The organism is Buttiauxella sp. A111, assembly GCF_014189855.1.
Taxonomy (GTDB): domain Bacteria; phylum Pseudomonadota; class Gammaproteobacteria; order Enterobacterales; family Enterobacteriaceae; genus Buttiauxella; species Buttiauxella selenatireducens.
Genome location: NZ_BJFN01000005.1, coordinates 1 through 57,671, shown reverse-complemented (window position 1 = coordinate 57,671; position 57,671 = coordinate 1). Strand labels below are relative to the sequence as shown.

Annotated in this window: 54 protein-coding genes and 1 pseudogene (1 of these 55 running past the window's edge); 22 read left to right on the top strand and 33 right to left on the bottom strand. The window is 50.3% G+C overall.

Annotated features, from left to right (window positions below):
• On the bottom strand, positions 1-691 hold the 5' portion of the coding sequence (locus BSPA111_RS15445) for an NAD(P)-dependent alcohol dehydrogenase (RefSeq protein ID WP_183272047.1). Its footprint begins 335 nt before the window's first position; 691 of the gene's 1,026 nt are visible here — the first part of the coding sequence; the start codon lies at positions 689-691; its stop codon lies off the left edge, out of view.
• Between the two features lie 112 nt (positions 692-803).
• Here BSPA111_RS15445 and BSPA111_RS15440 point away from each other — a divergent pair, with 112 nt between their 5' ends.
• Entirely contained in the window at positions 804-1,706 is a 903-nt protein-coding gene (locus tag BSPA111_RS15440; protein WP_183272046.1) for a LysR family transcriptional regulator, read from the top strand.
• Position 1,707: 1 nt separating this feature from the next.
• Here BSPA111_RS15440 and gyrB read toward each other — a convergent pair whose 3' ends face one another.
• From gyrB to dnaA, 4 genes are read right to left on the bottom strand one after another with little or no spacing between them, the layout of a single operon-like run.
• Positions 1,708-4,122, bottom strand: a complete 2,415-nt coding sequence (gyrB, locus tag BSPA111_RS15435) for a DNA topoisomerase (ATP-hydrolyzing) subunit B (RefSeq protein WP_183272045.1) — start codon at positions 4,120-4,122, stop codon at positions 1,708-1,710.
• 28 nt (positions 4,123-4,150) lie between these two features.
• Positions 4,151-5,224 carry a DNA replication/repair protein RecF gene (gene recF, locus BSPA111_RS15430; RefSeq protein WP_183272044.1) on the bottom strand — a complete coding sequence of 358 codons (1,074 nt, stop codon included), beginning with the start codon at positions 5,222-5,224 and terminating at the stop codon, positions 4,151-4,153.
• Positions 5,225-6,325 (bottom strand): DNA polymerase III subunit beta, encoded by a 1,101-nt coding sequence (dnaN, locus tag BSPA111_RS15425; protein WP_183272043.1) that lies wholly within the window; start codon positions 6,323-6,325, stop codon positions 5,225-5,227.
• A gap of 4 nt (positions 6,326-6,329) precedes the next feature.
• Positions 6,330-7,718, bottom strand: a complete 1,389-nt coding sequence (dnaA, locus tag BSPA111_RS15420) for a chromosomal replication initiator protein DnaA (RefSeq protein ID WP_183272042.1) — start codon at positions 7,716-7,718, stop codon at positions 6,330-6,332.
• A gap of 627 nt (positions 7,719-8,345) precedes the next feature.
• Here dnaA and rpmH point away from each other — a divergent pair.
• From rpmH to BSPA111_RS15385, 7 genes are all read left to right on the top strand, one after another.
• Positions 8,346-8,486 (top strand): 50S ribosomal protein L34, encoded by a 141-nt coding sequence (gene rpmH, locus BSPA111_RS15415; protein ID WP_003849659.1) that lies wholly within the window; start codon positions 8,346-8,348, stop codon positions 8,484-8,486.
• Positions 8,487-8,503: 17 nt separating this feature from the next.
• Positions 8,504-8,863: a ribonuclease P protein component gene (gene rnpA, locus BSPA111_RS15410; protein ID WP_034499799.1), complete on the top strand. Its 360-nt coding sequence runs from the start codon at positions 8,504-8,506 to the stop codon at positions 8,861-8,863.
• Positions 8,827-9,084: a membrane protein insertion efficiency factor YidD gene (gene yidD / locus BSPA111_RS15405; RefSeq protein ID WP_072011227.1), complete on the top strand. Its 258-nt coding sequence runs from the start codon at positions 8,827-8,829 to the stop codon at positions 9,082-9,084. The genes rnpA and yidD overlap by 37 nt, the downstream gene beginning before the upstream one ends.
• 2 nt (positions 9,085-9,086) lie before the next feature.
• On the top strand, positions 9,087-10,733 hold the full coding sequence (gene yidC / locus BSPA111_RS15400; RefSeq protein ID WP_183272041.1) for a membrane protein insertase YidC: 1,647 nt from the start codon (positions 9,087-9,089) through the stop codon (positions 10,731-10,733).
• 106 nt (positions 10,734-10,839) lie between these two features.
• Positions 10,840-12,204 carry a tRNA uridine-5-carboxymethylaminomethyl(34) synthesis GTPase MnmE gene (mnmE, locus tag BSPA111_RS15395; protein WP_183272040.1) on the top strand — a complete coding sequence of 455 codons (1,365 nt, stop codon included), beginning with the start codon at positions 10,840-10,842 and terminating at the stop codon, positions 12,202-12,204.
• Between the two features lie 352 nt (positions 12,205-12,556).
• Positions 12,557-13,285: a 4'-phosphopantetheinyl transferase superfamily protein gene (locus BSPA111_RS15390; protein ID WP_183272039.1), complete on the top strand. Its 729-nt coding sequence runs from the start codon at positions 12,557-12,559 to the stop codon at positions 13,283-13,285.
• Between the two features lie 34 nt (positions 13,286-13,319).
• Positions 13,320-13,886, top strand: coding sequence for an NADPH-dependent FMN reductase (locus BSPA111_RS15385; protein WP_183272038.1), 567 nt, complete (start codon positions 13,320-13,322; stop codon positions 13,884-13,886).
• 67 nt (positions 13,887-13,953) lie between these two features.
• Here BSPA111_RS15385 and BSPA111_RS15380 read toward each other — a convergent pair whose 3' ends face one another.
• A complete protein-coding gene (locus tag BSPA111_RS15380; protein ID WP_183272037.1) occupies positions 13,954-14,526 on the bottom strand; it encodes a TetR/AcrR family transcriptional regulator in 573 nt (190 codons plus the stop codon).
• Positions 14,527-14,707: 181 nt separating this feature from the next.
• On the opposite strand from BSPA111_RS15380, the gene BSPA111_RS15375 reads away from it, so the two are divergent.
• On the top strand, positions 14,708-15,829 hold the full coding sequence (locus BSPA111_RS15375; protein ID WP_255459291.1) for an MBL fold metallo-hydrolase: 1,122 nt from the start codon (positions 14,708-14,710) through the stop codon (positions 15,827-15,829).
• A 21-nt stretch (positions 15,830-15,850) separates the two neighbouring features.
• Positions 15,851-16,192, top strand: a complete 342-nt coding sequence (locus BSPA111_RS15370; RefSeq protein ID WP_183272036.1) for a RamA family antibiotic efflux transcriptional regulator — start codon at positions 15,851-15,853, stop codon at positions 16,190-16,192.
• A gap of 32 nt (positions 16,193-16,224) precedes the next feature.
• Here BSPA111_RS15370 and BSPA111_RS15365 read toward each other — a convergent pair whose 3' ends face one another.
• Positions 16,225-17,562, bottom strand: coding sequence for an NCS2 family permease (locus BSPA111_RS15365; RefSeq protein WP_183272035.1), 1,338 nt, complete (start codon positions 17,560-17,562; stop codon positions 16,225-16,227).
• A gap of 180 nt (positions 17,563-17,742) precedes the next feature.
• On the opposite strand from BSPA111_RS15365, the gene yieH reads away from it, so the two are divergent.
• Positions 17,743-18,408 (top strand): 6-phosphogluconate phosphatase, encoded by a 666-nt coding sequence (gene yieH / locus BSPA111_RS15360; protein WP_183272034.1) that lies wholly within the window; start codon positions 17,743-17,745, stop codon positions 18,406-18,408.
• A gap of 50 nt (positions 18,409-18,458) precedes the next feature.
• Here yieH and BSPA111_RS15355 read toward each other — a convergent pair whose 3' ends face one another.
• Complete coding sequence (locus BSPA111_RS15355; RefSeq protein ID WP_183272033.1) at positions 18,459-19,493, bottom strand: LacI family DNA-binding transcriptional regulator; 1,035 nt, start codon at positions 19,491-19,493, stop codon at positions 18,459-18,461.
• A 270-nt stretch (positions 19,494-19,763) separates the two neighbouring features.
• Between BSPA111_RS15355 and BSPA111_RS15350 the strand changes: the two genes are divergently transcribed.
• The 3 genes from BSPA111_RS15350 to BSPA111_RS15340 are packed head-to-tail and all read left to right on the top strand — an operon-like array spanning position 19,764 to position 21,779.
• On the top strand, positions 19,764-20,207 hold the full coding sequence (locus BSPA111_RS15350; protein WP_183272032.1) for a PTS sugar transporter subunit IIA: 444 nt from the start codon (positions 19,764-19,766) through the stop codon (positions 20,205-20,207).
• Between the two features lie 15 nt (positions 20,208-20,222).
• Positions 20,223-20,510 carry a PTS sugar transporter subunit IIB gene (locus BSPA111_RS15345; protein ID WP_183272031.1) on the top strand — a complete coding sequence of 96 codons (288 nt, stop codon included), beginning with the start codon at positions 20,223-20,225 and terminating at the stop codon, positions 20,508-20,510.
• A gap of 12 nt (positions 20,511-20,522) precedes the next feature.
• Positions 20,523-21,779: a PTS ascorbate transporter subunit IIC gene (locus BSPA111_RS15340; protein WP_183272030.1), complete on the top strand. Its 1,257-nt coding sequence runs from the start codon at positions 20,523-20,525 to the stop codon at positions 21,777-21,779.
• A 53-nt stretch (positions 21,780-21,832) separates the two neighbouring features.
• Here the strand turns inward: BSPA111_RS15340 and phoU are convergent, their stop codons facing one another.
• From phoU to asnC, 21 genes and pseudogenes are all read right to left on the bottom strand, one after another.
• Entirely contained in the window at positions 21,833-22,558 is a 726-nt protein-coding gene (phoU, locus tag BSPA111_RS15335) for a phosphate signaling complex protein PhoU (protein WP_183272029.1), read from the bottom strand.
• 12 nt (positions 22,559-22,570) lie between these two features.
• A complete protein-coding gene (gene pstB / locus BSPA111_RS15330) occupies positions 22,571-23,344 on the bottom strand; it encodes a phosphate ABC transporter ATP-binding protein PstB (RefSeq protein ID WP_221200568.1) in 774 nt (257 codons plus the stop codon).
• Positions 23,345-23,391: 47 nt separating this feature from the next.
• The gene (gene pstA, locus BSPA111_RS15325) at positions 23,392-24,282 is read right to left on the bottom strand and encodes a phosphate ABC transporter permease PstA (RefSeq protein WP_183272027.1); all 891 of its coding nucleotides are present in this window, start codon (positions 24,280-24,282) and stop codon (positions 23,392-23,394) included.
• A complete protein-coding gene (gene pstC, locus BSPA111_RS15320) occupies positions 24,279-25,241 on the bottom strand; it encodes a phosphate ABC transporter permease PstC (RefSeq protein WP_183272026.1) in 963 nt (320 codons plus the stop codon). Before pstC ends, pstA begins: the two co-directional genes overlap by 4 nt.
• Before the next feature lie 176 nt (positions 25,242-25,417).
• A complete protein-coding gene (pstS, locus tag BSPA111_RS15315; RefSeq protein WP_183272025.1) occupies positions 25,418-26,458 on the bottom strand; it encodes a phosphate ABC transporter substrate-binding protein PstS in 1,041 nt (346 codons plus the stop codon).
• Positions 26,459-26,601: 143 nt separating this feature from the next.
• Positions 26,602-27,324 (bottom strand): annotated as a pseudogene (gene rluF, locus BSPA111_RS15310) (23S rRNA pseudouridine(2604) synthase RluF); the annotation flags it as partial.
• Positions 27,325-27,544: 220 nt separating this feature from the next.
• Positions 27,545-29,374, bottom strand: a complete 1,830-nt coding sequence (glmS, locus tag BSPA111_RS15305) for a glutamine--fructose-6-phosphate transaminase (isomerizing) (RefSeq protein ID WP_183272023.1) — start codon at positions 29,372-29,374, stop codon at positions 27,545-27,547.
• Between the two features lie 368 nt (positions 29,375-29,742).
• On the bottom strand, positions 29,743-31,113 hold the full coding sequence (gene glmU, locus BSPA111_RS15300) for a bifunctional UDP-N-acetylglucosamine diphosphorylase/glucosamine-1-phosphate N-acetyltransferase GlmU (protein WP_183272022.1): 1,371 nt from the start codon (positions 31,111-31,113) through the stop codon (positions 29,743-29,745).
• 327 nt (positions 31,114-31,440) lie between these two features.
• Positions 31,441-31,860: a F0F1 ATP synthase subunit epsilon gene (locus BSPA111_RS15295; protein WP_183272021.1), complete on the bottom strand. Its 420-nt coding sequence runs from the start codon at positions 31,858-31,860 to the stop codon at positions 31,441-31,443.
• Between the two features lie 20 nt (positions 31,861-31,880).
• Positions 31,881-33,263 (bottom strand): F0F1 ATP synthase subunit beta, encoded by a 1,383-nt coding sequence (atpD, locus tag BSPA111_RS15290; RefSeq protein WP_183272020.1) that lies wholly within the window; start codon positions 33,261-33,263, stop codon positions 31,881-31,883.
• Positions 33,264-33,294: 31 nt separating this feature from the next.
• Positions 33,295-34,158, bottom strand: coding sequence for a F0F1 ATP synthase subunit gamma (gene atpG, locus BSPA111_RS15285; RefSeq protein ID WP_183272019.1), 864 nt, complete (start codon positions 34,156-34,158; stop codon positions 33,295-33,297).
• 50 nt (positions 34,159-34,208) lie between these two features.
• Positions 34,209-35,750: a F0F1 ATP synthase subunit alpha gene (gene atpA / locus BSPA111_RS15280; RefSeq protein ID WP_183272018.1), complete on the bottom strand. Its 1,542-nt coding sequence runs from the start codon at positions 35,748-35,750 to the stop codon at positions 34,209-34,211.
• 12 nt (positions 35,751-35,762) lie between these two features.
• On the bottom strand, positions 35,763-36,296 hold the full coding sequence (gene atpH / locus BSPA111_RS15275) for a F0F1 ATP synthase subunit delta (protein ID WP_183272017.1): 534 nt from the start codon (positions 36,294-36,296) through the stop codon (positions 35,763-35,765).
• A 14-nt stretch (positions 36,297-36,310) separates the two neighbouring features.
• Complete coding sequence (gene atpF, locus BSPA111_RS15270) at positions 36,311-36,781, bottom strand: F0F1 ATP synthase subunit B (RefSeq protein WP_183272016.1); 471 nt, start codon at positions 36,779-36,781, stop codon at positions 36,311-36,313.
• A gap of 61 nt (positions 36,782-36,842) precedes the next feature.
• Positions 36,843-37,082: a F0F1 ATP synthase subunit C gene (gene atpE / locus BSPA111_RS15265; RefSeq protein WP_000429386.1), complete on the bottom strand. Its 240-nt coding sequence runs from the start codon at positions 37,080-37,082 to the stop codon at positions 36,843-36,845.
• Between the two features lie 48 nt (positions 37,083-37,130).
• Positions 37,131-37,949 (bottom strand): F0F1 ATP synthase subunit A, encoded by an 819-nt coding sequence (atpB, locus tag BSPA111_RS15260; protein WP_183272015.1) that lies wholly within the window; start codon positions 37,947-37,949, stop codon positions 37,131-37,133.
• An 8-nt stretch (positions 37,950-37,957) separates the two neighbouring features.
• Entirely contained in the window at positions 37,958-38,338 is a 381-nt protein-coding gene (gene atpI, locus BSPA111_RS15255; protein ID WP_183272014.1) for a F0F1 ATP synthase subunit I, read from the bottom strand.
• 619 nt (positions 38,339-38,957) lie between these two features.
• Positions 38,958-39,581 (bottom strand): 16S rRNA (guanine(527)-N(7))-methyltransferase RsmG, encoded by a 624-nt coding sequence (gene rsmG, locus BSPA111_RS15250; protein ID WP_183272013.1) that lies wholly within the window; start codon positions 39,579-39,581, stop codon positions 38,958-38,960.
• A gap of 57 nt (positions 39,582-39,638) precedes the next feature.
• Entirely contained in the window at positions 39,639-41,528 is a 1,890-nt protein-coding gene (gene mnmG / locus BSPA111_RS15245) for a tRNA uridine-5-carboxymethylaminomethyl(34) synthesis enzyme MnmG (RefSeq protein ID WP_183272012.1), read from the bottom strand.
• A 373-nt stretch (positions 41,529-41,901) separates the two neighbouring features.
• Entirely contained in the window at positions 41,902-42,351 is a 450-nt protein-coding gene (mioC, locus tag BSPA111_RS15240; protein WP_183272011.1) for an FMN-binding protein MioC, read from the bottom strand.
• A 90-nt stretch (positions 42,352-42,441) separates the two neighbouring features.
• The gene (gene asnC / locus BSPA111_RS15235) at positions 42,442-42,900 is read right to left on the bottom strand and encodes a transcriptional regulator AsnC (RefSeq protein WP_034499887.1); all 459 of its coding nucleotides are present in this window, start codon (positions 42,898-42,900) and stop codon (positions 42,442-42,444) included.
• Between the two features lie 156 nt (positions 42,901-43,056).
• On the opposite strand from asnC, the gene asnA reads away from it, so the two are divergent.
• On the top strand, positions 43,057-44,049 hold the full coding sequence (gene asnA, locus BSPA111_RS15230; protein WP_183272010.1) for an aspartate--ammonia ligase: 993 nt from the start codon (positions 43,057-43,059) through the stop codon (positions 44,047-44,049).
• Positions 44,050-44,053: 4 nt separating this feature from the next.
• Here the strand turns inward: asnA and viaA are convergent, their stop codons facing one another.
• Positions 44,054-45,505: an ATPase RavA stimulator ViaA gene (gene viaA / locus BSPA111_RS15225; protein ID WP_183272009.1), complete on the bottom strand. Its 1,452-nt coding sequence runs from the start codon at positions 45,503-45,505 to the stop codon at positions 44,054-44,056.
• On the bottom strand, positions 45,505-46,998 hold the full coding sequence (ravA, locus tag BSPA111_RS15220; protein ID WP_183272008.1) for an ATPase RavA: 1,494 nt from the start codon (positions 46,996-46,998) through the stop codon (positions 45,505-45,507). The genes viaA and ravA overlap by 1 nt, the downstream gene beginning before the upstream one ends.
• Positions 46,999-47,223: 225 nt before the next feature.
• On the opposite strand from ravA, the gene kup reads away from it, so the two are divergent.
• The 7 genes from kup to rbsR all read left to right on the top strand — a co-directional run bounded on the left by kup (position 47,224) and on the right by rbsR (position 55,193).
• Positions 47,224-49,092, top strand: coding sequence for a low affinity potassium transporter Kup (kup, locus tag BSPA111_RS15215; protein ID WP_183272007.1), 1,869 nt, complete (start codon positions 47,224-47,226; stop codon positions 49,090-49,092).
• A gap of 284 nt (positions 49,093-49,376) precedes the next feature.
• A complete protein-coding gene (gene rbsD, locus BSPA111_RS15210) occupies positions 49,377-49,796 on the top strand; it encodes a D-ribose pyranase (protein WP_183272006.1) in 420 nt (139 codons plus the stop codon).
• A gap of 7 nt (positions 49,797-49,803) precedes the next feature.
• Positions 49,804-51,318 carry a ribose ABC transporter ATP-binding protein RbsA gene (gene rbsA / locus BSPA111_RS15205; RefSeq protein WP_183272005.1) on the top strand — a complete coding sequence of 505 codons (1,515 nt, stop codon included), beginning with the start codon at positions 49,804-49,806 and terminating at the stop codon, positions 51,316-51,318.
• Positions 51,315-52,280 (top strand): ribose ABC transporter permease, encoded by a 966-nt coding sequence (gene rbsC / locus BSPA111_RS15200; protein ID WP_183272004.1) that lies wholly within the window; start codon positions 51,315-51,317, stop codon positions 52,278-52,280. Before rbsA ends, rbsC begins: the two co-directional genes overlap by 4 nt.
• A gap of 28 nt (positions 52,281-52,308) precedes the next feature.
• On the top strand, positions 52,309-53,196 hold the full coding sequence (rbsB, locus tag BSPA111_RS15195; protein ID WP_183272003.1) for a ribose ABC transporter substrate-binding protein RbsB: 888 nt from the start codon (positions 52,309-52,311) through the stop codon (positions 53,194-53,196).
• Positions 53,197-53,268: 72 nt separating this feature from the next.
• On the top strand, positions 53,269-54,198 hold the full coding sequence (gene rbsK / locus BSPA111_RS15190) for a ribokinase (protein WP_183272002.1): 930 nt from the start codon (positions 53,269-53,271) through the stop codon (positions 54,196-54,198).
• Positions 54,199-54,200: 2 nt separating this feature from the next.
• The gene (gene rbsR, locus BSPA111_RS15185; RefSeq protein WP_183272001.1) at positions 54,201-55,193 is read left to right on the top strand and encodes a ribose operon transcriptional repressor RbsR; all 993 of its coding nucleotides are present in this window, start codon (positions 54,201-54,203) and stop codon (positions 55,191-55,193) included.
• Here the strand turns inward: rbsR and mdtD are convergent.
• Both mdtD and BSPA111_RS15175 read right to left on the bottom strand, forming a co-directional pair.
• Positions 55,190-56,572: a multidrug transporter subunit MdtD gene (gene mdtD / locus BSPA111_RS15180; RefSeq protein ID WP_183272000.1), complete on the bottom strand. Its 1,383-nt coding sequence runs from the start codon at positions 56,570-56,572 to the stop codon at positions 55,190-55,192. The two genes, rbsR and mdtD, sit on opposite strands and share 4 nt — an antisense overlap.
• Positions 56,573-56,614: 42 nt before the next feature.
• Entirely contained in the window at positions 56,615-57,313 is a 699-nt protein-coding gene (locus BSPA111_RS15175) for a FadR/GntR family transcriptional regulator (RefSeq protein ID WP_183271999.1), read from the bottom strand.
• Between the last annotated feature and the right edge of the window lie 358 nt (positions 57,314-57,671).

Genomic DNA, 57,671 nt, shown 5'->3' with positions numbered 1-57,671 from the left:
GGGTCAGTTCGTAAATGGCATCCACCCAATCACCCTGCAAACGATTAATGCCATGATCCGCTCCCAACGCCTGGGCGCGAGCCAGTTTTTCATCGCTACCGGAGGTCACAAACACCTGGGCCCCATGAGCTTTAGCGATTTGCAGAGCAAACATAGAAACACCGCCGGTTCCCTGTACCAGCACTGTTTGCCCGGCACGTAATCCCCCGCGCTCAACTAACGCAAACCAGGCGGTAAGCCCTGCGCAGGGCAATGTGCTGGCCTGAATATCATCGAGAGTTTCAGGGGATGCCACCAGCCAGTTTTCGCTCATAACAACGTATTCCGCCAGCATTCCCTGGTAAACCCCACCGAGCGTGCGATATGGCGGAGTGCGCGCGTTGCCGTTTGGCTTGCCGTCAATCCAGTCGGGTGAAAAGGTCGAAATAACACGCGACCCCTCCTGGAAACGCGTCACACCTTCACCGATTTTTTCCACTACACCTGCCATGTCTGATGCTGGGGTAAAGGGGAAAGGAAGCGGCAATGGCATCGTGCCATCAATCACCATTTTGTCGCGGTAATTGAGTGAGACTGCATTGACCCGGACCAAAACCTCACCGGGGCCAGGGTTGGGAATAGGTACAGTAGAAAGCGCCAGATTTTCGCGCCCCACGACATTCATGGCCCAGAGTTGCATTGTTTGGCTCATCATTTGCTCCAACGATTACGGTTAATTCATCACAATCCGAAGTATATCGTTGACCATACATAACCAGTGGCGATAGATTTTCTCTGCATTGATTCCAGAATGGATACAAAGAATGAGCGAGCAACTGAAAGGAATTTCTGTTTTCGTTACGGCCGTTGAGGCGGGTAGTTTCTCGCTTGCGGCAACGCGTTTGCATCTCTCACGTTCAGCCGTCGGCAAAAACATTTCCCAACTTGAGCAGCGGCTGGGCGTTCGGCTGTTTCATCGCACCACGCGCAGCCTCGCATTAACCGAAGACGGGACACTTTTCTATGAGCACTGCTTGCGGGCACTGGAAGAAATAGATACCGCAAAAACCTTACTCGACAGTGGAAAAAAGAACGTCAGTGGACGGTTACGCATCTCAATGCCCGTGCTTTATGGGCGAATGTGTATCGCGCCATTACTGACGGAATTTGCGAGCCAGAATCCAGATTTGGCAATGGAATTGTTGTTTAGCGACAGAGTCTCTGACCTGGTGGAAGATAGATTGGATCTGGTGATTCGTAACGGGAAATTGCCTGATAGTAGCGGTCTTGTCGCACGACGTATCGGTTCACACCGCATGATTATTTGTGCGTCACCGAGCTATTTGATGCAGCGAGGCAAACCACAAACGATAGAAGATTTATCGCAACATGAAGTGATTAACTACATCAATGCAGGGGTGCCCCACCACTGGATTATTCCCGAAGATAACGGTCAGAAAAGGGAATTTGTCCCGAAATCACGCTTTTTGATGGATGAATTGCAAGCTATCGCCGATACGGCGTTATCGGGGTTTGGAATTGCATTGTTGCCAGACTGGCTCATTGAGGATGAGTTGCAAACAGGGAAGCTGGTGCGGGTGCTGTGTGATTATCGGGAAAGTGTCTATGAAAGCCATGCGCTTTGGCTCCAGACCCCCCACCTGCCGCTAAAAACCCGGCTGGTGATAGATATGCTGGTGAGCAGATTGCCCACCAGCATGATCTGACTTAGATATCGATGTTCGCTGCTTTCAGGGCGTTTTCTTCGATAAATGCACGACGTGGTTCAACCGCATCGCCCATCAAGGTAGTGAACAGCTGATCGGCAGCAATCGCGTCTTTTACCGTTACGCGCAACATACGACGGCTTTGTGGATCCATTGTGGTTTCCCACAGCTGATCCGGGTTCATTTCACCCAAACCTTTGTAGCGCTGAATAGACAGGCCACGACGAGACTCTTTCACCAGCCATTCCAGCGCCTGCTCGAAGCTGGCAACAGGTTGACGGCGTTCGCCACGTTCGATGAAGGCGTCTTCTTCGATAAGGCCACGCAGTTTCTCACCCAACGTGCAAAGACGACGATATTCGCCACCCACAATGAATTCGTGCTCCAGTGGGTAGTCAGTATCCACACCGTGGGTACGCACGCGAATCACAGGCTCAAAGATATTCAGCTCGCGGTTCTGACGCACGATAGAGTTCCAGGTGCTGCCATGCTGTTCATTTTCGTTAAGTTGGGTAACCAACTCAGAAACCCAGGACGTCACTTTGCTTTCGTCTGCCAGTTCGGCTTCTACAAGCGTTGGGTGATAAACCAGATTTGTCAGCAGGTTACGCGGATAACGGCGCTCCATGCGGCCAATCATTTTCTGGCAAGCATTGAACTCAGACACCAGTTTTTCCAGCGCTTCACCAGCAATCGCTGGTGCGTTGGCATTGGTGTGCAGTGTTGCGCCATCCAGTGCGATTGAAATCTGATACTGATCCATCGCTTCATCATCTTTGATGTACTGCTCTTGCTTGCCTTTCTTCACTTTGTACAGCGGTGGCTGTGCGATATACACATGGCCACGCTCAACGATTTCAGGCATTTGACGATAGAAGAAGGTCAACAGCAGGGTACGGATGTGTGAACCATCGACGTCCGCATCCGTCATGATGATGATGCTGTGGTAACGCAGTTTGTCCGGGTTGTATTCGTCACGGCCAATGCCGCAGCCCAACGCGGTGATCAGCGTGGCAACTTCCTGAGAGGCGAGCATTTTGTCAAAGCGCGCTTTCTCAACGTTCAGAATTTTACCTTTCAGCGGCAGGATCGCCTGGTTCTTACGGTTACGCCCCTGTTTTGCAGAGCCGCCCGCAGAGTCCCCTTCCACAAGGTACAGTTCGGAGTGAGCCGGGTCGCGTTCCTGGCAATCAGCCAGTTTGCCTGGCAGACCAGCCAAATCCAGCGCGCCTTTACGACGGGTCATTTCACGTGCGCGACGAGCTGCTTCACGAGCACGTGCCGCATCAATGATTTTTCCAACAACGATTTTCGCGTCAGACGGGTTTTCCAGCAGGTATTCAGACAGCAGTTCGTTCATCTGCTGCTCAACCGCAGATTTCACTTCTGAAGAAACCAGTTTGTCTTTGGTCTGAGAAGAGAATTTCGGGTCAGGTACTTTTACAGAAACGACCGCAATCAGGCCTTCACGAGCATCGTCACCCGTGGCGCTGACTTTCGCTTTTTTGCTGTAGCCTTCTTTGTCCATATACGCGTTCAGAGTACGCGTCATCGCGGCGCGGAAACCGGCCAGGTGGGTACCACCATCACGCTGCGGGATGTTGTTGGTAAAGCAGTAGATGTTTTCCTGGAAACCATCATTCCACTGCAAAGCCACTTCCACACCAATACCGTCTTTTTCAGTACTGAAATAGAACACGGTTGGGTGAATTGGCGTTTTGTTCTTGTTGAGATACTCAACGAATGCGCGGATACCACCTTCATAATGGAAGTGGTCCTGACGGCCATCACGCTTATCAATCAGACGGATAGATACGCCTGAGTTCAGGAATGACAACTCACGCAGGCGTTTAGCCAGGATGTCGTATTCGAACTCAATAACGTTGGTGAAAGTTTCATGGCTTGGCCAGAAACGAACTTGCGTACCTGTCGCTTCAGTTTCACCCGTTACTGCCAGAGGCGCTTGCGGCACACCGTGAATGTATGTTTGCTGATGAGTTTTGCCTTCGCGGCGAATCAGCAGTTCCAGCTTCTGAGAGAGGGCGTTAACAACAGAAACACCCACACCGTGCAGACCGCCAGAAACTTTATAGGAGTTGTCATCGAACTTACCGCCTGCGTGCAGCACGGTCATGATAACTTCAGCCGCAGACACACCCTCTTCCGGGTGAATACCGGTAGGAATACCACGGCCATCATCGGTTACGGAGACAGAGTTATCAGCATGAATGGTGACAACGATGTCTTTACAGTGACCGGCAAGTGCTTCGTCGATAGCGTTATCTACGACCTCAAATACCATGTGGTGCAGACCGGTGCCGTCATCCGTATCGCCGATATACATTCCCGGGCGCTTACGTACCGCATCCAGCCCTTTAAGGACTTTGATACTGGAGGAGTCATAAGAATTCGACATCAACGTTTCTCGCTCATTTATTCTTGGGTTAATCCGTTATTTTACCCTGATCCACGACGAACATCTTCGAATTTTTGTCCGCCATATCCATCACATGTTCTGCGCTAATTGCGCTAACAAAAACCTGTGATTCCGTCGCCTTTAACCGGCTGGCTAATAGACCACGGCGTGCATCATCTAGTTCAGAGGCAAAATCATCTATCAGATACAGGCAACGTCGCCCGTTCTGTCGGGTGAGAAACTCACCCTGCGCCAGTCTTAAAGCGCACATCAGTAATTTAAGCTGCCCGCGCGACAGGGTATCTTCTACCGGCGCACCGTCTGCACGGATCCTGAAATCAGCTTTGTGGGGGCCGTGAGCCGTGTAGGTCAGCATGCGGTCGCGTTCGAAATTACGCTCCAGTAGCTCGCCATAGTCACTCTCTTTTTCCCAACCGCGTTGGAAAGTGAAGCTCAGCGAAAACTCCGGTAGAAATTGTGCGCAGGTATCAGCCATGTCATCGGCAATGGCTGAACTGTATTCGGCACGCCAGCGGCTGATTTGCTCCGCTAGTGGGATAAGCTCTTGATCCCATGGCCGCAGTTGCGCATAGCGCGTAACTTGCCGCAACGCAGCGTTGCGTTGCTTGAGCAGGCGCTTGAGATTGCTCCAGGCGACAAAAAATCCTGGTTCGTTATGGAAACATCCCCAATCGAGGAACGCTCTACGGAATTTAGGGCCACCGTTGAGCAGTGTAAATCCTTCGGGGGTGATGAGTTGCATCGGCATCAACAGCGCCAGTTCAGCCACTTTGTGGCCGTCGCTGCCATCGATACGCACTTTGCTGTCGCCTGCACGGTCTTTAGTCAGGCCAATTGCGGATTCCCGCTCGCCGTTCTGCAAACGGCCATGCAGTACAAAGGATTCTTGTTCATGGCGTATCACACGCTCAATTTTCAAACTGCGAAAAGCGCGCCCGTGCCCGAGGGTATAAATCGCCTCTAACACGCTGGTCTTGCCACTTCCGTTGGCTCCTACCAGGAAATTAAACCCCGGTGAGAGAGCCAGATCTGCATTTTCGATATTACGAAAGTCTTTAATTAATAGCCGTGAAAGGGACATCTACAGTCTCATTGGCATCACAACGTACGCCGCGGCCTGAGAAGCTGCATCTTCAATCTGCACACTAGAAACGGAGTCGGTCAGTAAAATGCGTACGTTCTCGCACTTCAGTGCATTCAGAACATCCAGCACATAGCTGACGTTGAAACCAATTTCCATATCCGTGCCGTCATAAGTGACGTCCAGAATCTCTTCGGCTTCTTCCTGCTCAGGGTTGTTCGCCGTGATCTTCAATTGGTTTTCACTGACTTGCAGACGCACACCGCGGAATTTCTCGTTCGAGAGAATCGCCGCACGCGAAAACGCTTGTTTCAGCAAATCACAGCTGGCATCCAGGTGTTTGTCCGGATTCTTCGGCAACACGCGGCGATAATCCGGGAAACGGCCATCAACCAGCTTAGAAGTGAAGATAAAGTCACCAACGTGAGCACGGATGTTGTTGCTACCAATTTGTATACGCAGCGGGCTATCGCCGCCGTCCAGCATACGCATCAGTTCAATCACGCCTTTACGCGGCACGATCACCGAATGGCTAGGCAAGGACTGACCCACCGGCATAGAGCACACCGCCAGACGGTGACCATCGGTCGCCACGGTGCGCAGTTCTTCGCCTTCAGTTTCAAACAACATGCCGTTCAGGTAATAGCGAACGTCCTGATGTGCCATAGAAAACTGAGTCGCTTCAATCAGGCGTTTCATGGTCGCTTGCGGGAGCGTGAATTCTACTTCGCTCTGCCAGTCGTCCAGATTCGGGAAATCAGCCGCTGGTAGCGTCGAGAGCGAGAAACGGCTGCGCCCGGAGCGCACTAACATGCGATCGCCCTCAAGCTGTACAGCTATTTCCGCGCCTTCTGGCAAACCGCGACAGATGTCGAAAAATTTACGCGCAGGCACCGTTGTGGCACCCGCTTCATGCGGCTGCACCAATGCGACACGCGCCACCATCTCCATTTCCAGGTCTGTACCTGTTAATGAGAGTGCTCCATCCGCGACTTGCAACAGCAGGTTGCCGAGAATCGGTAACGTCGGACGGCCACCTAATGGGCCACTCACCTGTTGCAGCGGTTTTAATAAAGTTTCACGTTCAACGGTAAATTTCATAGCGTCACGAAGATAATGTTCTGATTAAGTTGGAGAAATCTTCTTTGATGTCGTGGCTTTCTTCACGCAACTGCTCAATCTTACGGCAGGCATGGAGAACCGTAGTATGGTCGCGGCCACCAAAGGCATCGCCGATCTCTGGCAAGCTATGGTTCGTCAACTCCTTCGCCAGCGCCATCGCCATTTGACGTGGACGGGCAACCGAACGGGAACGACGTTTAGACAACAGGTCAGCAACCTTTATTTTATAGTACTCCGCCACCGTCTTCTGAATATTGTCGATGGTGACGAGCTTCTCTTGCAGCGCAAGCAGATCACGCAGTGCTTCGCGCACGAAGTCGATAGTAATCGCCCGGCCAGTAAAGTTGGCGTTAGCGATAACACGGTTCAATGCCCCTTCCAGTTCACGCACGTTCGAACGTAAACGCTTAGCAATAAAGAAGGCAACTTCGCCTGGCAGACGAATGTCGTTCTCATCTGCTTTTTTCATCAGGATCGCAACTCGCGTTTCCAGTTCTGGCGGCTCGATAGCAACCGTTAATCCCCAACCGAAGCGAGATTTCAGACGATCTTCAACCCCATTGATCTCTTTTGGATAGCGATCCGAGGTCAGAATGATCTGTTGGTTGCCTTCGAGCAGGGCATTAAAGGTGTGGAAAAACTCTTCTTGTGAGCGCTCTTTATTAGCAAAGAATTGAATGTCATCAATTAGCAGCGCATCAACAGAACGGTAGTAACGTTTGAACTCTTCAATGGCGTTATTTTGCAGCGCTTTTACCATATCTTGCACGAAGCGTTCGGAGTGCATATACACCACTTTCGCATTCGGCTTGCGCGCAATAATACCGTTACCCACAGCGTGCAACAGGTGCGTTTTACCCAGGCCCGTGCCGCCATAAAGGAACAAAGGGTTATAAGCTCCGCCTGGGTTATCCGCCACCTGACGCGCCGCCGCGCGGGCCAGTTGGTTCGATTTACCCTCAACGAAGTTATCGAAAGTATGTTTTACATTGACGTTAGAACGGTATAACTGCTCAGCAGGAGCAGGGAGGTTATCCCAACTTGGGCGCATCGGGGCTGTAGGGCGCGCCATTTGTGCATGTGCTGGTGCGGTAGCAACTGCCTGCTGATTTAACGTCTGGCTGACCGGTTTGCTGCCTACTTCAAAACGCAATGCGGGCGCATCTGTGCCGCAAAAATCGTTGAGCAATCCGTTGATATTATTAAGGTACTTATCTCGTACCCAGTCGAGAACAAAACGGTTTGGCGCATACAGGGCCAGCGTGTTATCGCTCAGTTCCGCCTGTAGGGGGCGTATCCACATACTGAATTCTGTGGCTGGTAACTCATCCTGCAATCGGGCAAGACACTGCTGCCAAAGCGAAAGTGACACGGCGGACTCCACTCGAACAAAGTCGATAAAATGACGAAGACTGAAAGTTTATATTCATGATTGTTGACGCACGCCGACTCTTCCTCAACGGAACCCCGGTACGGGAAGCGTGCGAACCGCTATCTGCGGTTTACCCCAGGGTGAACGCTAAAGGATCACGATCGGGACCGCGGATCATAGCCTAAAGTGCGCCAGAGATCTTCTGTTTCTCACAGTTTCTTCCCGATTTATCCACAGGGCTATTTTGTGGAGTCTAAGTGTAAACGATCCTGCCAGACGCGCAGTGCTTTACATTCCTATATTGGAAAATTTAATGACTAGCGCACAAAATCGTCTTAACTGATCTAAGGAAGATCCCTGTCGATCCTTGCGCTTTAATGGGGAGGCCGTATAATTCCACACCCGTCGCGTGTCACCACGGCTTTATTTTGGACAGATCCTGGTCGTTTTTAGGGTCAAAAAGCGAATTAAGGCACGGGAAATAAGGAAAGAGAATTGACTCCGGAGTGTACAATTATTACAATCCGGCCTCTTTAATCAGCCACACTGAGGCGTAAGTCGTTTGCAGTTTATGCAAGGCTCTGCGCTAACCCAGTGAAATTTATCCAAGTTTAGGTAGAAATCGCCATGAAACGCACTTTTCAACCGTCCGTACTGAAGCGTAACCGTTCACACGGTTTCCGTGCTCGTATGGCAACTAAAAATGGTCGTCAGGTTTTGGCACGTCGTCGTGCTAAAGGCCGTTCTCGTCTGACCGTTTCTAAGTAATAAAAGCTAACCCCTGAGTGGTTAAGCTCGCATTTCCCAGGGAGTTACGCTTGTTAACTCCCACTCATTTCACTTTCGTCTTCCAGCAACCTCAACGGGCTGGCACGCCGCAAATCACCATCCTCGGCCGCCTTAATTCGCTGGGGCATCCCCGCATCGGTCTTACAGTCGCTAAGAAAAATGTTAAACGTGCACACGAACGCAATCGGATTAAACGTCTGACGCGTGAGAGTTTCCGTTTGCGTCAACACGAACTTCCTCCAATGGATTTCGTGGTAGTGGCTAAGAAAGGGGTTGCAGACCTGGATAACCGGGCTTTATCGGAAGCATTGGAAAAGTTATGGCGCCGTCACTGTCGCCTGTCTCCCGGCTCCTGATAGGCCTGATTAGGGTCTATCAGCGCCTGATAAGTCCGCTTCTCGGGCCGCATTGTCGTTTCACTCCTACCTGTTCTCACTACGGAATTGAGGCATTGCGCAGGTTTGGGGTGTTAAAAGGCAGTTGGTTGACAGTGAAACGCGTATTAAAATGCCACCCTTTGAACCCCGGTGGAGACGATCCCGTCCCACCTGGACCTTTTGATACCAGAGAACACTAACGATGGATTCGCAACGCAATCTCTTTCTCATCGCTTTGTTGTTCGTGTCTTTCATGATCTGGCAAGCCTGGGAGCAGGATCACGCTCCAAAACCACAGGTGCAACAGACCACGCAGACTACGACCACCGCAGCAGGTAATGCCGCAAGCCAGGGTGTGCCGACCAGTGGCCAGGGAAAAATCATCACGGTTAAAACTGACGTCCTTGAGCTTTCCATCAACACCCGTGGTGGTGATGTTGAGCAGGCACAGTTGCTGACCTACCCGAAAGAGCTCAAATCTAATGAGCCGTTCCAGTTACTGGAAACGACGCCAGAGTTTATCTACCAGGCTCAAAGTGGCCTGACCGGTCGTGATGGCCCAGATAACCCGGCTAATGGTGATCGCCCACTGTACAACGTTGAAAGCGACAGCTTCGTACTGCCAGAAGGCCAGAACGAACTTGTTATTCCAATGACTTATACTGATGCGGCGGGCAACGTCTTCACTAAATCCTTCACCCTGAAACGCGGCGAGTTCGCGGTAAGCGTGGATTACAACGTGAAGAATGCCGGTGAGAAACCGCTGGAGCTGGCTACCTTTGGTCAGTTGAAGCAGTCCATCAATCTGCCTTCGCATCGCGATACTGGAAGCAACAACTTTGCGTTGCATACCTTCCGTGGCGCTGCGTACTCAACGCCTGATGCGAAATACGAAAAATATAAATTCGATACTATCGCTGACGGTGAAAACCTGAACGTTAACGCCAGCAATGGCTGGGTTGCGATGTTGCAGCAGTATTTCGCAACAGCGTGGGTTCCGCGTAATCAGGGTACTAACAACTTCTATACCACCAAACTGAGCAATGATGTGGCGGCGATTGGTTATAAATCCGCACCACAACTGGTTCAGCCAGGCCAAACAGCTCAACTGGGTAGCACCCTGTGGGTTGGCCCGGAAATTCAGGACAAAATGGCAGCCGTTGCGCCGCACCTTGACCTGACTGTGGATTATGGTTGGTTGTGGTTTATTTCTCAGCCGCTGTTCAAGCTGTTGAAATTCATTCACGGTTTCATCGGTAACTGGGGCTTCTCCATTATCGTTATCACCTTTATCGTTCGTGGCATCATGTACCCGCTGACTAAAGCGCAGTACACCTCCATGGCGAAAATGCGTATGTTGCAGCCGAAACTGGCCGCTATGCGTGAACGTATTGGTGACGACAAGCAACGCCAGAGTCAGGAAATGATGGCGTTGTATAAAGCTGAGAAGGTTAACCCGCTGGGTGGTTGTCTCCCGCTGGTTATCCAGATGCCAATCTTCCTGGCGTTGTACTACATGCTGATGGGTTCTGTGGAATTGCGCCATGCGCCGTTCGCACTGTGGATCCATGACTTGTCTGCACAAGACCCGTACTACATCCTGCCGATCCTGATGGGCTTGACGATGTTCTTCATTCAGAAGATGTCGCCTACCACAGTGACCGACCCGATGCAGCAGAAGATCATGACCTTTATGCCGGTCATCTTCACGGTGTTCTTCCTGTGGTTCCCGTCAGGCCTGGTACTGTACTATATCGTCAGTAACACAGTGACCATCATCCAGCAGCAGCTGATTTATCGCGGTCTTGAGAAACGTGGCTTACACAGCCGCGATAAGAAAAAGACCTGATAGCCATTAGCTAAGTGCAACAGAAGGCGGTCAATTGACCGCCTTTTTTATTATATCGAGTGGATAAGCGAAGCGACCTCCGCCAATCAATCACGAAGGGATAGTAATGAGCCATAACGAGACAATCGTTGCCCAGGCGACACCGCCGGGACGTGGTGGGGTCGGTATCCTGCGCGTCTCAGGCCTTCAAGCACGTGAAGTGGCACAAGCCATTCTGGGTAAATTACCCAAACCACGTTATGCCGATTACCTGCCATTCCGTGATGCGGACGGCAGCGTGCTGGATCAAGGCATCGCGCTGTGGTTCCCGGGCCCCAATTCATTCACGGGTGAGGATGTGCTGGAACTGCAAGGTCACGGTGGCCCGGTTATCCTGGATTTACTGTTAAAACGCATCCTGGCGCTATCAGGCGTGCGTATCGCAAGACCTGGCGAGTTCTCCGAACGTGCATTTTTGAATGATAAGCTGGACCTGGCACAGGCTGAAGCCATCGCCGACCTGATCGACGCCAGCTCCGAGCAAGCCGCACGTTCAGCATTAAATTCTTTGCAGGGGGCCTTCTCTGCACGAGTCAACCATTTGGTTGACGCACTGACCCATCTGCGAATTTACGTGGAAGCCGCGATTGATTTCCCGGACGAGGAAATTGATTTTCTGTCAGACGGAAAAATTGAAGCCCAACTGAACCAGGTGATAGACGACCTGGACGCCGTGCGTGCTGAGGCACGTCAGGGAAGCCTGTTGCGCGAAGGGATGAAAGTGGTCATTGCCGGGCGTCCAAATGCCGGTAAATCGAGCCTGCTTAATGCGCTGGCAGGCCGCGAAGCCGCGATTGTCACGGACATTGCCGGAACCACCCGCGACGTACTGCGCGAACATATTCACATCGACGGTATGCCGCTGCATATCATTGATACTGCAGGTTTACGCGAATCAAGCGACGAAGTTGAGCGCATCGGTATCGAACGTGCATGGAATGAGATCGAACAAGCTGACCGTGTGCTGTTCATGGTTGACGGTACAACAACCGACGCCACAGACCCCGCTGAAATTTGGCCTGACTTTATTGCACGCTTACCGGCACGTTTGCCGATTACTGTAGTGCGTAACAAAGCCGATGTTACAGGTGAAACGCTGGGTCTGAGCGATGTGAATGGTCACTCACTTGTGCGCCTCTCTGCGCGTACCGGTGAAGGCGTAGATGTGCTGCGCGCCCATCTAAAACAGAGCATGGGCTTTGAAACCAACATGGAAGGCGGTTTCATGGCGCGTCGTCGCCATCTGCAAGCGCTGGAGCAGGCAGCAACCCATCTTCAGCAAGGTAAAGCGCAGCTGCTGGGCGCATGGGCTGGGGAATTGCTGGCTGAGGAACTGCGTCTTTCTCAACAAAGCTTGAGTGAAATCACCGGAGAATTTACCTCTGATGATTTGCTTGGATGCATTTTCTCGAGTTTCTGTATCGGTAAGTAAGCCAAAAAAGTTAGCGTGTGCTCACTTTTTACTCATCCCGCAACGCATCAGCTGTTGCGGGATTTTTTTTATCGTATCTGCGGCACTAAAGAGTGCTCACGATAACGTCAAAGTATTCATGGAGTTGATCATTTGATCAATATTTGACGTTTTTTTACACGTTCTCGCCGTGCGTTTCGCTACTAAAAAACCTACAATCGAGATTGCCCATTTTACCCTATGTATTTCGAGTTTCAGAAAGGCGGCAAGAGAACGAATCACGATGAGCTTAGTAAACTCAGTGATTCGTGTGAGTGAAAGCAGCCAACGCATCTGAAACTTGAAAGACGACGGGTATATCAAGGAGAGACAAATGGCAACGCACTTCGCAAGATGGACTATCAATCCCAAATTCCCCTTTTCGAGCCGGCTGAGTGAAGAATGCCTCGCCCGCGCTCAACAAATGCCAGAACATCGCCGTTCACGATTTTTAGCCTCACGCAGCTTACTCGCGGAATTGCTACATATGCTTTACGGCATTCAACAACTGCCGGAAATCGTGACGACCGCAGCCGGACGGCCACACTTTGCCGACGCTTCACTGATGGATTTCAGCGTTGCTTATGCCGGGAATAAGGTCGGTGTATTGGTCACGACCGAGGGTCGCTGCGGGCTGGATATTGAAATTAACCAGTCTTTCGGTCACCTCCCGTCCGTCGCCTCGGATCCCACCTTTCGCAGCAATGAGTCCATCTGGATAAACAATCAAAAAAACCCAGGTGAGGCACGGGCCCAACTGCGTACGCTGCACCAAAGCGCATTTAAATTAACCGGCCGCGAAGATAGTTTGCAGCTTCTGCCTGGCGCCGGGCGTATTCGTGTTAACTGTCAGTCTGAAATTGAAGCGATCAGTGATGTGGAAGGCCTGTTAATCTGGGGATGTGTGGTGTCTCCAGCAATTGAAAAACTCAATTTGTGGGAGTTTGAAAGCCCGCAAAACTGGCACCGTCTGTGGGATGTAAAGTCTCGCTATCGTGATCACAATGGCAGCATCATTCGCTTAACCAGCATGCCGTCAGAAAAAGTGTTACATCAAAACTGATCATTTATGAACGTCCTGACAAAAAGAGGTATCCATGTCCGACACGTTAAAGATAGTCACGTTATTAGGTAGCCTTCGCCATGGCTCATTCAACGCTATGGTCGCCCGTACTCTGCCAGGAATCGCACCAGCAGGGATGAGCATTAATGCGTTGCCCTCGATTAAAGACATTCCGCTGTATGACGCCGATATGCAGCAAGAAGAAGGTTTCCCCTCCAGCGTTGAGACGATTGCAGAACAAATTCGCGCTGCAGATGGTGTGGTGATTGTCACGCCAGAATATAACTATTCGGTGCCAGGTGGCCTGAAGAACGCCATCGACTGGCTTTCACGTTTGCCAGAACAGCCTCTGGCAGGGAAACCGGTGCTGATTCAGACCAGTTCAATGGGCGCGATTGGTGGCGCACGTTGTCAGTACCATCTGCGTCAGATTCTGGTGTTCCTGGATGCAATGGTGATGAACAAGCCTGAGTTTATGGGTGGCGTGATTCAGAACAAAGTGGATGCGCAGACAGGCGAAGTCGTCGATCAAAGTACGCTTGATCATCTGGCGGGGCAACTCACCGCATTTGGTGAGTACATTAAGCGCGTTAAATCCTAAACTCCGCAAGATATCCAAAATAATTCGAGCTGCATCAACGCACCTGCGGCTCGAAGAATGACGGATATTATTGAGCTAAAGCACGCCACATAGTTTCAAAACCTAAAGCCTTAAAATCGCTGGCTCGTTCTGGTTCGCGGCTGGCGAATTCCATTGTGGTTTCTGCCAGTGAAGAAAAAATCGCATCACTGAATGCACGATATGGGCCACTCTGAAAAGCCTTCAATATTGATTGCGAGCAGATCTCGTGTAACTCAGGAAATAACTCCGCTACTTTCTGCTTGGTTTCTTCGCCTATCTTGTCGCTCACAGACAACTGACGAATTGCCCGATGTGCCTCAGGATTGCAAATAGCCCAGTCGATATAACTGTTCCAGACATAACGGGTATATTCTTTCGGATCTTTTAAAGTTCGGTCGATATTGGCCAGCATCGTCTGGCACAAGTCTTGTTTTACATGAAGATAGAGCTCGTTAAGTAAATCGTCCTTAGTGGCAAAATAGCGAAACAGCGTCCCCTCTGCCACACCAGCTGCACGGGCAATCTGCGCAGTTGATGCTGCGATCCCCGACAGGCCAATGGCGGTTGTCGCGGCTTCCAGTAACGCTAATTTTTTATCTTCACTCTTCGGACGAGCCACAACGTTTACCCTCTGAATTCTAAAAACGGAATTGAATCACGCTGACTCCGTCACTGCAACGCTCAATGTCAGCGTTTGAAAAGCATCTTGACGCTAATCACTTCCCATCTATAATGAGTGCTTACTCACTCATTATCAAGTTTGTTAGATTCGACCCAATGGATGGGACGAGGAACCAGGCATGGATTTGAAACGTCTCTCCTTATGTGCGGTACTCATTATGTTGATTGCTACAGCAGCCAGTTTGCCTTTTGTCCTGAATGCCGGGTTTGGTCAGGCTCCGCAGGGAGAAGGTTTAAGTTTAGTCGAACGTTCTGCCAACTACGTTGACGGGCAATTTCGCAACCAGGTTCCAACCCAGGGTTATACCGGGCAGAAAAGTATGATCGCGGCGTGGTGGGAGTTTTTAACCGCAAAGCGTGAGAACTCACGCCCGCAGCAGCCGTTGCCGTTAGTGCAAACCGATCTCGCAAGCATACAGCTGGAGCAGGACACAATGGTCTGGCTCGGCCACTCCTCGTGGTATATCCAGCTCGCTGGAAAACGTATTTTGATCGATCCGGTATTCAGCAATTACGCCGCGCCCTTTTCGTTTCTGAATAAGGCTTTTCCAGGGAATTACCCGTGGACGGCGGAGTCGATGCCCGAAATCGATCTGCTGATTATCTCCCATGACCATTACGATCATCTAGATTTCGCCACCATCAAGGCGCTGAAACCCAAAATCCGCCAGGTGGTTACGCCGCTCGGTGTCGGATCTCATCTGCGTTACTGGGGGATAAACAGCGACATTATTCATGAAAAAGACTGGAACCAGGCGGTAAAAATCTCGAATGAGCTGACCGTGCATGTTTTACCCGCACGTCATTTTTCCGGCCGCAGCCTGAAGAGCAACCAGACGCTGTGGGCCAGTTTTATGTTCGTGACGGACAACCACAAAATCTATTACAGCGGCGATACCGGTTACGGACCGCACTTCAAAGCGATTGGCGAACAGTTTGGTTCGGTAGACATCGCCATTATGGAAAATGGCCAGTACGACGAGGACTGGAACAACATCCATATGATGCCAAATGAAACAGCTCAAGCCGCGCAGGAGCTTAATGCACGCGCCGTGCTGCCTGGCCATGCGGGTCGCTTTGTGCTGGCAAAACATACCTGGGATGCACCTTACAAAAGCCTGGCTGAAGCCAGCTCAGATAAAAGCTTCCGCTTGTTAACACCAAAACAGGGTGAACCAGTTTGGGTTAACGATACCGCACAACAATTTAGCGCCTGGTGGGAAGATGCCAGTGCCTTGTAAGCGAGCTACGCAGGGGGATGAATGACAATTTCCGCTCAAGTTATCGACACCATTGTTCAATGGATTGACGACAATTTGCATCAACCATTACGTATTGATGTTATTGCCGATCACGCGGGTTATTCGAAGTGGCATCTGCAACGATTGTTCATGCAGTACAAAGGCGAGAGTCTTGGGAAGTACATTCGCGAGCGTAAACTGTTGCTGGCGGCGCGTGATTTACGCGATACCGATAACAAGGTTTACGATATTAGTCTGAGGTACGGTTTTGATTCGCAGCAGACGTTTACGCGCATTTTTACGCGTACGTTCAACCAGCCGCCGGGTCGATATCGCCGGGAAAATAATAGCCAGTCACAATGACTGGCTATTTTCAGATTGAAGTATGACGGGTATTAGTGTGCGTCGATAAACACAATCTTCAGGATAAACAACAGCGCTACGACAATCACGCATGGGCTGATTTCACGCCAGCGACCTGTGCCGAGTTTCATCACACAGTAAGAGATGAAGCCCAGTGCGATACCTTCAGTGATTGAGAAGCTAAATGGCATCATTACAGCAGTAATGAACGCTGGAACCGCTTCAGTCAGGTCATCCCACTTCACACGAGACAGGCTGGATGTCATCAACACGCCAACGTAAATCAGAGCGCCTGCGGCGGCATATGCCGGAACCATGCCTGCCAGCGGGGACAGGAAGATAACCAGCAAGAACAGCAAGCCCACGATCACTGCCGTCAGGCCAGTACGCCCACCGACAGACACGCCAGAAGAACTTTCGATATACGCGGTAACGGACGATGTCCCGATAAACGCACCCGCAACAGAAGATACGCTATCAACATACAGCGCCTGCTTCATGCGAGGGAATTTACCTTTTTCGTCGGCAAGCCCGGCTTTGTCTGTTACGCCAATCAACGTACCGGAGGAGTCAAACAGGTTAACCAACATGAAGGAGAAGATAACGCCTGCCAGACCAATGTTCAGCGAACCGGCTAAATCAACCTGGCCAACCACTGAAAGTACGCTTGGTGGTGCAGAAACAATACCGTGGTATTGCACATCGCCCATCATCCAGCCCAACAGTGTAGTGACCACAATGGAAACCAGCACAGCGGCGTGAATGTTACGCGAGGCCAGAATTGCGATGATAAAGAAGCCTAATGCACCCAGCAGCACGCTGTGGGAAGTCAGGTTGCCGATGCTCACCAGAGTGTCTTTGTTCGCAACGATAATCCCGGCGTTTTTCAGGCCCATCATCCCGATGAACAGACCAATACCGCTGGTGATGCCTACGCGCAGGCTCACAGGAATATTGGCAATCATCCAGTAACGCACGCGGAAAATGGTCAGCAACAGCAGACCTGTGGCACCCCAGAAAATGGCACCCATACCCACTTGCCAGGAAATTCCCATTGCGCCAACAACCACAAAGGCGAAGAACGCATTCAGGCCCATCGCTGGCGCCAGTGCGACTGGCAGGTTGGCGAAAATACCCATCAGGATGCTACCTAATGCGGCAATCAAACAGGTGGTGACAAAAACGGCCTGGGTATCCATACCAGCGGCGCCAAGGATCTGCGGGTTGACGAAAACGATATACACCATCGTCAGGAAGGTCGTAAGACCGGCGATCACTTCAGTGCGTGCCGTGGTGCCGTGTTCGCGCAGTTTAAACACGCGCTCGAGCAGCCCCGGATTTGCAGCCGGAGTAGATTGTGGTTGGCTCATTAGTCTTAATTCCGAACATTGAGAGGGAAAATCCGTCGCTATCCTATACCAAAAAATACAAAACATAATGACCAACGTTGTATTTTTTTCATTGAAAATTCTTATACGGCAACGATTGCGTGCCGCAAAAATTGCGCAAATTGGGTAAGATGATCCTTCACTTTAATAAAAGGAAGCGGTATGTCCCGGATAGATGCGGTGTTCTTCGACTGCGATGGTACGCTGGTTGATAGTGAGGTTATTTGCTCCAAAGCCTACGTGCATATGTTTGCGCAAAACGGCATTGAACTTGCGCTTGAGGAAGTTCATAAAACCTTCAAGGGGATCAAGCTCTACGAGATCATCGACACTATCAATGCCCAACATGGCGTGAACTTCGCAAAAGAGGAGCTGGAGAAAATTTTTCGCGCAGAAGTTTCGCGACTTTTCGACAGCGAACTCGTGGAGATTGAAGGTGCTGCAGCGCTCATTGCGCAAATCAAGGTGCCGATGTGTATCGTTTCCAATGGCCCGGTCAGCAAAATGCAGCATTCGCTGGGCAAAACCGGCATGCTCGGCCATTTCCCGGACAAACTGTTTAGCGGTTATGACATCAAGGCATGGAAACCCGATCCGGCGATCATGTTCCATGCCGCCGATGCGATGCGCGTTGATGTGAAAAACTGCGTGCTGGTGGATGATTCGATGGCTGGAGCGCAATCAGGTATTGCCGCAGGAATGGAGGTTTTCTACTTCTGCGCCGATCCGCATAACAAGCCAATTGACCATCCGAAAGTGACGACCTTTACCGATTTGGCGCAGTTGCCGGAATTATGGCGCGCGCGGGGTTGGGATATTACGGAATAAAGAAATCTGGCGGATAGCGCTTGCGCTTATCCGCCCTGCAACGGGTGTGCTCAAGTACTCTGGCGTAATTCAATCTGGTAGCTAAATTGCTCAACTCGCGATTCATCTAATTCGTCATCCCGCTCATCATTCAATAGCTCAATCAGTAGCTTACCCGCATCTTTACCCATTTTTTTATAATCAATACGGATTGAGGTCAGCGTCGGATGCGTTTGATCGCAACTGTCCGAACCGTCGAGACAAGCCACCGCGATATTTCCGGGGATTTTCAGCAAGCGCCGTTGGCACTCAAACATGATGCCTAGCGCGATCTCCTCATGGCTGCAAATCACAGCATCCAGCTCTGGCTGGCGTTGTAATATTTCGGTCAATGCATAACGGCCAAACTGCAAGCTAGCGGCATCCGGCGTGGTGATCACCTGGTCGGAATTCTGGTAACGACTCAGCATCGCTTTATGCCAGCCGTTCAGTTGCTGGCGCTGTAAGCGGTTGTCCATGTGCGCACCGATAAAACCAATATTCTTATACCCCTGATCCAACAGATGTTCGGTCAGTTTATGTGACGCCTCAAAAAATGCCGTTTCAAGCGTAATTCGCGCCTGGCTGAAAGGGGAACCGACGACGTTAATGGTGGGAATATTGGTTTTTTCGAGAATCTGGTAGGTTTTTTCTGCCAACTGAGAACCAAAAATCACCAGTGCAGCCGGATTGCTTTGCAGTAACGTCATTAAAATTTCAGCTTCTTTATGCTGATTATGTTCATGGCAGCCAAGCAGTAGCTGGAACTCATTTTTATTCAGTACTTGCTGTAACGACTGCATAAAGCGCGAACTGGCTTTATCGGTCAGAGAAGGTATCAGCACGCCGACCGTATCACTGTGACCTGAAGCCAACGCCCCCGCAGCCCGATTGGGGATATAACCCAATTCTTCCACTGCTTGTTCAATCTTCTCGCGCAATTTGTCGGAAACCTGTTCCGGGGTTCTCAACGCCCGGGAAACCGTCATAGTTCCAACACCCGCATAATTGGCGACTTCTTGCAGCGTGACTCGTCCGGTACCACGACGCTTACGCATTTTTTCCATTCTGGCTCCCGGGACAATTACAACTTATTGTTTTCATTATTTTTATTTCACCATCAATCTGTCAACTCATTGCCCACGGCAGCAAATGCTCTATCGCATTGTATATGCGGGAACCCGATATAGCCAAAGTCAGACAGAGAAGAAATGATAGCGCTATCACAAAGCTTGATAGCGCTATCAGGTAGCGCTATCAAATGAGACAACCATCACATTAATTACTGTCTGAAAAATCTACCCTCCTGTTAATTATCATCGGGAGTTATCAGTCGCATGTTAAAAACACTATTAACCACAGAGGTTGTTCAGGTCGTAGAACAGGCAAAAGACTGGCGCGATGCCGTGGCTATTTCATGCCGTCCGCTGATTGAAAACGGTTCGATCGAACCGCGATATGTCGAGGCTATCTACCGCTCACATGAAGCCATCGGCCCGTACTATGTGGTTGGCCCAGGTATTGCGATGCCCCATGCACGTCCGGAAGAAGGTGCAAACAAACTCTCTCTGGCACTGACGCTTATCACTTCAGGCGTGAATTTCGATGCCGATGAAAACGATCCGGTGAAGTTGTTGATTGTGTTAGCGGCAACCGACAGCACCAGCCACATTGAAGCGATTTCTCAACTCGCCCAATTATTTGATAACGAACAAGACATTCAGGCCATTTTGAAGGCCAAAACAACGCAAGACATTTTGTCCGTCATTGCGCGCTATTAATCCAGGGGAACAATTATGAAAATTACAGTGGTTTGCGGTAACGGTTTAGGCACCAGTCTGATGATGGAAATGAGCATTAAAAGCATTCTGAAAGATCTGGCAGTCAGCGCTGATGTTGATCATGTTGACCTCGGCTCAGCTAAAGGCACACCGAGCGATATTTATGTAGGAACCAAGGACATCGCCGAGCAACTCGTCGCACAGTCCGTCGCTGGGAAAATCGTTGCTCTGGACAACATGATCGACAAGAAAGCCATGAAAGAACGTTTGTCCGTGGCATTAACCGAGTTAGGCGCACTGTAAGTCGAGGTCGTAATGGATTTCTTTCGTTTTTTGATGAGCGATGTGCTTTCCGAACCAGCTGTGCTGGTCGGTTTAATCGCCTTGATTGGCCTGATTGCACAGAAAAAACCGGTCACCGAATGTATTAAAGGCACCGTTAAAACCATTATGGGTTTTGTGATTTTAGGTGCGGGCGCCGGTTTGGTGGTGTCATCACTGGGTGACTTCGCAAACATTTTCCAACACGCTTTTGGTATTCAGGGCGTGGTGCCGAACAATGAAGCCATTGTTTCCGTAGCGCAGAAAAGCTTCGGGAAAGAGATGGCGATGATCATGTTCTTCGCCATGGTTATCAATATTTTGATTGCCCGTTTCACGCCGTGGAAATTTATCTTCCTGACCGGCCATCACACATTATTTATGTCGATGATGGTAGCTGTGATCCTGGCAACAGCGGGTATGACCGGTGTTACGCTGATTGCCGTTGGCTCTTTGGTTGTTGGCGTGGCGATGGTCTTTTTCCCAGCCATTGCACACCCTTACATGAAGAAGGTCACCGGTTCTGATGACGTCGCCATCGGCCACTTCTCGACATTATCTTATGTTCTGGCGGGGTTCATCGGCAGCAAGTTTGGTAATAAAGAACACTCGACTGAAGACATGAACGTGCCGAAAAGTCTGCTGTTCTTGCGTGATACGCCGGTCGCTATCTCCTTTACCATGAGCATCATCTTCCTGGTCACCTGTTTGTTCGCGGGTGCTGATGTCGTGAAAGAGCTGAGCGGTGGCAAAAACTGGTTCATGTTCTCCATCATGCAATCCATTACCTTTGCCGCAGGCGTGTACATCATTCTGCAAGGTGTGCGTATGGTTATCGCGGAAATCGTTCCCGCGTTTAAAGGTATTTCCGACAAACTGGTTCCGAACGCAAAACCGGCCCTCGATTGCCCGGTCGTATTCCCTTATGCACCGAATGCGGTATTGGTTGGCTTCCTGAGCAGCTTTGCTGCGGGTTTAATCGGCATGTTTGCGCTGTATCTGCTGAACATGACGGTGATTATCCCAGGCGTGGTGCCACACTTCTTCGTCGGCGCGGCGGCTGGGGTATTTGGTAACGCAACAGGTGGACGTCGTGGGGCTATTTTGGGAGCGTTCGCGCAAGGTTTGCTGATTACCTTCCTGCCAGTGTTCTTGCTGCCAGTACTGGGTGATATCGGCTTTGCTAACACCACTTTCAGCGATGCAGACTTTGGTGCGCTGGGTATTCTGTTAGGGATTATTGTTCGCTAGACACCAATAAAAACGCCAGCGATTCGCTGGCGTTTTTATTGACTCTTTTTTAATCACTCTTTCGGGTCTTTACCCGCCAGCAATTTATCCAGCTCATCGCCACCGACATGACGGAAGTCCTGTCCTTTGACGAAGTAGAAAATAAACTCACAGATATTCTGGCAGCGGTCACCGATACGCTCGATAGAACGTGCACAGAACAGCGCGGTCAGCACGCTTGGAATGGTGCGTGAGTCTTCCATCATATACGTCATCAACTGACGTACGATGCCTTCATATTCCTGGTCAACTTTCTTATCTTCACGATAGATACGCACCGCTTCGTTAAGATCCATGCGCGCAAATGCGTCCAGAACATCATGCAGCATTTGCACGGTGTGGCGGCCTAAAGACTCAAGGCTTACCAGCAGCGGTTGGTGCTGTTGAGAGAATTTCTCCAGCGCCGTGCGGCAGATTTTATCTGCCACATCACCAATACGTTCCAGTTCAGAAATCGTTTTGATAATAGCCATCACCAGGCGCAAGTCGCTGGCGGTTGGCTGGCGTTTAGCAATGATGCGCACACAGGCTTCATCGATAGCGACTTCCATCATATTAACTTTGTGGTCGCCTTCAATGACGCGCTTTGCCAGCTCACCATCTTGATTGTGCATGGCGGTGATCGCATCAGAAAGCTGTTGCTCCACCAGCCCACCCATGGTCATCACCTGGGTGCGGATATATTCCAGCTCGGCGTTAAACTGGCCGGAAATGTGTTTGTTAAGGTTGAGGCTATCCATTTTTTCTCCCGATCAACCGTAGCGGCCAGTAATGTAATCTTCAGTCTGCTTCTTAGCAGGCGTGGTAAACAGCGTGTCGGTTTCGCTAAACTCGATAAGCTCACCCAGGTACATAAATGCGGTGTGGTCTGAACAACGCGCCGCTTGCTGCATGTTGTGGGTAACGATAACGACGGTGTAATCCTGTTTAAGCTCGGTGATCAGCTCTTCGATTCGACCGGTAGAAATCGGGTCCAGCGCTGAACACGGCTCATCAAGCAACAACACTTCCGGACGAATCGCAATCCCACGTGCAATACACAGACGCTGTTGCTGGCCACCGGAGAGACTGTATCCGCTCTGGTGTAATTTATCTTTGGTTTCGTTCCACAATGCGGCCTTGGTCAAAGCCCATTGCACGCGCTCATCCATGTCGCTGCGAGACAGCTTTTCAAATAGACGCACACCGAAAGCGATGTTGTCATAAATCGACATTGGGAACGGCGTTGGCTTCTGGAACACCATGCCTACTTTGGCACGCAGCAGGGCGATATCCTGGCTTTGAGTGAGGATATTTTCCCCATCCAGCAAGATTTCACCTTCAGCGCGCTGCTCCGGGTAGAGCGAGTACATTTTGTTGAATGTACGCAGCAAGGTGGATTTACCACAACCTGACGGGCCAATGAATGCGGTAACCTGGTTTTTAGCGATATCCAGATTGATGTCTTTCAGGGCATGGAATTTGCCATAAAAGAAGTTCAAATCGCGAACCTGAATTTTGCCTGAGGCTGTATCGACCATACTCATCTGTTTCTTAATCTCCATCCGACGCCGCCGTTGCCGCGCCGCAAAATTTAACCGTGTTTACTCTTTGCAAAAATCACGCGCGCCATAATGTTCAGCAGCAACACACACAGAGTAATAATCAGAACGCCAGCCCAGGCTAATTGTTGCCACTCGGCAAACGGGCTCATCGCAAATTTGAAAATGGTCACCGGCAAGTTAGCCAGTGGTTGCATCATGTCGGTGCTCCAGAACTGGTTGGAGAGCGACGTGAACAGCAGTGGGGCCGTTTCACCCGCGATACGTGCAATCGCCAGTAATACCCCGGTAATAATCCCGGAAACAGAGGCTTTCAGCGTAATTGCAGAAATCATTTTCCACTTTGGCGTGCCCAGTGCGTAAGCCGCTTCGCGCAAGCTGTCTGGTACCAGTTTCAGCATGTTTTCAGTGGTACGAATGACGATTGGCACCTGCAACAACGCCAGCGCAATAACCCCGGCCCAGCCAGAGAAGTGCTGCATCTTTGCGACCACGATGGTGTAGACGAATAAACCCACCACGATTGACGGTGCGGAAAGCAGAATGTCGTTAATAAAACGAATCACTTCTGCCAGCCACGATTTGCGACCGTACTCCGCCAGATAAATCCCCGCCATGATGCCCAGCGGCGTACCGAAAACGGTCGCCCACAAGATTAACAGGCCGCTACCTGCAAGGGCGTTAGCGAGTCCACCACCAGCAGTATTTGGCGGAGGTGTCATTTCTGTGAACAGCGCAATCGACATTCCGTCGATCCCACGTGTCACGGTTGAGAACAGGATCCATACCAGCCAGAACAGGCCGAACGCCATGGTTCCCATTGAAAGAGTCAGAGCGACACGGTTTTTAAACCGGCGGCGGGCTTGCATTTTACGGCGAGATTCAGCCAATGCGGCGCGGCTTTGCATTTCCATGGTTGTCATGAGCGCGCTCCTTCATTCTTCGCAAGACGCATAATCATGAACTTAGAGACAGCCAGTACGATAAAGGTGATCACAAACAGAATCAGCCCCAGTTCCATCAGTGCTGCGGTGTGCAGGCCCGATTCGGCTTCAGCGAATTCATTCGCCAGGGCGGAAGTAATACTGTTGCCCGGCATATACAACGAGGCATTGTCGAGTTGGTAGGTGTTACCAATGATAAAGGTCACCGCCATGGTTTCACCCAAAGCACGGCCCAGACCCAACATCACACCACCAATCACGCCATTTTTGGTGAACGGTAAAACAATGCGCCAGATAACTTCCCAGGTGGTGCAGCCAATACCGTAGGCCGACTCTTTCATCATCACAGGGGTTTGTTCAAATACATCGCGCATAACCGCAGCAATGTAAGGAATGATCATGATGGCCAGTATCACGCCTGCGGCGAGAATACCGATACCGAACGCAGGGCCTGAGAACAGCTCGCCCACAATCGGTACAGAAGAAAGCACATTGCCAACCGGTTCCTGGAAGTAGGTCGCAAACAGCGGAGCAAAGATAAACAGACCCCACATGCCGTATACGATACTTGGGATAGCGGCCAGCAGCTCGATGGCGATACCCAGCGGGCGGCGCAACCAGTTCGGAGCCAGTTCCGTCAGGAACAGCGCGATACCAAAACTAACGGGAACTGCAATCAACAGAGCGATAAACGAAGTCACCAGCGTGCCGTAAATCGGAACCAGTGCACCGTAAATATCGTTAGGAGCATCCCACTCTTTGGTCCACAAGAACGAGAAACCAAACTTCTGGATACTTGGCCAGGAGGAGATGATCAGGGAAATGATGATGCCGCCCAGCAGGAATAGCACAATCAGCGCAGCCAGTTTAACTAGCGCGCTGAAAATGACATCACCTTGCTTACCAGGGGACTTGAACGTCGGCTTACTTACCGCCATAGCTTACTCTTAGTTGTTTTGGGTTTTCCCCGGGGTTTCACTCCGGAGTTTACTCTAAATAATTCGAGTTACAGGAAGGCGACAAACTCATGCCCCCCCAGGAACATAGATTAACTATGTGACTGGGGTGAGGGAGTGCAGTCAACGCACCTGTAGCTCGAAGTATGACGAGTTAATTAGTACAGCGCCTTACCGGAGCTGTCTTTTACGTTGGTTTTCCATGCAGCACGAACCTGCTCAACCACGGAATCTGGCAAAGAAGCATAATCCAGGTCATTTGCCTGTTTTGCCCCTTCTTTATAAGCCCAATCGAAGAACTTCAGCACTTCAGCACCTTGCTCTGGGTTCTTCTGCTCTTTGTGAACCAGAATGAAGGTCGTTGACGTGATTGGCCACGCAGCATCACCTTTCTGGTTAGTCAGATCCTGAGCGAACGATTTGCTCCAGTCTGCGCCTTTCGCCGCATTGGCAAAGTTTTCTTCAGAAGGCGATACAGGTTTGCCATCAGCAGAAATCAGTTTGGTATAAGCCAGGTTGTTCTGCTTAGCGTATGCATATTCAACATAACCAATCGAACCCGGCAGACGCTGTACGAAGGCTGCAATACCATCGTTACCTTTGCCGCCCAGTCCGGTTGGCCAGTTTACCGTTGAACCTGCACCGACTTTAGATTTCCACTCTTCGTTCACTTTCGCCAGGTAGCTGGTGAAAACGAAAGAAGTACCAGAACCGTCAGCGCGACGTACAACAGCAATGTTTTGCGATGGCAGTTTTATGCCTGGGTTGAGCTTAGCAATGGCTTCGTCATCCCATTTTTTGATTTTGCCCAGGTAGATGTCACCCAGCGTTTTACCGTCGAGCACCAGCTCACCGGATTTCACACCTGGCAGGTTAACGGCCAGAACAACACCGCCGATAACCGTTGGGAACTGGAAGAGTCCTTCTTGTTGCAGTTTATCGTCAGCCAGTGGGGCATCAGACGCACCGAAATCCACGGTATGAGCAATGATTTGTTTAACGCCACCGGAAGAGCCGATACCCTGGTAGTTAACTTTGTTACCAGTTGATTTATTGTAAGTATCAGCCCATTTGGCATACACCGGCGCAGGGAAGGTTGCACCAGCACCAGTCAGGCTTGCAGCAGCATATGCACCGAAAGCACTCAGGGATAAGGTCGCGGCGACAACAGTTGCGACAGTGGTACGCATAACTTTCATAATGTCTCCTGCAGAGGTGAACGTAAATCGTTGTTTAGTGGATACAGGATAGAAAATAGGACAGTTTGGTGACAATTAAATGTACGAATTATGACAGTTTTATGACAGGCCACTTTGGGCCATATTTCCAACTGTCATATTCAGGATTCTGAGTGCTCAATCCGCTTTAATATCTCGTCCTGTTCATCGCGGCTCAAGTAGCGCGATTCCCCCAGCGGCAGCCCTTCCAGATGGATATTCATGATGCGGATACGTTCAAGTCGGGTAACTTCATAGCCGAAATATTTACACATCCGGCGGATCTGGCGATTCAACCCCTGAACCAAAGTAATACGAAATACCCTATCCGATTCTTTCGTCACTTTGCATTGTTTTGTCACCGTACCCAGAATAGGCACACCCGCGACTAAACCTGTAATAAACTCGTCAGTTACCGGCTTATTGACGCTAACCACATACTCTTTTTCATGATTATTGCCCGCGCGCAGAATTTTATTAACCACATCACCGTGGTTGGTCAGCAAAATTAGCCCCTGCGAATCTTTATCCAGACGCCCTATCGGGGATATACGTTGGTCGCCGGTAATGAGAGTGCTGATATTATTTCGCACGCTCTTTTTCATCGTTGTGATGATGCCAACGGGCTTATTCAACGCGATCAGCACCAGGCCGTTGTCATCTCGCGGCTCAATAAGCTGATCGTTCACTTTCACCACGTCGCCAGTAAAGACCTGAGCGCCAAAACTGACCTGCCTGCCGTTAATAAAAACACAGCCCTGTTCGACGTAGCGATCGGCTTCACGGCGAGAGCAGATACCGCTATCGCTAATGTATTTATTAATTCGAATGGAAGATTCAGTCAGCATCGCGCTGTGTACCTCTGTAAAAAGGCGAACTATACCCAAAATAATTCGAGTTGCAGGAAGGCGGCAAACTCATTCACCCCAGGAGCTTACTTGAGTAAGTGACTGGGGTGAATAAGTGCAGCCAACGCACATGCAACTTGAAGTATAAAGGGTATATACGCACATAAATAAAAAAGCGCCCACAAGAGGCGCTTTAGACTTTAAGAGATAACGCAGAAAGTTATTCTACAGTTACCGATTTCGCCAGGTTACGCGGCTGGTCAACGTCGGTGCCTTTAATCAGCGCGACGTGGTAAGACAGCAACTGCAACGGCACGGTATAGAAGATAGGCGCGATGACTTCTTCTACATGCGGCATCTCAATGATGTGCATGTTATCGCTGCTGGTAAACCCGGCATCCTGATCGGCAAAGACATACAACACGCCGCCACGAGCACGAACTTCTTCGATATTCGATTTCAGTTTTTCCAGCAATTCGTTATTCGGTGCGACCACAATAACCGGCATGTCCGCATCAATCAGCGCAAGTGGGCCATGTTTCAGTTCGCCCGCAGCATATGCTTCAGCGTGGATGTAGGAGATCTCTTTAAGTTTCAGTGCACCTTCCATAGCGATCGGATACTGATCGCCACGACCTAAGAACAGTGCGTGATGCTTATCGGAGAAATCTTCAGCCAGCGCTTCAATGCGTTTGTCCTGAGACAGCATTTGCTCGATACGACTTGGCAGCGCCTGCAAACCATGAACAATATCGTGCTCAATCTGCGCATCGGAACCCTTCAGACGGCTCAGTTTCGCCACCAGCATCAGCAGAACGGTAAGCTGAGTAGTAAATGCCTTGGTCGACGCCACGCCGATTTCAGTACCCGCGTTGGTCATCAGCGCCAAATCGGATTCACGCACCAGAGAAGACCCCGGAACGTTACAGATAGCCAGTGAGCCCAGGTAGCCCAACTCTTTGGACAAACGCAGTGCTGCGAGGGTATCTGCCGTTTCGCCAGACTGAGAAAGGGTGATCATCAGGCTGTTGCGGCGAACCGCGGATTTACGGTAGCGGAATTCAGAAGCGATTTCGACGTCGCAAGGTACACCCGCCAGAGATTCAAACCAGTAGCGTGAAACCATTCCTGAGTTGTATGAAGTCCCACATGCCACAATTTGAATGTGCTCAACCTGAGACAGCATTTCGTTAGCTTTCGGGCCGAGCTCAGAGAGATCAACAGCACCGTGGCTGATACGGCCAGTCAGCGTATTTTTAATCGCATTCGGCTGTTCGTAGATTTCTTTCTGCATATAGTGGCGATAAATACCTTTGTCGCCAGCGTCATACTGCAGGTTAGATTCGATGTCCGGGCGTTTAACCTGCTCACCTTTGGTATCAAATACCGTAACTGAACGACGAGTCACTTCCGCAATATCGCCTTCCTCAAGGAAGATGAAGCGACGTGTCACTGGCAGTAATGCCAGTTGGTCGGATGCGATAAAGTTTTCACCCATACCCAGACCGATAACCATCGGGCTACCTGAACGCGCCGCTAACAGTACGTCTGGATTACGGGTATCCATGATAACCGTGCCATAAGCACCACGCAGTTGAGGAATAGTACGCAGCACCGCTTCACGCAGAGTACCGCCTTGCTCCAGTTCCCAGTGAACTAAGTGCGCGATAACTTCGGTATCGGTCTGTGAAACGAAGGTGTAACCGCGACCCTGCAGAGTTTCACGCAGTGGTTCATAGTTTTCGATAATACCGTTGTGAACCACAACAATATGCTCGGAAACATGCGGGTGCGCGTTGGTTTCTGATGGTTCGCCGTGAGTCGCCCAACGAGTATGAGCAATACCCGTTCCGCCATGCAGCGCGGTTTCAGCAGCCGCTTCTGCCAGTTTATTGACCTTGCCCAGGCGACGCAGACGAGTCATATGACCCTTTTCGTCAACCACAGCCAGGCCCGCAGAGTCATAACCACGGTATTCCAGACGACGTAATCCTTCGAGAAGGATTTCAGCGATATCACGTTGCGCGACCGCGCCAACAATTCCACACATAAGATTAGATTCCTGATAATGGCGTTCTACGCCATGTGTTGTCGCTGACCTGTATTACCCTGCATAATTCAAACCGCATCTTTGTTGGCTACGTTCACTTGCCGCCTCGATGTGGCTCGAATTATTTTGGGTAGAATCCCGGTTATCCGGGGCCCCGAGCCTTGTAGAGAGTGGGGTTATAGTTTTTTGGTACTGCTATGGGCGGGGGAATATATTTTCCCCTCGCCAAAATTTTGTTGGGTTTTCTCCTTCTCCTGGGGGAGAAGGCCGGGATGAGGGTACAACCCAACGAACAACAACCCTCACCCTCTCCCTGAGGGAGAGGGGACCAGATCGAGTGACTCTCTCCCTCAGGGAGGATCTGGCGATTACTTTTTCTTCACCGGACGCTTCCAGTCCTGAATATGAGTCTGCTTCACACGACTAATAACCAGTTCATTTTCGCCAACGTTACGGGTGACAGTCGTACCCGCGCCAATCGTTGCACCACGAGCCACGGTCACTGGAGCAACCAGTTGACTGTCGGAACCAACAAAAACGTCATCGCCGATGATAGTTTTAAATTTGTTTGCACCGTCGTAGTTGCAGGTAATGGTCCCGGCACCGATATTCACGTTATCGCCAATTTCGGCATCGCCTAAATAGCTTAAGTGACCGGCTTTAGAACCTTTACCCAGACGGGCTTTTTTCATTTCCACGAAGTTGCCAACGTGTGCGCCTTCAGCCAGTTCTGCGCCTGGGCGCAAACGGGCGAATGGACCGATGGTGCACGCAGCTGCCAGATTTGCATCTTCCACCACGGTGTACGGGCTGATTTCGCAGTCCTCGCCAATCACGCTGTTTTTAATCACGCAACCGGTGCCAATTTTGACACGATTGCCTAACGTCACTTTCCCTTCAACAATGACATTAGTATCAATTTCAACATCACGCCCGTGTGTCAGCTCACCGCGTAGATCAAAACGAGATGGATCGCGCAACATAACACCTGCCAGAAGCAGTTTATCTGCCTGCTCACTTTGGTATACGCGTTCCAGACGGGACAGTTGCAGACGGTTGTTCACGCCTTCAACTTCGCTTAAACGGTCAGGGTGAACAGCAGTGATTTCACGGCCTTCCTGATGCGCCAGCGCGATAATGTCAGTGATGTAGAACTCACCCTGAGAATTGTTGTTATCGAGCTTCGCCAACCAACGTTTCAGGTCTGCGCCATTCGCCACCAGAATACCGGTATTAATTTCGTCGATTTTGCGTTGTTCTTCGGTGGCATCTTTATGCTCGACGATGCCGACCACTTTGCCATTTTCGCGAGCAATGCGACCGTAACCGGTAGGATCGTCAAGTTTTACCGTTAGCAGACCAATGCCGCCCTGCGGTTTGGCGTCACGCAGACGCTGCAAGGATTCAACAGAAATGAGAGGCACGTCGCCGTAGAGCATCAGGATGTCTTCATCATCAGCAAAGAAAGGTGCCGCTTGCTGCATCGCGTGGCCAGTGCCTAATTGCTCGGCCTGTAATACCCAGTTAAGCGAACCATCGCTGAGCGTGTTTTTCAGCAAATCACCCCCGTGGCCGTAAACCAGATGCACTCGCTGCGCGCCTAAATTATTCGCCGCATCAATAACATGCTGAACCATCGGTTTCCCGGCAAGGGTATGTAATACCTTCGGGAGGTCTGAATACATGCGGGTCCCTTTGCCTGCGGCTAGGATAACCACGCTCATCGCATTGTTTGACATACGCGTCCTGACTTTAATTTGAGAGTGAAGTAAAACGATTTCTCGTTGAAATTTCTACATATTTTGCAACACAAAACGGGATGCCTAAAAAACGGACATCGACTGCACTTTTGAGTTACTCATAGGCTCAATTGTAGGTGTATAAGGGCTGAAAAAGTACATATGAAATGATAAAAGCTATATATCTCTGGGGATTAACACTTCTTTTCACGAGGAAACAAAGCGGTCATGACCATGACGGGTATAAAACAAAGAAGTAAAAACATTGAGACAAAAAAAATGCCAGTCAGGGAACCCTGGCTGGCATTTGTCTTTTCAAGCAGGTAGTTACATCGCTTTTCTGGTCAACTCGATAACGCGAAGTTTCGCGATCGCTTTAGCCAGTTCAGCAGAAGCCTGAGCGTAGTCCACATCACCGTGGGAACTGTGCATACGCTCTTCCGCTTTACGTTTCGCTTCCAGAGCTCGAGCTTCGTCGAGGTCCTGGCCACGAATCGCGGTATCGGCCAGCACAGTTACTGTGCCAGGCTGCACTTCCAACACACCACCGGACAAGTAGATGTACTCTTCATGTCCATGCTGCTTCACGATGCGGATCATACCAGGCTTAATGGCGGTGAGCAGTGGGGCGTGACCAGGATAAATACCCAGTTCACCTTCACTACCCGTTACCTGGATCTTTTCGACCAGACCGGAAAACATTTGTTGTTCCGCGCTGACGACGTCCAGGTGGTAAGTCATTGCCATATCACCCTCCGATTAAGGCGTTAAAGTTTTTTAGCTTTCTCAACAGCTTCGTCGATAGTGCCAACCATGTAGAACGCCTGCTCTGGCAGATGGTCATATTCGCCGTCCATGATGCCTTTAAAGCCACGGATAGTATCTTTCAGCGATACGAACTTGCCCGGAGAACCGGTAAAGACTTCTGCTACGAAGAATGGCTGAGACAGGAAGCGCTGGATCTTACGCGCACGTGCTACAACCAATTTATCTTCTTCAGAAAGTTCATCCATACCAAGAATGGCGATGATGTCTTTCAGTTCCTGGTAACGTTGCAGGATAGACTGCACGCCACGCGCGGTGTCGTAGTGTTCCTGACCAACAACCAGTGGATCTAACTGACGGCTGGTGGAATCCAGTGGATCTACCGCAGGGTAGATACCCAGAGATGCGATCTGACGGCTCAGTACCACTGTTGCATCCAAGTGAGCAAAGGTGGTTGCTGGTGATGGGTCAGTCAAGTCATCCGCAGGTACGTATACCGCTTGAACAGAAGTGATAGAGCCAGTTTTGGTGGAGGTAATACGCTCCTGCAAAACACCCATCTCTTCTGCCAGAGTTGGCTGGTAACCTACCGCAGATGGCATACGACCCAGCAGTGCAGATACTTCTGTACCGGCCAGGGTATAACGGTAAATGTTATCAACGAACAGCAGAACGTCACGACCTTCGTCACGGAACTTCTCAGCCATGGTCAGGCCGGTCAGTGCAACGCGCAGACGGTTGCCTGGTGGCTCGTTCATCTGGCCATAAACCAGTGATACTTTGTCCAGAACGTTGGATTCGGTCATTTCGTGGTAGAAGTCGTTACCCTCACGAGTACGCTCACCCACGCCTGCAAACACAGAGTAACCGGAGTGCTCAATCGCAATGTTACGAATCAGCTCCATCATGTTTACAGTTTTACCCACACCCGCACCACCGAACAGACCAACTTTACCGCCCTTAGCAAACGGACAAATCAGGTCCATTACTTTGATGCCGGTTTCCAGCAAGTCTTGAGAGCTAGACAGCTCTTCGTAGCTTGGTGCTGGACGGTGAATTGCCCAACGCTCTTCTTCGCCGATATCGCCTTTCATGTCGATAGGGTCGCCCAGAACGTTCATGATACGGCCCAGGGTAGCTTTACCTACCGGCACTTCAATTGGGTGATCGAGGTTAGCAACTTCCAGACCGCGACGCAGGCCGTCAGAAGTACCCATGGCGATAGTACGAACTACGCCACCACCCAGCTGTTGCTGAACTTCCAGCACCAGACGGTCTTTACCATTTGTAACCTCGAGGGCGTCGTACACTTTTGGTACGGCATCCTGAGGGAATTCGACGTCCACTACGGCGCCGATTACCTGGATAATCTTTCCAGTAGCCATCTTGAATCCTCTACGTAATTCGTAAACCTGGTTATACCGCGGACGCGCCACCGACGATTTCGGTGAGTTCCTGAGTAATGCTGGCCTGACGAGCTTTGTTGTATACCAACTGCAGCTCTTTAATCAGGTCGCCGCCGTTGTCGGTAGCGGCTTTCATCGCAACCATTCGCGCGGCCTGTTCGCTGGCCAGGTTTTCTACGACGCCCTGATAAACCTGAGATTCCACATAACGGCGCAACAAGGTATCCAGCAGCGCTTTAGGATCAGGTTCATACAGATAATCCCAGGATTTCTTTTTCAATTCGCCGTCTTCTGCTGGCGGTAACGGCAGCAGTTGGGTGATAGTAGGAACCTGAGACATTGTGTTAATAAATTTGTTGCTGACAACATACAGCTTGTCCAGACGGCCTTCATCGTAGGCCTGCAACATCACTTTCACCGGGCCAATCAACTCGGACAGGGAAGGGTTATCACCCATACCCGTCACCTGAGCAACAATATTGCCGCCTACAGAGTTGAAGAAAGAGACGCCTTTGGAGCCGATCATTGCGATTTCGCTTTGAACGCCTTTATCAGACCATCCTTTCATGTCAGCCAGCAGCTTTTTGAACATGTTAGTGTTCAAGCCACCACACAGACCACGGTCAGTGGACACCACCAGGTAGCCCACGCGTTTGACTTCGCGTTCATCCAGGTAAGGGTGTTTGTATTCAAGATTTCCCAGAGCAAGGTGACCAATCACTTTACGCATAGTTGTTGCGTAAGGACGGCTGGCTGCCATGCGTTCCTGCGATTTACGCATTTTGGACGCGGCGACCATTTCCATTGCTTTGGTGATCTTCTGCGTGTTCTGGACGCTTGCGATCTTACTACGTATCTCTTTTGCGCCGGCCATGAGCTTCTCCTCAATGCCTTGCGGCTTGCCCTAAGACAAGCCGCCAGACTTTACCAGGACTGAGTTGCTTTGAAGGAATCGAGGATGCCTTTCAGCTTGCCTTCGATTTCGTCGTTATAGCCACCAGATTGGTTGATTTCTTGCATCAGTGGAGCATGGTCACGGTCAACGTAAGCCAACAGAGCGGCTTCGAAACTACCGATTTTAGCCAGTTCCACATCTTCGAGGTAACCACGTTCAGCAGCGAACAGAACCAGAGACTGCTGCGCAACAGACATCGGCGCATATTGTTTCTGTTTCAGAAGCTCGGTCACTTTTTGACCGTGGCTCAACTGCTTACGGGTCGCGTCGTCAAGGTCAGATGCAAACTGAGAGAACGCAGCCAGTTCACGATACTGTGCCAGCGCGGTACGAATACCACCGGACAGTTTTTTCATGATCTTGGTCTGAGCAGCACCACCAACACGAGATACGGAGATACCCGGGTTTACCGCAGGACGAATACCGGAGTTAAACAGGTTAGATTCCAGGAAGATCTGACCATCTGTAATAGAAATTACGTTGGTCGGAACGAACGCAGAAACGTCACCCGCTTGAGTTTCGATAATCGGCAGAGCAGTCAGGGAACCGGTTTTACCTTTCACTTCACCTTTGGTGAATGCTTCAACGTAGTCGGCGTTTACACGCGCAGCACGTTCCAGCAGACGGGAGTGGAGATAAAATACGTCGCCTGGGAATGCTTCACGACCTGGTGGACGACGAAGCAGCAGGGAGATCTGGCGGTATGCAACAGCCTGTTTAGACAGGTCATCGTATACGATCAGCGCATCTTCACCGCGGTCACGGAAGTATTCACCCATTGCGCAACCAGCATACGGAGCCAGATATTGCAGTGCAGCGGATTCAGAAGCAGTAGCAACAACCACGATGGTGTTAGCCAATGCGCCGTGTTCTTCCAGTTTACGAACCACGTTAGAAATAGTGGATGCTTTCTGGCCGATTGCAACGTAGATACATTTGATGCCGGAATCACGTTGGTTGATGATGGCATCGATCGCCAGCGCGGTTTTACCGGTCTGACGGTCACCGATGACCAGCTCACGCTGACCACGGCCGATTGGAATCATGGCATCAACCGACTTATAACCGGTCTGAACCGGCTGGTCTACGGATTGACGTTCGATTACGCCCGGAGCAATCGCTTCAACAGCAGCAAAGCCGTCGTGGTCCAAAGGACCTTTACCGTCGATTGGTGCACCCAGGGTGTTCACCACGCGGCCCAGCAGGCCACGGCCAACTGGTACTTCAAGAATACGGCCAGTACACTTAACTTTCATGCCTTCGGCAAGGTCAGCGTACGGACCCATTACTACTGCACCAACAGAGTCGCGCTCGAGGTTCAGTGCAATGGCGTAACGGTTTCCCGGCAGGGAAATCATCTCACCCTGCATGACATCGGCCAGGCCGTGTACGCGGATGATACCGTCACTTACAGAAACAATTGTACCTTCGTTGTGAGCTTCGCTCACAACACTGAACTGAGCAATGCGCTGCTTGATCAGTTCGCTGATTTCGGTGGAATTCAGTTGCATGCTCCAGTCCCCTTAAGACTGCAAGACGTCTGTCAGGCGATCAAGACGGCCGCGTACGCTACCATCAATGACCATATCACCCGCACGGATGATGACACCTGCCATTACAGACTTATCAATTTTGCAATTCAGCTTAACTTTGCGTGACAGACGTTTTTCCATCGCGGCGCTGATTTTCGAAAGCTGGGCTTCGTTTAACGCGCTAGCAGAAGTCACTTCGACTTCAACTGTAGCCTCTTGGGCTGCACGCAGTTGAACGAATTGCTCAAGAACATCAGGGAGAACCTTCAAACGACCGTTTTCAGCCATTACCTTAATCAGGTTCTGGCCATTGGCGTCTAACTGGTCACCACAAATAGAGATAAACGACTGAGAGAGCGTTTCCGGAGCAAAAGCGCCGGAGAGTAGCTCTGCCATTTGTTCGTTTTTAGACACCTCGGCGGCGAAACTTAGCATAGACTGCCAGTTATCAACGCTCTGGTGTTCGACGGCAAAGTCAAAAGCTGCTTTGGCGTAGGGGCGAGCTACAGTTACAAATTCAGACATCAGCCCCTCCCTCCTTACAGTTCAGCGACCAGTTTATCAACGATGTCGCTGTTAGCAGCTTCATCCACGGAACGTTCGATTATCTTCTCGGCACCGGCAATTGCCAGCAGAGCCACTTGCTTACGCAGTTCTTCACGAGCGCGTTTACGCTCTGCGTCGATTTCTGCCTGAGCCTGTGCAACGATTTTGTCACGTTCCTGCTCTGCCTCGGTTTTAGCTTCTTCAAGGATCTGTGAGCGGCGTTTGTTCGCTTGCTCGATAATCACCTGAGCTTCCGCTTTGGCTTTTTTCAGCTGGTCGGTCGCGTTGGCCTGTGCAAGGTCAAGGTCCTTTTTGGCACGTTCTGCAGAAGAGAGACCGTCAGCAATTTCTTGTTGACGCTTCTCGATGGCTGCCATTAATGGCGGCCATACATACTTCATACAGAACAGAACAAACAGGACAAACGCGATGGCCTGGCCGAGGATTGTTGCGTTAAGATTCACAGCACAATGCCTCTTTGTTAGTTAACGTTCTGATATTGCTTGGTATATTAAGCAATGCTTACTACGCGACGGCGAACATCACGTACAGACCCAGACCAACAGCGATCATCGGGATAGCATCCACCAGACCCATAACGATAAAGAACTGAGTACGCAGCAAAGGAATCAGATCAGGTTGACGCGCTGCGCCTTCCAGGAATTTTCCCCCCAGGATGCCGATACCGATCGCAGCACCGATTGCCGCCAGACCCATCATCACAGCGGCAGCCATGTACAGCAGATCCATATTCAGGTTTTCCATGACAGTCTCCAGTTTGTTTCAGTTAAAACGCAGTAGTGGTAAGTAAAATCAATGCTCTTCAGATGCCATCGACAGATAGACAATCGTCAGAACCATGAAAATGAAGGCTTGCAGCGTAATGATCAGGATGTGGAAAATGGCCCAAGGCACACTCAGAATCCACTGTGACCACCACGGCAACAGACCAGCAATCAGAATGAAAATCAATTCACCGGCATACATGTTGCCGAACAGTCGCAGACCAAGTGAGATCGGCTTGGACAGCAGGCTTACACCTTCAAGGATTAAGTTGAACGGTATAAATGCCCAGTGATTGAACGGCTGCAGCGTCAGCTCTTTCGTGAAGCCGCCAATGCCTTTCATTTTGATGCTGTAGAAAAGAATCAGGATAAACACGCCAAGCGCCATGGACAGGGTGATGTTCACGTCCGCAGACGGCACCACACGAAGGGCTGGCAGGCCAAAGATGTGCTCGCCAATATATGGCAAGAAGTCAATTGGCAGCAGGTCCATCAGGTTCATCAGGAATACCCAGATAAACACGGTCAGGGCAAGTGGTGCAATAACCTTGCTTTTGCCATGGTACATGTCTTTGACACTGCCATTGACAAAGCCGATGACCAACTCAACTGCTGTCTGAAGTTTCCCTGGCACGCCACTGGTCGCATGTTTTGCAACCTTGCGGAAGATAACCAGGAACAAGAGACCCAGGGCCACTGAGAAAAACATGGAGTCAATATTGAGCGTCCAGAAGGTGGCTGGGGGGTTATGCGGATCCACCAGCGAGAAAGTACGCAGGTCCAACTGAAGGTTATTCAGATGGTGGCCTATATACTCCTGCGGTGTAGAGATTTCTCCTGCAGACATGATGCCTCTTACCCTTTGTTGTTAATTACAGCTGGTGCGAGTATCTGCACAACCAGCACCGAAACCCACGTCACAATAAGCGGCAACAATACCGCCTTAAAACCAGCTAACGCCACCACCAGTATGGTAAAGCTCGCAATCACCTTTAACACTTCGCCGATAGCAAAGGTCCAGGCCAAACGGCCTTTAGACGGTGTATGCACCTGGTGACGCCAGGCGAAATTCATAAATACTGCATTTGGCAACCAGGCTGCCAGGCCTCCGCCGAAAGCAGAAGCACCCCACGCGGGGTCTTTGAGGCAAAACAGCAATCCAATTGCTATCACTGCTAGAAGCTGAAGGAACAGAAGCTTACGAGCAATGTTTCTACTCAATAGCGACATAGACATGGCGTATCCTAACTCCTGCTCCCTTCGGGGTATGTCGCGTGTCGTATAAAACTTCCTTTACGACTCCGAGTCAAGCCTCAAAAAGCGAGCAAATTATACGGTGCGGCCCCGTGATTTCAAACAATAAGTAGCAAAAAGGTGAACAAAAGTTTAAATATTTTCCGGTACCGTTATTTTTCAACTTTTACTGAATGCTGGTTATTTTCCTGAAAACTGCAAATAACCGAAATACCCGCCGAATAAAGCGTGCACCAGATCACAATTCAAACATCTCATAGGCGTTGTACATTTGTCTGCCTCTTAAAGTGCGAAACACAGATGTCTGATAAATAAGCTGATTACTGTCTACTCTATTTAAAACACATTGAAACACTGCAAAAACATTTCATTGACATTTTTATTAAACTTTTAACATCGAGCCAGGTAAAAAATTCACACATTAATTAGCAAGGTTATATTTTCAATGTTGACCATTTTAAATATCAATATTACCTGGCGAGTTAAAAACCCGGTGCACACAAGTTGCAATATCGTTAAATGTAACCAGGAATGTCAGCCATTTTCCTTTGTATTTTTAACTTTCGCGAAACAATCCTTTTTCGCTTTTTTTTGATAAATATTAAGTTTTGTTTGCCTTAATCATCACCAAATGTCGTTCGCCATCAAGCTCCGGGACCTGCAAACGAACCACTTCTTCGACGCTAAAGTTTTCAGGCAAGGTTGCAATTTCATCATCAGGGCGTAACCCCTTGAGGGCATAGAAGCGGCCATTCTCAGCGGGAAGATGCTTGCACCAGGTCACCATATCCGTCATAGACGCAAAAGCACGGCTGATTACGCCGTCAAATGGGGGTTCAGCAGGGAACTCTTCCACACGACTTTGCACTGGCGTGATGTTTTCAAGATGCAGCTCATGCTGAACCTGGCGCAGGAAGCGTACACGCTTACCCAGGCTATCCAGCAGCGTAAAATGCGAGTCAGGACGCACAATTGCCAGTGGTATCCCCGGCAGTCCCGGTCCCGTTCCGACATCGATAAAACGCGAACCCTGTAAATACGGTTCCACAACAATGCTATCGAGAATATGGCGTACCAGCATGTCATCTGGATGACGTACTGAGGTCAGGTTATAGGCTTTGTTCCACTTGTGGAGCAGTTCAACATAACCTATCAGTTGTTGTTTCTGGTTTTCTGGCAACGTAATGCCTGCACTATCCAGCAGGCGATTCAGTTTGTTAAGCACGGCGGTGTATACCCATCAAAAAAAGGGCCAGGATATCCCGGCCCTGAAATATGTTCATCAGGCGCTACGGCGTAGCAGACCTTGTTTCTTTAACCAGACAAGCAAGATCGAAATCGCTGCCGGAGTGACGCCTGAAATGCGTGATGCCTGTCCAATTGAGACTGGTTTATGATCGTTCAGCTTCGCGATCACTTCGTTGGAAAGACCACTCACCTGGCGATAATCAAGCGTTGCAGGCAACAACGTATTTTCGTTACGTTGTTGTTTTTCAATCTCTTCTTGTTGGCGAGCGATGTAGCCTTCGTATTTGACCTGAATTTCTACCTGCTCAGCAGATTGCGGATCTTCAAGGCCTGGCGCGAAAACAGATAATTGCATCATCTCAGCATAGGTCATTTCTGGCCTACGCAGCAGATCTTCGCCATTTGCTTCACGAGACAGTGGTGCGCTCAGTTTGGCGTTCACTTCTTCAACACTTTCAGAATGCGGGTGCAGCCAGATGTCTTTCAGACGTTGACGCTCAAGCTCAATGCTTTCCAGTTTTTCGTTGAAGCGTGCCCAGCGTTCGTCATCCACGAGTCCCATTTCGCGGCCAACAGCGGTTAAACGCAGATCGGCATTATCTTCGCGCAGCATCAAACGATATTCGGCGCGCGAGGTAAACATGCGGTACGGTTCTTTGGTACCGAGAGTGCAAAGATCGTCGACCAATACGCCCAGATAAGCTTGAGATCGAGTCGGCGCCCAACCGTCTTTCTCGGCTGAGAAGCGTGCAGCATTGAGGCCTGCTAACAAACCTTGCGCAGCAGCTTCTTCGTAACCGGTAGTCCCGTTAATTTGACCAGCAAAGAACAGACCCTGGATATATTTGCTTTCCAGCGTCGGCTTGAGATCACGAGGATCGAAGAAGTCGTATTCTATGGCGTAGCCTGGACGCACGATCTTCGCGTTTTCCATGCCTTCCATCGAACGGACGATCTGCATCTGTACGTCAAACGGCAGGCTGGTGGAGATGCCGTTTGGATAAATTTCGTTGCTGGTCAGCCCTTCAGGCTCAAGGAAGATCTGGTGCTGATTACGGTCAGCAAAACGCATCACTTTGTCTTCGATGGACGGGCAGTAACGCGGTCCAATCCCTTCGATAACACCTGCATACATCGGGCTGCGATCGAGGTTATTACGAATAACGTCATGCGTTTTTTCGTTGGTGTGCGTGATGTAGCACGGTACTTGCGCAGGGTGTTGATTGACGTTCCCCATGAACGAGAATACCGGCATTGGGGTATCGCCATGCTGCTGGGCAAGCACACTGAAATCTATGGTGCGAGCGTCGATGCGCGGTGGTGTGCCCGTTTTCAGGCGGCTGACACGAAGTGGCAGTTCACGCAGACGACGTGAAAGCGAAATGGATGGCGGATCGCCTGCACGGCCACCGCTGTAGTTATCCAGTCCGATATGAATTTTGCCATCCAGGAACGTCCCGACGGTCAGAACTACGGATTTTGCGCGGAACTTAAGACCCATTTGCGTTACAGCACCAACGACGCGATCGTTCTCGACAATCAGATCTTCAACCGCCTGCTGGAAGATCATCAGGTTCGGCTGGTTTTCCAGTGCAGTACGAACTGCCTGGCGATACAGCACACGGTCAGCTTGAGCACGAGTAGCCCGTACCGCAGGCCCTTTGCTGGCGTTTAGTATCCTAAACTGGATGCCTGCATGATCGATAGCCTTCGCCATCAAACCGCCCAGAGCGTCCACTTCTTTAACCAGATGTCCCTTGCCAATACCGCCGATCGCAGGGTTACAAGACATTTGTCCCAGCGTGTCGATATTGTGTGTCAGAAGAAGGGTTTGTTGACCCATCCGTGCAGCGGCCATTGCAGCCTCGGTGCCTGCATGACCCCCGCCAATGATGATGACGTCAAAAGGATCTGGATAAAACATGGTACTGCCTCACGGTTTTGCGAATGGGGAATGACTGTTTCCCGGGGTTGGCGATTCTAACTTAACTTTAGCCTTTCGAGAAAGTCCTGGGATCTTGAGTAATTAAAAGAAGATCTTTTTTATTTAAAGATCTCTTTATTATGATCTCTTATTAGGATCGGCATGTTCTGTGGATAACCGTTTTTATGGTAAAGAGATCAATTGATTAAGAAGGATCGTTAGCTGTGAACTTCCGGTGATCCCACAACGTATAAGCTGGGATCAAAAGCGGTACTTATGCACAACTCAAAAAGTGAACAGGAGTTGTTATTGGGATAACTACTGCTTAACCCAAGGTTTTAAGCATACTTATACACAGATAAAAGTGAGATCTTTACAAATCCTGGAGTAAATTCTTCCATGATCCGACCCAAACTTCGGCTGGATCTTCAGGAATGTCGTGATCAAGGATGTTCACTTTCAATAAAGAGCCCACTCTTTTAGCGCCACATTCCGTCAGAAGGGTGTCTAATTTTTCAATCGCACCACAAAATGTGTCGTATTCACGACTACCAATCCCGACAGCACCATAATGAAGCGCACTCAGATCCGGACGTTCTTCATTTATTGCATCAAAGAGCGGCTGAAGATTATCAGGAAGATCCCCGGCACCATGAGTTGAGGAGACAATCAGCCAAATCCCGCTGACAGAAAGATCTTCAAACAGAGGCCCATGCAGCGTCTGGGTCGTAAAACCCGCTTCATCGAGCTTTTCAGCCAGATGTTCAGCCACATATTCGGCACTGCCCAGGGTACTGCCGCTAATCAGCGTAACTTCTGTCATTGCGATCCCACCTTTTCGAAACGATGGGCATTGTACGCTGTGTAACGCCTGCGATCTACCTGTGGATAATATGGGTATTAAAAATAGCTGTCAGGGCTTGATGGTACGCATGATCGGGTTCTGAAGGGAGATCAGCGTTTCGGTGGACTGAATTTCATCAATTGTTTGGATCTTGTTGATAAGTACCTGTTGAAGGGCGTCTATCGATCGACACATCACCTTAATAAAGATGCTGTAGTGGCCAGTGGTGTAATACGCCTCGGTGACTTCTTCCAGGCTTTCGAGTTTGGCCAGTGCTGAAGGGTAATCTTTTGCACTTTTTAAAATGATGCCGATAAAGCAGCAAACGTCGTAGCCCAATTGTTTAGGGCTGATGTCAATCCGTGCACCGGTAATGATCCCTGCCTGCTTCATTTTCTCTACGCGCACATGAATAGTGCCAGGGCTAACACCGAATTGTTTTGCCAGTTCGGCATATGCGGTACGGGCATTTGCCATTAATGCGTCAAGAATGCCGCGATCGAGATTGTCGATCTGATAATTATCCATCACTTTTTCCTATGATTAGTAACGATAGTTCATCTTTTATAGCCTTAAATTAGTCGATTAAAAACATGTAAGGCTTTTTTATTGTTGATTATTGAATGTTATGCCCGGTTTGTTGCTTAATCATCGTCAGTAAAACAACACAATAAAGAGAAAGCCATGAAAACTGCCTACATCGCTAAACAACGCCAGATTAGTTTTGTGAAATCCCATTTCTCCCGTCAACTTGAAGAAAAGCTGGGCCTGATGGAAGTCCAGGCTCCGATTCTTAGCCGCGTGGGTGATGGTACTCAGGACAATCTGTCTGGCTGCGAAAAAGCGGTGCAGGTTAAGGTGAAAACCTTGCCTGACGCGCAGTTTGAAGTGGTGCATTCGCTGGCCAAATGGAAAAGAAAAACACTCGGCCAGCACGACTTCAGCGCGGGCGAAGGGCTTTACACGCACATGAAAGCCCTTCGTCCCGATGAAGACCGTTTGACTCCAATTCACTCTGTGTATGTCGATCAGTGGGATTGGGAACGCGTAATGGGCGAAGGAGAACGTCATCTCGGTACGCTAAAGCAAACTGTAGAAAGCATCTGGGCTGCAATGAAAGCTACGGAAGCCGCGGTGAGCGAACAGTACGGTTTGACCGCTTTCCTGCCTGAGCAAATCCATTTTGTTCATAGTGAAGAGTTGCAGCAGCGTTTCCCGGACCTGGATGCGAAAGGCCGTGAGCGTGCAATTGCTAAAGAACTGGGCGCTGTTTTCCTGATTGGAATTGGCGGTAAGTTGGCTGACGGGAAACGTCATGATGTTCGTGCGCCGGATTACGATGACTGGTCAACGGCAAGTCAGGGTGACTTCAAAGGTTTGAACGGCGACATTATGGTTTGGAACCCTATTCTGGAAGATGCATTTGAGCTTTCTTCAATGGGGATCCGTGTTGACGCTGAGACGCTAAAACGCCAGTTGGCCGTGACCGGTGATGACGATCGTCTGCAACTTGAATGGCATCAGTCACTGCTAAAAGGCGAAATGCCGCAAACCATTGGCGGCGGTATCGGTCAGTCTCGTTTGGTTATGCTGATGCTGCAACAGCCGCACATTGGTCAGGTTCAGTGCGGCGTGTGGCCGGCTGAGCTTCACGCTAAAGTTGACTCATTGCTGTAAATGATTAACGCCGCCAGCGACGCAGCAGGCGGCTTCGCATCCCGGTATCAAAGCGCCAGATATGATCGAAAATGCGCATGATGCCGGGTTTGCCATGTGTCGACATCGCCACCGCGTGGAAACGATGTTGATGAATACGTTGTAGATCCTTCACCTTCGTCACGACGTCGTCAGGCAAACGCTGGGCGATAAAGTCGGAAATGACCACTGCATCAGCGTCAAACCATTCGCTACCCTGCATTTTCTCTGCAATCGCCCTGAAACAGCTGGCGAGATCAGTGCCGCCACGAAAACGCTGGCTTAGAAAACGGATCGCTTGCTCAATACCGTCCGTACCACACACTTCGTAGCGCACCACTTCGCTGGAAAACAGCATGATGAAACAGCGGCGGTTATCTGCCAGCGCAACGCGCATCAGTGCCAGGCAAAAAGCTTTGGCGCATTGTTCATTAAAGCCGCCCATTGACCCAGACGTATCGACGCAAACAATAAATGGCCCGCGTGGTTGTTCATCAAAATCCTGGTGAACCACGGGACGCTCGACGACTTTCTCGCGCCATGAATCGCCATGTAATCGGTAAGTCAGCAGTTGTTTTTCCACCAACCGACGGTAGAACTCGTATTCCAGTTCGGTGATACCCAGCGTGGCTAATTCAGGTGGCAGCAAACGCAAGATGTCATCGCTACGCTGCAGGCCATCAACTTGTTCAGGTACCGTGGCGGGCTCACGTACCAGCATGCGCCAGGTTTCAGTCGGCGCATCTTTCTTCGGGACTGATTTAGCCTCTTTGGAACGACCAAGTTGTTCTGCAAGTTTGAGTAATTCCGGCTGGCTTGCAAGAAACTCACCGTACTGGACGATGAGTTGATAATCACCGCGCTGAAGCGAACCGGCGCTCATATCCCAAAGCCGTCCCGCAGCATTATCGTTGTCGACCAGTACCGGCTCAAGCTGGCCGCTTAATGCCAGACGCTGTTGCACTTCAGCGAGCAACTGATCACGCTCTTCTTCGAGCAATTGTTGGTTAAGCGAAGTGGTCTGCACCACCAGACTCAAACGCCAGCGTTGTAAAAAAAGCGTTTGTTGCGCTGGCGTCAGGCGAGGCATTTCCGCCACCAGCGTTTGTGCTTGCCCGTAAAAAGGGGAATCGACACTTTTCAGCAGAAGTAAAATTTCGGGAAGTTTTGCGGATAACTGACTGGTTGTGAGTAACTGGCTTTCCTGAAAGCACAATACTTCGCGAGCCAATTCTTGCGGCACGTTTGTGTCATGTAAGCGCGCCTTCAGTAACTCTCTCCAGCGCGGTATGTCTTTGGCCACCGCGTTTTTCAGGCGCGGGAATTTCTCAAAAAAGACGGCAAACTGCGGCGCCGCCAGCAGCGTGATAATAATCCCTTCTATTAATTCACCCTCGCCAATCGCGAGGATGAGATCGAGCGTCTCAACGCTGAGCATTAGTGCCGAGCCTGTTTAATTTGTTCTGCAACATCTTGCAGACTGGCTTCAATCTTTCCTAGCCAATCGTTGTGTATAAAGAGACATTTTTGCTGATCGTTAAAACGTTCATGTTGCTGGTGGAGGATAGCTTCCAGATCATCGAATTGCTGTTTGATCTCCTCTGGTATCCCTTGTTGCTGTTTACCCGGCATCACCAATCGCGTGCCTTGCAGGCTGACATCGCGCAGAACCAGATGTTGGCTGGAGTCGACTTCCATATTCAGTACCTGTGCAAAACCGATACCGTTGAGCTTGCCGCGCAGTTCTCCTCCCTTTACGAGCCATTGTGCGCAAGCTTCGCGGGTAATAGACACGTGGATAACTTCGATATCGTGCAGCTTCAGCGGCTGCTGAAGCAGTAATGTCAGCGTTTCACCGACGAGCTCGTCAGGCAATTTGTACTGTGGGCGACGGGTAAACATCCCACCCTGTTTGGTCACGGTGATAGCTTCACGGTCGCTATGCTGTTGTTGCAACTGAATACGGCGCTGCACGATGGCACCCAATTTTCCAAGCATTGCATGCTGTTGCCATGCGTGTCCGGTCATCAATATTTCAATCTGTTGTTGCATCAGATTCATCGCGGCAGAGTCATGCCACAGGCAATCTTTAAGCAGGATCAAATCAATCGGAGCGACGGCGTTTCGGCCACAAAAGAAGGCACTGGCTTGCAGCAGGCGAATGGCTTTCTTCCAGCGTCGGTCCGAAACATAAGGTGCACCCGCAGCGTTTTCGAGTTGCTGACGTAAGGTGAATATCAGTTCAAAGACGTTATCAGGCAGCAAAACGGTGCCAATTTCCTGCTGCCATTTGAAATACTCGTCGTCTGTGATTTGCAGGTTTTCTGGTACAGGATTGCCATTTTCATCATGTTGACTGGTGAGCATCGAGCGGAAATTACCTTTATCCTGCACTTTGTCGAGCCACAGGCGAATCAGCATACGGTCATACAAAGCTTCCAGGCTGCTGTCTGCTTCCGGCAGTTCGTTGGAGGCGGCCACCAGCAAACGCATTGGGATTTTTTCTTCACTCGCACCATTGCGAAAACGACGTTCGTTTATGGCGGTTAGCAAAGTATTCAGAATGGCAGGGCCCGCTTTCCAGATTTCATCAAGAAAGACGATTTCAGCTTCTGGCAGATAACCCGCCGTCAGACGCTCGTAACGGCCTTCATCTTTTAAAGCCTGAATGGATAATGGCCCAAATACTTCTTCAGGCGTGGAGAAGCGTGTCATCAGATATTCGAAGGCGCGCGCATGCTGGAAGGCAAACTTCAAACGGCGCGCAATCAAACTCTTGGCGATCCCTGGAGGGCCAAGTAAGAAAACACTTTCACCACTCAGTGCTGCCAACAGGCAGAGGCGCACCGCGTGGCTTCGTTCAAACAATCCTTTTTCCAGAGCCTGGCTAAGTCGTGAAATTCTTTCAGCCAATAAATGTGATTGAGCCATAATTAGCGTTGCATCCTTACGCGGTTATCACTAAGCGAAAAAGCGAGTATATCGTTCATCTGTATTATCGTTAATGGATTGGTGAGCGGCTCTTTTTTCCCTGACATAAGCTAAGCCTGTTGTATTTAGGGGTACGATTTACTTCATTATCGTGCATACTGTGCGCCTTTTTGTGGGCCAAGGGATTAAGCACACGCTTTCGGGATTCCAACAAAAGATTAGTCTATGAGCGCTGATAATAAACAATCATTGCCTGCAATAACGCTGGCTGCAATTGGGGTAGTGTACGGCGATATCGGTACTAGCCCGCTTTATACCCTTCGTGAATGTCTGTCTGGCCAATTTGGATTTGGTGTTGAACGTGACGCCGTATTTGGCTTTTTATCTTTGATTTTCTGGCTTTTGATTTTAGTCGTTTCTGTAAAATACCTGTCTTTTGTTATGCGTGCTGATAACGCCGGTGAAGGGGGTATTTTGACGTTAATGTCATTGGCTGGGCGTAATACGTCGGCAAAAATGACATCGGTGCTGGTGATCATGGGATTGATCGGCGGCAGCTTCTTCTATGGCGAGGTGGTCATCACGCCGGCGATATCGGTGATGTCGGCCATCGAAGGGCTTGAGATTGCCGCACCGTCTCTCGACCCTTACATCGTTCCTCTCTCTATCATCGTACTGACGTTGCTGTTTATGATTCAGAAACACGGCACGGGGATGGTGGGTAAGCTGTTTGCACCGGTTATGCTGCTATGGTTCCTGGTGCTGGCGGTGTTAGGAGCGCGCAGTATTATCGCTAACCCTGAAGTGCTGCAGGCGCTGAATCCGGCGTGGGCTGTGCATTTCTTCCTCGAATATAAATCCGTTTCGTTCTTTGCACTTGGTGCGGTTGTGCTTTCTATTACGGGTGTTGAAGCGTTGTACGCGGATATGGGGCACTTCGGTAAGTTCCCGATTCGTATTGCATGGTTCTCAGTCGTTCTGCCTTCACTGGTGCTGAATTACTTCGGCCAGGGAGCGTTATTACTGAAAACGCCTGAAGCCATCAAGAACCCATTCTTCTTGCTGGCACCTGACTGGGCGTTAATCCCGCTGATGATTCTGGCAACGCTTGCGACAGTTATCGCTTCTCAGGCCGTTATCTCTGGTGTGTTCTCCTTGACTCGCCAGGCCGTACGTCTGGGATATTTGTCGCCGATGCGTATCATCCACACCTCGGAAATGGAGTCCGGGCAGATATACGTTCCAGCAATTAACTGGATACTTTATATATCCGTGGTGATTGTCATTGTTAGCTTTGAACATTCCAGCAATCTGGCTGCGGCGTACGGAATTGCGGTGACTGGCACCATGGTTCTGACCTCAATCCTCTCTTGCACTGTGGCGCGTAAAAACTGGCACTGGAATAAAATTGCGGTGTTGCTGATGGGGATTTGCTTCCTGTTAATCGACATTCCGCTGTTCTCAGCAAACGCTGTAAAAGTCTTTTCGGGTGGTTGGTTACCGCTCTGTCTGGCGTTGGTCATGTTCATTATCATGACGACCTGGAAAAGCGAGCGTTTCCGTCTGCTGCGTCGTATGCATGAACATGGAAATTCACTGGAAGCGATGATTGCTTCATTGGAAAAATCGCCGCCAGTTCGTGTTCCGGGTACTGCTGTTTATATGTCCCGCGCGCTGAACGTGATTCCTTTTGCGATGCTGCACAACCTCAAGCACAACAAAGTGCTACATGAGCGAGTGGTATTGCTGACGCTGCGAACCGAAGATGCGCCGTACGTTCATAATGTGAAGCGTGTTTCTATCGAGCAGTTGTCGCCAACCTTCTGGCGAGTGGTCGCAAGCTACGGTTGGCGTGAAACGCCAAATGTGGAAGAGGTGTTCCACCGTTGCGGTTTGGAAGGGCTGAGCTGCCGAATGATGGAGACATCGTTCTTTATGTCGCATGAGTCGCTGATTATCGGCAAACGTCCGTGGTATCTGCGTTTGCGCGGCAAGCTGTTCCTCGCACTGCAACGCAACGCCCTGCGAGCGCCTGACCAATTCGAAATCCCGCCAAACCGGGTTATCGAACTAGGGACTCAGGTCGAGATTTAACGCTAACGCCTCTTCAATCGAAGGGGCGTTTTTTTTATCTCGGGATACTCAGGGTGACTTCTGGGTTTGGCGTCCCTCCAGGAATGTAATCCCGAGACTTCCCCCTAATCACGACCCTCCGCGGTTCATATCGTGAATGTTCGCGCTCTCATTTTTCCTTGTTTGTCATGCGTGCGCGAAACGTTTCGATAGCGATCACATTTTCATAACTTCATGGTTGTTTAATCACCTCTTCATTTCCTACACTTCTTATCAGCGAAACGTTTCGCTAGTGGAGTAAGAAAATGAAGAAAGGCACTGTTCTCAACGCTGATATCTCGTCTGTTATTTCCCGTCTTGGCCACACCGACACGCTGGTGATTGCCGATGCCGGGTTGCCCATTCCACGCAATACACCGCGTATTGATTTGGCTCTGACTCACGGCGTACCGAGTTTTATGCAGGTCGTTGAAGTCGTAACGCAAGAGATGCAGGTTGAAGCAGCGATCCTTGCTCAGGAAATCCAACAACATAATCCAGAGCTCCACGAAACGTTGCTCAAACAGATCGAGCAACTGCAACAACACCAGGGAAACACCATTTCTATTCGTTACATCAGTCATGAGCAGTTCAAGCAACATACCGCCGATGCTCATGCGGTTATTCGCAGCGGGGAGTGTTCCCCGTATGCGAATATCATTCTCTGTGCTGGCGTAACGTTCTGAGGCCGGCATGGAACCCTTACTGCAATTAAAAGGGATCGATAAATCGTTCCCTGGCGTTAAAGCCCTTTCTGGCGCAGCGTTGAACGTCTACCCTGGTCGCGTAATGGCACTTGTGGGAGAGAACGGCGCTGGCAAATCCACCATGATGAAAGTCCTGACCGGTATCTATCAACGCGATGCCGGCTCGCTGTTATGGCTGGGGAAAGAAACGACTTTTAATGGTCCAAAATCCTCACAGGAAGCGGGCATCGGCATTATTCACCAGGAGCTCAATCTGATTCCGCAGCTCAGCATTGCGGAAAACATTTTCCTGGGGCGCGAATTTGTCAGCCGTTTCGGCAAAATCGACTGGAAGAAAATGTACGCCGAGGCGGACAAACTGCTGGCGAAGCTTAATCTGCGCTTCAACAGCCAGCGCCTGGTCGGTGAGTTGTCGATTGGCGATCAGCAAATGGTTGAAATCGCCAAGGTGCTGAGCTTTGAATCAAAAGTCATCGTGATGGATGAACCGACCGATGCGCTGACCGATACCGAAACCGACTCCCTGTTCCGCGTAATTCGCGAGCTAAAAGCGCAGGGGCGCGGCATTGTTTATATCTCTCACCGTATGAAAGAGATTTTCGAGATTTGCGATGATGTGACCGTCTTTCGCGACGGGCAGTTTATTGCCGAACGCGAAGTGGCGACGCTGACCGAAGATACACTTATTGAGATGATGGTCGGACGCAAACTGGAAGATCAATATCCTCGTCTTGATAAACAACCGGGCGAAATCCTGTTGCGGGTCGATAACCTTTCTGGCCCAGGCGTTCATGACGTGAGTTTCACGCTACGCAAAGGTGAAATTCTTGGCGTTGCCGGGTTGATGGGCGCGGGTCGCACCGAATTAATGAAAGTGCTCTATGGTGCGCTACCGCGTACCGGTGGCTATGTGGCGCTTGATGGTCGAGAAGTGGTGACGCGTTCACCACAAGATGGTCTGGCAAACGGCATTGTTTATATCTCTGAAGACCGTAAGCGTGACGGGTTGGTACTCGGCATGTCGGTTAAAGAAAATATGTCGCTGACCGCGCTACGCTATTTCAGTCACAACGTCGGCAGCCTGAGACACAAAGATGAGCAGCAGGCAGTGCAAGACTTTATCCGTCTGTTCAATGTCAAAACGCCATCTATGGAACAACCCATCGGCCTGCTTTCTGGCGGTAATCAGCAAAAAGTCGCGATTGCCCGTGGTCTGATGACGCGCCCTAAAGTGCTGATTCTTGATGAGCCTACGCGCGGCGTTGATGTCGGGGCGAAAAAAGAAATCTATCAGTTAATCAATCAGTTCAAAGCCGATGGGTTAAGCATCATTCTTGTGTCGTCTGAAATGCCAGAAGTTCTGGGTATGAGTGACCGAATTATGGTGATGCATGAGGGGCATCTCGGCGGGGAGTTTACCCGTGAAGAAGCCACTCAAGAGATATTAATGGCGGCGGCCGTCGGCAAGCTAAATCGTGTGAATCAGGAGTCTGTAAAATGAGTACCCAGTCTATTCCTACCCGTCGCTGGTTCACAAAAGCGTGGCTGCTTGATCAAAAATCGCTGATCGCTCTGTTAGTGCTGATTGCGATTGTCTCGAGCCTTAGCCCGAACTTTTTCACCGTAAATAACCTGTTCAACATCCTGCAGCAAACTTCCGTGAACGCCATTATGGCGGTGGGGATGACCCTGGTCATTTTGACTTCCGGGATCGACCTGTCCGTCGGTTCATTACTGGCGCTAACCGGAGCGGTTGCCGCTTCGATTGTGGGTTTAGAAGTCAATGCGCTGGTGGCTGTTGCGGGTGCGCTGGCGCTAGGTGCTGCAATCGGGGCTGTGACAGGGGTGATTGTGGCAAAAGGGCGAGTGCAGGCGTTTATTGCAACGCTGGTCATGATGCTTTTACTGCGCGGTGTCACCATGGTTTACACCAATGGTAGCCCGGTAAACACCGGATTTTCTGATAATGCCGATCTCTTTGGCTGGTTTGGTATTGGCCGTCCGTTGGGGATCCCTACACCCGTGTGGATTATGGGTGTTGTGTTCCTGGCTGCGTGGTACATGCTGCATCACACGCGCCTGGGCCGTTATATCTATGCGCTGGGTGGTAACGAAGCGGCGACGCGTTTGTCTGGCATCAGCGTAAACAAAGTCAAAATTATCGTTTATTCACTGTGTGGTCTGCTGGCCTCTCTGGCTGGGATCATCGAAGTGGCGCGTCTTTCTTCCGCACAACCGACGGCGGGTACGGGCTATGAGCTGGACGCTATCGCGGCGGTAGTTCTGGGCGGTACAAGCCTTGCGGGCGGTAAAGGGCGTATTGTCGGGACGCTGATCGGTGCACTGATCCTCGGCTTCCTGAACAATGGACTGAATTTATTAGGTGTTTCTTCTTATTACCAGATGATCGTCAAAGCAGTGGTTATTTTACTGGCGGTGCTGGTGGACAACAAAAAGCAGTAACAATCATAACCCTACAGGACATCTGAATATGAATATGAAAAAGCTGGCTACCCTGGTTTCCGCTGTTGCACTGAGCGCCACCGTGAGCGCAAACGCGATGGCTAAAGACACCATCGCGCTGGTTGTATCGACTCTGAATAACCCGTTCTTCGTTTCACTGAAAGACGGCGCGCAAAAAGAAGCGGACAAACTGGGATACAACCTGATCGTGCTGGATTCGCAAAACAACCCTGCGAAAGAGCTGGCCAACGTGCAGGACCTGACCGTTCGCGGCACCAAATTGATGCTTATCAACCCAACCGACTCTGATGCAGTTGGTAATGCAGTGAAAATGGCTAATCAGGCTAAAATCCCTGTGATTACGCTCGACCGTATGGCAAATCAGGGCTCCGTGGTCAGTCACATCGCTTCTGATAACGTCGCTGGCGGGAAAATGGCGGGTGACTTCATTGCCAAGAAACTCGGTGACGGCGCGAAAGTTATCGAGCTGCAAGGTATTGCAGGGGCATCAGCTGCGCGTGAACGTGGCGAAGGCTTCAAACAAGCGACAGCAGCGCATAAATTTACTGTTCTGGCGAGCCAGCCTGCTGACTTCGACCGTACTAAAGGCCTGAACGTTATGCAAAACCTGCTGACTGCGCATCCTGATGTGCAGGCGGTATTTGCTCAGAACGATGAAATGGCGCTGGGCGCACTGCGTGCGCTGCAAACTGCCGGTAAATCCGATGTTCTGGTTGTTGGCTTCGATGGCACCGCTGATGGCGTGAAAGCAGTAGAAGGCGGCAAACTGGGTGCAACTGTTGCACAGATGGCTGACCAGATTGGTGTTATCGGTGTAGAAACCGCAGATAAAGTATTGAAAGGCGAGAAAGTCGACTCCAAGATCCCAGTTGACCTGAAGCTGGTTACTAAATAAGACGACATTAAGAAAAGCAGGGCATCGCGCCACCCACTAATCTGGGTGGCGCACTTAACTGGACTGATAAAAATGAAAACTAAAGGCAATCTCGTCGTCCTGGGCAGCATTAATGCTGACCATATCCTTAACCTCGAACATTTTCCTACGCCGGGTGAAACCGTCACTGGGCAAGAGTATCAGGTGGCGTTCGGTGGAAAGGGGGCGAATCAGGCTGTTGCAGCTGGGCGCAGCGGCGCAGATATTGCTTTTATTGCCTGTGTTGGCGATGACGACACCGGTAGCCGCGTTTGCAAACAGCTGGCAAGTGACAAAATCGATACATCCCCGATTAGCACTATTAAAGGTGCTTCAACCGGCGTGGCGCTTATTTTCGTGAATGGTGCTGGGGAAAACGTTATTGGTATCCACGCTGGAGCGAACGGGGCATTAACCCCCGCGCTGGTGGCGGAACAGAATCAGAAAATCGCTGAAGCTTCAGTGCTTTTAATGCAGCTTGAGTCTCCGCTGGAAAGCGTGCTGGCCGCGGCTAAAATTGCCCATCAAAATCAAACCAAAGTTGTGCTCAATCCTGCACCTGCCTGCGAGCTATCAGATGAGCTGCTCGGGCTGGTGGATATGATCACACCAAACGAAACCGAGGCTGAAAAGCTCACTGGTGTTCGTATCGAAAATGACGATGACGCGGCGGTTGCTGCTCAGGCATTGCACGCGAAAGGCATCGAAACCGTCATTATTACGTTGGGCAGCCGTGGCGTTTGGTTGAGTGAAAATGGCAAAGGGCAGCGAGTGCCCGGCTTTAAGGTTAAAGCAGTGGATACCATTGCCGCAGGCGATACCTTTAATGGTGCGCTAGTCACCGCATTGCTGGAAGAGAAGCCGATGGCAGATGCGATTCGTTTTGCTCATGCGGCCGCCGCTATTGCTGTGACGCGCAAAGGTGCACAACCTTCCGTGCCGTGGCGTCATGAAATCGACGATTTTTTGCAGCAGCAAGGATAATCATGCCCACCATGAAAGACGTCGCGAAATTGGCGGGAGTTTCGACTTCAACGGTTTCGCACGTTATCAATAATGATCGTTTCGTGAGTGATGCTATTCGCGCTAAGGTCGATGTCGCCATCAAAACTCTTAACTATGCGCCTTCTGCGCTGGCGCGCAGTCTCAAGCTCAATCAAACGCACACTATTGGGATGTTAATCACCGCCAGTAGCAACCCGTTTTATTCAGAGCTGGTGCGTGGTGTTGAACGGAGTTGCTTTGAGCGCGGTTACAGCCTGGTATTGTGTAACACCGAGGGTGATGAGCAGCGCATGAATCGCAATCTGGAGACACTGCTGCAAAAACGTGTCGACGGTTTGTTGCTGTTGTGCACAGAAACACACCTTCCTTCGGCAGATATCATGAGCCGTTATCCTTCTATTCCTACCGTGATGATGGACTGGTCGCCGTTTGAAGGTGAAAGCGATGTTATTCAGGACAACTCTTTATTAGGCGGCGAACGGGCAACGCAGCATCTTATTGATAATGGCTATACCCGCATCGCCTGCATTACGGGGCCGCAGGATAAAACGCCTGCGCGGTTGCGGCTCGAAGGTTACAGAAATGCAATGAATCGCGCAGGGCTTGCGATCCATGAAGGCTACGAAATCATCGGTGATTTTGAGTTCGAGGGTGGTTTCACGGCCATGAATTCGCTTCTTGCGCTGGAACAACCACCGCATGCGGTATTCACGGGCAACGATGCGATGGCTGTAGGCGCTTATCAGGCGTTGTATCAGGCCGGTTTGAAGGTTCCGCAGGATATGGCGGTTGTCGGCTATGACGATATAGAGCTTGCGCGTTATATGACGCCGCCGCTCACGACTATTCATCAACCCAAAGATGAGTTGGGTGAGTTGGCCGTGGATGTTCTGATACATCGCATGGCGCAACCCACTCTGGAACAACAGCGTCTGTTCCTGACACCAGAACTGGTAGAGCGCGGTTCAGTCTAGCGTTTAATCATGTGGCGCCCATCTTTCGGGCGTAACAACAGGAACACCAGAGCTGAAACTAACGTCACTGCGCCCATAGTCAGGAAGGTGTAGTGGAACTGCTCGACAGTGTTAATACTTTCTATACCTTCATACAGCCTGAGCACCGCTGCACTCACTGCTACCCCAAGACTAATTGCCAATTGCTGCGTTACGGCCAGAACGCTGTTGCCGCTACTGGCGTTTTCATCGGTGAGATCGGCAAGCGTTATGGTATTCATGGCGGTGAATTGCGTCGACATCGCCATCCCCAGAATAAACAGTGGCAATATCAGCAACCACACTTCCATTCCCGGCGATTGCAATGAGAATTGGCCAATCAGTAAACCAATAACCAGAGTCACCCCAACCAACGTTTTTCTGTAACCCAGACGACGTAATACCTGTGTCACGGTCGATTTCGCCAGTAGTGAGCCCATTGCTGTGGGTGCCATCATGCATCCGGCGATTAACGCCGAATAGCCAAAACCGACTTGTAGCATTAAAGGCATAAGGAAGGGGACGCAGCCAGTTCCCAGGCGTGAGGCAAGATTCCCAACGATACCGATAGAGAAGGTTCTGGTGCGGAACATCGGGAGGGCGATAAGTGGCGTTGGGTGGCGACGTGCGTGCCAGATATAGAATGTTAATAGAAGCAGCCCGCTGATGATAATCAGGATACCTATATAGCTGGCAACAATGCGCTCGCCGAATAATTCCATTCCACTCGAAATACACACCAGGCTTAAACCAAACAACAGAAAGCCAGTCATATCGAACCCGCGACGTGGTGTCGTAAAATTCGGCATGTACTTACGCGCGTAGATTAGCCCGAGAATACCGATAGGTATGTTAATGAGGAAAATCCAGTGCCAGCTTGCCCACGTAACTAAAACACCACCAAGAAGTGGGCCTAAGATGGGGCCGACCAGGCCAGGCATGGTCACGAAATTCAAAACCGGGAGTAATTCACTGCGTGGATAGGCACGTAATAACGCTAAACGTGCGACCGGCATCATCATTGCCCCGCCAATTCCCTGTATCACACGGAAGACAACTAACTCACCGAGCGAACTGGACATCGCGCAGGCGAACGATCCGAGAGTAAAGAGTGATACCGCGACCATAAATACGCGTCGAGTGCCAAAGCGATCGGCAAGCCAGCCGCTGACGGGGATCAGCATCGCAACAGTAAGGGTGTAACTGATTATCGCGGATTGCATTGCGAGCGGCGAACGGCCCAGGCTATGGGCAATTGCGGGTAATGCGGTGTTTAGAATCGTGGCATCCAGCGCCTGCATAAAGAAAGCCATCGCCGCAATCCACGGTAACCCGGCCATACTGCGAGCTGTTTTAGTCATTTTTGTCCTGATGTTTTAAGGCACGCAGGAGAACGTGAGACTTTACCCGTGTTCGAAGGGTTCTTTTAATAGTGTCTGACCAGCGACTAACGCGGCCTGGCTATCACCCAAGGTAATGGCATCAACAATTGCCTGGTGCAAATCGAGCTTGATAACTTCTTTGTCGGTTATAGCAGTAAAGTAATTGTAATAAATAGAACGGAATAAGTTAGCGAAAGAACCAAGGAAAGGATTACCACTCATTGCATAGATTTGTTCGTGGTAGGCCATATCAACTTCTATCCAGCGTTGGCGGTCAAATGAGACTTTCAATTTAACCATCTCTGCCATCATCTCGTTGAGAGTAGCTTTCTGCTCACGCGTACCATTTACCGCGGCTAATGCGCAGGCTTGTGGTTCCAGGCTATTACGCATAATAAGGAAGTAATCCACCACATCGTTAAAGTTCTCTTCTGTCATCCACCAGGTGAGCAATTCCTTATCAAGGAAGTTCCAGTGGGCGCGGGGCATTACGCGGGTACCGATGCGAGGGCGAGGTAAAACCATACCTTTTGCTGTTAATGTCTTTACTGCTTCCCTTACCGCCGTGCGGCTTACGCCGAAGAGTTCACCTAACTCTATTTCACCAGGCAAGATGCTACCCGCCTCGTACTCACCTTTGAGAATGCGTTGAGCGAGTTTTTCCGCAAGGACATAGGAAAGATTCTTTTGAGCTGCGAGTTGTTGGGCAGAGAGAGACATAAAAGCAATTCCTTTAGCGTTGTTTCTATTATGAGTATGCCACCATGTCTCCTTTTCTGATGCTTAAAACAGCAATAATCCCGTATTACAGACCTTTTACAGTGCTTTTGGCGAAAAAAAAGACGCTTGGTAATCTTTTTGCAATAAACACTTGTCAGCTTCCAGAAAATCCCTATACTGCGCCTCCACTGACACGGCACAACGGCTTACAAACCGGCCCGTCAGTCAGACGAAAAGCGAAAATAAACGCTTGACTCTGAAAGAGGAAAGCGTAATATACGCCACCTCGAGTTAGCAAGCGAAAGCGCGTAACTCACTGCTCTTTAACAATTTATCAGACAATCTGTGTGGGCACTCG

What these genes read in the sequence shown, in the direction of transcription:
- BSPA111_RS15440 (WP_183272046.1), top strand. Translation starts at nt 804, where the DNA reads ATGAGCGAGCAACTGAAAGGAATTTCTGTTTTCGTTACGGCCGTTGAG.
- gyrB (WP_183272045.1), bottom strand. Translation starts at nt 4,122, where the DNA reads ATGTCGAATTCTTATGACTCCTCCAGTATCAAAGTCCTTAAAGGGCTG.
- recF (WP_183272044.1), bottom strand. Translation starts at nt 5,224, where the DNA reads ATGTCCCTTTCACGGCTATTAATTAAAGACTTTCGTAATATCGAAAAT.
- dnaN (WP_183272043.1), bottom strand. Translation starts at nt 6,325, where the DNA reads ATGAAATTTACCGTTGAACGTGAAACTTTATTAAAACCGCTGCAACAG.
- rpmH (WP_003849659.1), top strand. Translation starts at nt 8,346, where the DNA reads ATGAAACGCACTTTTCAACCGTCCGTACTGAAGCGTAACCGTTCACAC.
- yidD (WP_072011227.1), top strand. Translation starts at nt 8,827, where the DNA reads ATGGCGCCGTCACTGTCGCCTGTCTCCCGGCTCCTGATAGGCCTGATT.
- yidC (WP_183272041.1), top strand. Translation starts at nt 9,087, where the DNA reads ATGGATTCGCAACGCAATCTCTTTCTCATCGCTTTGTTGTTCGTGTCT.
- mnmE (WP_183272040.1), top strand. Translation starts at nt 10,840, where the DNA reads ATGAGCCATAACGAGACAATCGTTGCCCAGGCGACACCGCCGGGACGT.
- BSPA111_RS15390 (WP_183272039.1), top strand. Translation starts at nt 12,557, where the DNA reads ATGGCAACGCACTTCGCAAGATGGACTATCAATCCCAAATTCCCCTTT.
- BSPA111_RS15385 (WP_183272038.1), top strand. Translation starts at nt 13,320, where the DNA reads ATGTCCGACACGTTAAAGATAGTCACGTTATTAGGTAGCCTTCGCCAT.
- BSPA111_RS15375 (WP_255459291.1), top strand. Translation starts at nt 14,708, where the DNA reads ATGGATTTGAAACGTCTCTCCTTATGTGCGGTACTCATTATGTTGATT.
- BSPA111_RS15370 (WP_183272036.1), top strand. Translation starts at nt 15,851, where the DNA reads ATGACAATTTCCGCTCAAGTTATCGACACCATTGTTCAATGGATTGAC.
- BSPA111_RS15365 (WP_183272035.1), bottom strand. Translation starts at nt 17,562, where the DNA reads ATGAGCCAACCACAATCTACTCCGGCTGCAAATCCGGGGCTGCTCGAG.
- yieH (WP_183272034.1), top strand. Translation starts at nt 17,743, where the DNA reads ATGTCCCGGATAGATGCGGTGTTCTTCGACTGCGATGGTACGCTGGTT.
- BSPA111_RS15355 (WP_183272033.1), bottom strand. Translation starts at nt 19,493, where the DNA reads ATGGAAAAAATGCGTAAGCGTCGTGGTACCGGACGAGTCACGCTGCAA.
- BSPA111_RS15350 (WP_183272032.1), top strand. Translation starts at nt 19,764, where the DNA reads ATGTTAAAAACACTATTAACCACAGAGGTTGTTCAGGTCGTAGAACAG.
- BSPA111_RS15345 (WP_183272031.1), top strand. Translation starts at nt 20,223, where the DNA reads ATGAAAATTACAGTGGTTTGCGGTAACGGTTTAGGCACCAGTCTGATG.
- BSPA111_RS15340 (WP_183272030.1), top strand. Translation starts at nt 20,523, where the DNA reads ATGGATTTCTTTCGTTTTTTGATGAGCGATGTGCTTTCCGAACCAGCT.
- phoU (WP_183272029.1), bottom strand. Translation starts at nt 22,558, where the DNA reads ATGGATAGCCTCAACCTTAACAAACACATTTCCGGCCAGTTTAACGCC.
- pstB (WP_221200568.1), bottom strand. Translation starts at nt 23,344, where the DNA reads ATGAGTATGGTCGATACAGCCTCAGGCAAAATTCAGGTTCGCGATTTG.
- pstA (WP_183272027.1), bottom strand. Translation starts at nt 24,282, where the DNA reads ATGACAACCATGGAAATGCAAAGCCGCGCCGCATTGGCTGAATCTCGC.
- pstC (WP_183272026.1), bottom strand. Translation starts at nt 25,241, where the DNA reads ATGGCGGTAAGTAAGCCGACGTTCAAGTCCCCTGGTAAGCAAGGTGAT.
- pstS (WP_183272025.1), bottom strand. Translation starts at nt 26,458, where the DNA reads ATGAAAGTTATGCGTACCACTGTCGCAACTGTTGTCGCCGCGACCTTA.
- glmS (WP_183272023.1), bottom strand. Translation starts at nt 29,374, where the DNA reads ATGTGTGGAATTGTTGGCGCGGTCGCGCAACGTGATATCGCTGAAATC.
- glmU (WP_183272022.1), bottom strand. Translation starts at nt 31,113, where the DNA reads ATGTCAAACAATGCGATGAGCGTGGTTATCCTAGCCGCAGGCAAAGGG.
- BSPA111_RS15295 (WP_183272021.1), bottom strand. Translation starts at nt 31,860, where the DNA reads ATGGCAATGACTTACCACCTGGACGTCGTCAGCGCGGAACAACAAATG.
- atpD (WP_183272020.1), bottom strand. Translation starts at nt 33,263, where the DNA reads ATGGCTACTGGAAAGATTATCCAGGTAATCGGCGCCGTAGTGGACGTC.
- atpG (WP_183272019.1), bottom strand. Translation starts at nt 34,158, where the DNA reads ATGGCCGGCGCAAAAGAGATACGTAGTAAGATCGCAAGCGTCCAGAAC.
- atpA (WP_183272018.1), bottom strand. Translation starts at nt 35,750, where the DNA reads ATGCAACTGAATTCCACCGAAATCAGCGAACTGATCAAGCAGCGCATT.
- atpH (WP_183272017.1), bottom strand. Translation starts at nt 36,296, where the DNA reads ATGTCTGAATTTGTAACTGTAGCTCGCCCCTACGCCAAAGCAGCTTTT.
- atpE (WP_000429386.1), bottom strand. Translation starts at nt 37,082, where the DNA reads ATGGAAAACCTGAATATGGATCTGCTGTACATGGCTGCCGCTGTGATG.
- atpB (WP_183272015.1), bottom strand. Translation starts at nt 37,949, where the DNA reads ATGTCTGCAGGAGAAATCTCTACACCGCAGGAGTATATAGGCCACCAT.
- atpI (WP_183272014.1), bottom strand. Translation starts at nt 38,338, where the DNA reads ATGTCTATGTCGCTATTGAGTAGAAACATTGCTCGTAAGCTTCTGTTC.
- mnmG (WP_183272012.1), bottom strand. Translation starts at nt 41,528, where the DNA reads ATGTTTTATCCAGATCCTTTTGACGTCATCATCATTGGCGGGGGTCAT.
- mioC (WP_183272011.1), bottom strand. Translation starts at nt 42,351, where the DNA reads ATGACAGAAGTTACGCTGATTAGCGGCAGTACCCTGGGCAGTGCCGAA.
- asnC (WP_034499887.1), bottom strand. Translation starts at nt 42,900, where the DNA reads ATGGATAATTATCAGATCGACAATCTCGATCGCGGCATTCTTGACGCA.
- asnA (WP_183272010.1), top strand. Translation starts at nt 43,057, where the DNA reads ATGAAAACTGCCTACATCGCTAAACAACGCCAGATTAGTTTTGTGAAA.
- viaA (WP_183272009.1), bottom strand. Translation starts at nt 45,505, where the DNA reads ATGCTCAGCGTTGAGACGCTCGATCTCATCCTCGCGATTGGCGAGGGT.
- ravA (WP_183272008.1), bottom strand. Translation starts at nt 46,998, where the DNA reads ATGGCTCAATCACATTTATTGGCTGAAAGAATTTCACGACTTAGCCAG.
- kup (WP_183272007.1), top strand. Translation starts at nt 47,224, where the DNA reads ATGAGCGCTGATAATAAACAATCATTGCCTGCAATAACGCTGGCTGCA.
- rbsD (WP_183272006.1), top strand. Translation starts at nt 49,377, where the DNA reads ATGAAGAAAGGCACTGTTCTCAACGCTGATATCTCGTCTGTTATTTCC.
- rbsA (WP_183272005.1), top strand. Translation starts at nt 49,804, where the DNA reads ATGGAACCCTTACTGCAATTAAAAGGGATCGATAAATCGTTCCCTGGC.
- rbsC (WP_183272004.1), top strand. Translation starts at nt 51,315, where the DNA reads ATGAGTACCCAGTCTATTCCTACCCGTCGCTGGTTCACAAAAGCGTGG.
- rbsB (WP_183272003.1), top strand. Translation starts at nt 52,309, where the DNA reads ATGAATATGAAAAAGCTGGCTACCCTGGTTTCCGCTGTTGCACTGAGC.
- rbsK (WP_183272002.1), top strand. Translation starts at nt 53,269, where the DNA reads ATGAAAACTAAAGGCAATCTCGTCGTCCTGGGCAGCATTAATGCTGAC.
- rbsR (WP_183272001.1), top strand. Translation starts at nt 54,201, where the DNA reads ATGCCCACCATGAAAGACGTCGCGAAATTGGCGGGAGTTTCGACTTCA.
- mdtD (WP_183272000.1), bottom strand. Translation starts at nt 56,572, where the DNA reads ATGACTAAAACAGCTCGCAGTATGGCCGGGTTACCGTGGATTGCGGCG.
- BSPA111_RS15175 (WP_183271999.1), bottom strand. Translation starts at nt 57,313, where the DNA reads ATGTCTCTCTCTGCCCAACAACTCGCAGCTCAAAAGAATCTTTCCTAT.